This is a genomic window from Paracoccus halophilus (genome assembly GCF_000763905.1).
GTDB lineage: Bacteria > Pseudomonadota > Alphaproteobacteria > Rhodobacterales > Rhodobacteraceae > Paracoccus > Paracoccus halophilus.
Genome location: NZ_JRKN01000010.1, coordinates 54,687 through 110,756, shown reverse-complemented (window position 1 = coordinate 110,756; position 56,070 = coordinate 54,687). Strand labels below are relative to the sequence as shown.

The 56,070-nt window shown below is 65.5% G+C and carries 58 protein-coding genes and 1 pseudogene (2 of these 59 running past the window's edge); 45 read left to right on the top strand and 14 right to left on the bottom strand.

The features are described from left to right. A protein-coding gene (locus IT41_RS09680; RefSeq protein WP_036740700.1) for an entericidin A/B family lipoprotein crosses the window boundary here: on the bottom strand, positions 1-116 show its 5' portion. It extends 28 nt beyond the left edge of the window; the window shows 116 of its 144 coding nt (coding positions 1-116); the start codon lies at positions 114-116; its stop codon lies off the left edge, out of view. A 110-nt stretch (positions 117-226) separates the two neighbouring features. Here IT41_RS09680 and IT41_RS09675 point away from each other — a divergent pair, with 110 nt between their 5' ends. Then, complete coding sequence (locus IT41_RS09675; protein ID WP_036740698.1) at positions 227-541, top strand: putative periplasmic lipoprotein; 315 nt, start codon at positions 227-229, stop codon at positions 539-541. Between the two features lie 34 nt (positions 542-575). On the opposite strand, the gene IT41_RS09670 is transcribed toward IT41_RS09675, so the two are convergent. Continuing rightward, positions 576-1,346 (bottom strand): alpha/beta fold hydrolase, encoded by a 771-nt coding sequence (locus tag IT41_RS09670; RefSeq protein WP_139221636.1) that lies wholly within the window; start codon positions 1,344-1,346, stop codon positions 576-578. Between the two features lie 67 nt (positions 1,347-1,413). On the opposite strand from IT41_RS09670, the gene IT41_RS19905 reads away from it, so the two are divergent. Continuing rightward, positions 1,414-1,797: a hypothetical protein gene (locus IT41_RS19905; RefSeq protein WP_074948060.1), complete on the top strand. Its 384-nt coding sequence runs from the start codon at positions 1,414-1,416 to the stop codon at positions 1,795-1,797. Here the strand turns inward: IT41_RS19905 and IT41_RS09660 are convergent. Both IT41_RS09660 and glyA read right to left on the bottom strand, forming a co-directional pair. After that, positions 1,696-2,664, bottom strand: coding sequence for a DUF817 domain-containing protein (locus IT41_RS09660; RefSeq protein WP_414811549.1), 969 nt, complete (start codon positions 2,662-2,664; stop codon positions 1,696-1,698). The genes IT41_RS19905 and IT41_RS09660 overlap by 102 nt on opposite strands. Then, positions 2,631-3,914 carry a serine hydroxymethyltransferase gene (glyA, locus tag IT41_RS09655; RefSeq protein WP_036740694.1) on the bottom strand — a complete coding sequence of 428 codons (1,284 nt, stop codon included), beginning with the start codon at positions 3,912-3,914 and terminating at the stop codon, positions 2,631-2,633. The genes IT41_RS09660 and glyA overlap by 34 nt, the downstream gene beginning before the upstream one ends. A 143-nt stretch (positions 3,915-4,057) precedes the next feature. On the opposite strand from glyA, the gene IT41_RS09650 reads away from it, so the two are divergent. From IT41_RS09650 to IT41_RS20685, 3 genes are all read left to right on the top strand, one after another. Then, positions 4,058-4,807, top strand: coding sequence for an NAD kinase (locus IT41_RS09650; protein WP_036740692.1), 750 nt, complete (start codon positions 4,058-4,060; stop codon positions 4,805-4,807). Between the two features lie 32 nt (positions 4,808-4,839). Next, positions 4,840-6,435, top strand: a complete 1,596-nt coding sequence (locus tag IT41_RS09645; protein WP_036740690.1) for a peptide chain release factor 3 — start codon at positions 4,840-4,842, stop codon at positions 6,433-6,435. A 121-nt stretch (positions 6,436-6,556) separates the two neighbouring features. Continuing rightward, the gene (locus IT41_RS20685) at positions 6,557-7,021 is read left to right on the top strand and encodes a hypothetical protein (RefSeq protein WP_139221637.1); all 465 of its coding nucleotides are present in this window, start codon (positions 6,557-6,559) and stop codon (positions 7,019-7,021) included. Between the two features lie 133 nt (positions 7,022-7,154). Here IT41_RS20685 and IT41_RS09640 read toward each other — a convergent pair whose 3' ends face one another. Together IT41_RS09640 and IT41_RS09635 are read right to left on the bottom strand one after the other, a co-directional pair. Then, positions 7,155-7,577, bottom strand: coding sequence for an OsmC family protein (locus IT41_RS09640; protein WP_036740688.1), 423 nt, complete (start codon positions 7,575-7,577; stop codon positions 7,155-7,157). Positions 7,578-7,711: 134 nt separating this feature from the next. Continuing rightward, entirely contained in the window at positions 7,712-8,854 is a 1,143-nt protein-coding gene (locus IT41_RS09635) for a deoxyguanosinetriphosphate triphosphohydrolase (protein WP_036740727.1), read from the bottom strand. A 75-nt stretch (positions 8,855-8,929) separates the two neighbouring features. Between IT41_RS09635 and IT41_RS09630 the strand changes: the two genes are divergently transcribed. Both IT41_RS09630 and xth read left to right on the top strand, forming a co-directional pair. Beyond that, on the top strand, positions 8,930-9,265 hold the full coding sequence (locus IT41_RS09630; protein WP_036740686.1) for a HesB/IscA family protein: 336 nt from the start codon (positions 8,930-8,932) through the stop codon (positions 9,263-9,265). Between the two features lie 38 nt (positions 9,266-9,303). Continuing rightward, a complete protein-coding gene (xth, locus tag IT41_RS09625; RefSeq protein WP_036740684.1) occupies positions 9,304-10,089 on the top strand; it encodes an exodeoxyribonuclease III in 786 nt (261 codons plus the stop codon). 152 nt (positions 10,090-10,241) lie between these two features. Here the strand turns inward: xth and IT41_RS09620 are convergent, their stop codons facing one another. Genes IT41_RS09620 through IT41_RS09615 form a run of 3 tightly spaced genes read right to left on the bottom strand, consistent with a single transcriptional unit; the run spans position 10,242 to position 12,564 of the window. Next, positions 10,242-10,574, bottom strand: a complete 333-nt coding sequence (locus tag IT41_RS09620; RefSeq protein ID WP_036740682.1) for a hypothetical protein — start codon at positions 10,572-10,574, stop codon at positions 10,242-10,244. Beyond that, positions 10,574-10,696 (bottom strand): hypothetical protein, encoded by a 123-nt coding sequence (locus IT41_RS21870; protein WP_269429306.1) that lies wholly within the window; start codon positions 10,694-10,696, stop codon positions 10,574-10,576. Before IT41_RS21870 ends, IT41_RS09620 begins: the two co-directional genes overlap by 1 nt. Positions 10,697-10,710: 14 nt before the next feature. Next, the gene (locus tag IT41_RS09615) at positions 10,711-12,564 is read right to left on the bottom strand and encodes an extracellular solute-binding protein (protein ID WP_036740680.1); all 1,854 of its coding nucleotides are present in this window, start codon (positions 12,562-12,564) and stop codon (positions 10,711-10,713) included. Between the two features lie 384 nt (positions 12,565-12,948). On the opposite strand from IT41_RS09615, the gene IT41_RS09610 reads away from it, so the two are divergent. Further along, complete coding sequence (locus IT41_RS09610; RefSeq protein WP_036740726.1) at positions 12,949-13,731, top strand: 3-hydroxybutyrate dehydrogenase; 783 nt, start codon at positions 12,949-12,951, stop codon at positions 13,729-13,731. A 70-nt stretch (positions 13,732-13,801) separates the two neighbouring features. On the opposite strand, the gene IT41_RS09605 is transcribed toward IT41_RS09610, so the two are convergent. The 3 genes from IT41_RS09605 to IT41_RS09595 form a co-directional block, all read right to left on the bottom strand. Next, entirely contained in the window at positions 13,802-15,511 is a 1,710-nt protein-coding gene (locus IT41_RS09605) for an ABC transporter permease (RefSeq protein WP_081967510.1), read from the bottom strand. 13 nt (positions 15,512-15,524) lie between these two features. Continuing rightward, the gene (locus IT41_RS09600; protein WP_036740678.1) at positions 15,525-16,550 is read right to left on the bottom strand and encodes a Fe(3+) ABC transporter substrate-binding protein; all 1,026 of its coding nucleotides are present in this window, start codon (positions 16,548-16,550) and stop codon (positions 15,525-15,527) included. A gap of 105 nt (positions 16,551-16,655) precedes the next feature. Beyond that, complete coding sequence (locus IT41_RS09595) at positions 16,656-17,720, bottom strand: ABC transporter ATP-binding protein (RefSeq protein WP_036740723.1); 1,065 nt, start codon at positions 17,718-17,720, stop codon at positions 16,656-16,658. A 651-nt stretch (positions 17,721-18,371) separates the two neighbouring features. On the opposite strand from IT41_RS09595, the gene IT41_RS09585 reads away from it, so the two are divergent. Next, complete coding sequence (locus IT41_RS09585; RefSeq protein ID WP_036740674.1) at positions 18,372-19,865, top strand: multicopper oxidase family protein; 1,494 nt, start codon at positions 18,372-18,374, stop codon at positions 19,863-19,865. 96 nt (positions 19,866-19,961) lie between these two features. Here IT41_RS09585 and IT41_RS09580 read toward each other — a convergent pair whose 3' ends face one another. Next, positions 19,962-20,480 (bottom strand): hypothetical protein, encoded by a 519-nt coding sequence (locus IT41_RS09580; RefSeq protein ID WP_036740672.1) that lies wholly within the window; start codon positions 20,478-20,480, stop codon positions 19,962-19,964. 138 nt (positions 20,481-20,618) lie between these two features. Here IT41_RS09580 and moaA point away from each other — a divergent pair, with 138 nt between their 5' ends. The 36 genes and pseudogenes from moaA to aroA all read left to right on the top strand — a co-directional run bounded on the left by moaA (position 20,619) and on the right by aroA (position 55,167). Continuing rightward, positions 20,619-21,626, top strand: a complete 1,008-nt coding sequence (gene moaA / locus IT41_RS09575) for a GTP 3',8-cyclase MoaA (RefSeq protein ID WP_036740670.1) — start codon at positions 20,619-20,621, stop codon at positions 21,624-21,626. 27 nt (positions 21,627-21,653) lie between these two features. Further along, the gene (locus IT41_RS09570; protein ID WP_036740668.1) at positions 21,654-22,097 is read left to right on the top strand and encodes an RbsD/FucU family protein; all 444 of its coding nucleotides are present in this window, start codon (positions 21,654-21,656) and stop codon (positions 22,095-22,097) included. 143 nt (positions 22,098-22,240) lie between these two features. Continuing rightward, positions 22,241-23,101, top strand: coding sequence for an amidohydrolase family protein (locus IT41_RS09565; protein ID WP_331435291.1), 861 nt, complete (start codon positions 22,241-22,243; stop codon positions 23,099-23,101). After that, positions 23,098-24,603, top strand: a complete 1,506-nt coding sequence (locus tag IT41_RS09560) for a sugar ABC transporter ATP-binding protein (RefSeq protein ID WP_036740665.1) — start codon at positions 23,098-23,100, stop codon at positions 24,601-24,603. The genes IT41_RS09565 and IT41_RS09560 overlap by 4 nt, the downstream gene beginning before the upstream one ends. Further along, positions 24,600-25,604: an ABC transporter permease gene (locus tag IT41_RS09555; protein WP_052081372.1), complete on the top strand. Its 1,005-nt coding sequence runs from the start codon at positions 24,600-24,602 to the stop codon at positions 25,602-25,604. The genes IT41_RS09560 and IT41_RS09555 overlap by 4 nt, the downstream gene beginning before the upstream one ends. A gap of 43 nt (positions 25,605-25,647) precedes the next feature. Beyond that, positions 25,648-26,595, top strand: a complete 948-nt coding sequence (locus IT41_RS09550) for an ABC transporter substrate-binding protein (protein ID WP_036740663.1) — start codon at positions 25,648-25,650, stop codon at positions 26,593-26,595. Positions 26,596-26,677: 82 nt separating this feature from the next. Further along, a complete protein-coding gene (locus IT41_RS09545; protein ID WP_036740661.1) occupies positions 26,678-27,445 on the top strand; it encodes an L-fucose dehydrogenase in 768 nt (255 codons plus the stop codon). Positions 27,446-27,541: 96 nt separating this feature from the next. Further along, positions 27,542-30,394, top strand: a complete 2,853-nt coding sequence (gene uvrA, locus IT41_RS09540) for an excinuclease ABC subunit UvrA (protein ID WP_036740659.1) — start codon at positions 27,542-27,544, stop codon at positions 30,392-30,394. Then, positions 30,391-30,762 (top strand): DUF4260 domain-containing protein, encoded by a 372-nt coding sequence (locus IT41_RS09535; protein WP_036740657.1) that lies wholly within the window; start codon positions 30,391-30,393, stop codon positions 30,760-30,762. Before uvrA ends, IT41_RS09535 begins: the two co-directional genes overlap by 4 nt. Before the next feature lie 167 nt (positions 30,763-30,929). Continuing rightward, positions 30,930-31,295 carry an NADH-quinone oxidoreductase subunit A gene (locus tag IT41_RS09530; RefSeq protein WP_036740656.1) on the top strand — a complete coding sequence of 122 codons (366 nt, stop codon included), beginning with the start codon at positions 30,930-30,932 and terminating at the stop codon, positions 31,293-31,295. After that, the gene (locus IT41_RS09525; protein ID WP_052081371.1) at positions 31,286-31,819 is read left to right on the top strand and encodes a NuoB/complex I 20 kDa subunit family protein; all 534 of its coding nucleotides are present in this window, start codon (positions 31,286-31,288) and stop codon (positions 31,817-31,819) included. The genes IT41_RS09530 and IT41_RS09525 overlap by 10 nt, the downstream gene beginning before the upstream one ends. Positions 31,820-31,822: 3 nt before the next feature. Then, positions 31,823-32,437: an NADH-quinone oxidoreductase subunit C gene (locus IT41_RS09520; protein WP_036740655.1), complete on the top strand. Its 615-nt coding sequence runs from the start codon at positions 31,823-31,825 to the stop codon at positions 32,435-32,437. Beyond that, positions 32,434-32,865 (top strand): thioesterase family protein, encoded by a 432-nt coding sequence (locus tag IT41_RS09515; protein WP_036740653.1) that lies wholly within the window; start codon positions 32,434-32,436, stop codon positions 32,863-32,865. Before IT41_RS09520 ends, IT41_RS09515 begins: the two co-directional genes overlap by 4 nt. A gap of 2 nt (positions 32,866-32,867) precedes the next feature. After that, complete coding sequence (locus IT41_RS09510; RefSeq protein ID WP_036740652.1) at positions 32,868-34,106, top strand: NADH-quinone oxidoreductase subunit D; 1,239 nt, start codon at positions 32,868-32,870, stop codon at positions 34,104-34,106. Further along, positions 34,106-34,804: pseudogene (gene nuoE, locus IT41_RS09505) on the top strand (NADH-quinone oxidoreductase subunit NuoE); the annotation flags it as partial. The gene IT41_RS09510 and the pseudogene nuoE, both read left to right, overlap by 1 nt. A gap of 83 nt (positions 34,805-34,887) precedes the next feature. Next, the gene (locus tag IT41_RS09500) at positions 34,888-35,589 is read left to right on the top strand and encodes a hypothetical protein (protein ID WP_036740649.1); all 702 of its coding nucleotides are present in this window, start codon (positions 34,888-34,890) and stop codon (positions 35,587-35,589) included. Continuing rightward, entirely contained in the window at positions 35,589-35,846 is a 258-nt protein-coding gene (locus IT41_RS09495) for a DUF5337 domain-containing protein (protein WP_036740647.1), read from the top strand. Before IT41_RS09500 ends, IT41_RS09495 begins: the two co-directional genes overlap by 1 nt. A gap of 7 nt (positions 35,847-35,853) precedes the next feature. Further along, on the top strand, positions 35,854-37,149 hold the full coding sequence (nuoF, locus tag IT41_RS09490; RefSeq protein ID WP_036740717.1) for an NADH-quinone oxidoreductase subunit NuoF: 1,296 nt from the start codon (positions 35,854-35,856) through the stop codon (positions 37,147-37,149). A 227-nt stretch (positions 37,150-37,376) separates the two neighbouring features. Next, complete coding sequence (locus IT41_RS09485; protein WP_036740646.1) at positions 37,377-37,778, top strand: DUF5333 domain-containing protein; 402 nt, start codon at positions 37,377-37,379, stop codon at positions 37,776-37,778. A gap of 8 nt (positions 37,779-37,786) precedes the next feature. Beyond that, entirely contained in the window at positions 37,787-38,305 is a 519-nt protein-coding gene (locus tag IT41_RS09480) for a hypothetical protein (RefSeq protein ID WP_139221638.1), read from the top strand. 52 nt (positions 38,306-38,357) lie between these two features. Further along, positions 38,358-40,379 carry an NADH-quinone oxidoreductase subunit NuoG gene (gene nuoG, locus IT41_RS09475; RefSeq protein WP_036740644.1) on the top strand — a complete coding sequence of 674 codons (2,022 nt, stop codon included), beginning with the start codon at positions 38,358-38,360 and terminating at the stop codon, positions 40,377-40,379. Positions 40,380-40,384: 5 nt separating this feature from the next. Next, on the top strand, positions 40,385-41,155 hold the full coding sequence (locus tag IT41_RS09470) for a hypothetical protein (RefSeq protein ID WP_036740643.1): 771 nt from the start codon (positions 40,385-40,387) through the stop codon (positions 41,153-41,155). An 18-nt stretch (positions 41,156-41,173) separates the two neighbouring features. Beyond that, positions 41,174-42,211, top strand: a complete 1,038-nt coding sequence (nuoH, locus tag IT41_RS09465) for an NADH-quinone oxidoreductase subunit NuoH (RefSeq protein WP_036740642.1) — start codon at positions 41,174-41,176, stop codon at positions 42,209-42,211. A 105-nt stretch (positions 42,212-42,316) separates the two neighbouring features. Continuing rightward, positions 42,317-42,808, top strand: a complete 492-nt coding sequence (gene nuoI / locus IT41_RS09460; RefSeq protein WP_036740641.1) for an NADH-quinone oxidoreductase subunit NuoI — start codon at positions 42,317-42,319, stop codon at positions 42,806-42,808. Further along, positions 42,805-43,215: a carboxymuconolactone decarboxylase family protein gene (locus IT41_RS09455; RefSeq protein WP_036740640.1), complete on the top strand. Its 411-nt coding sequence runs from the start codon at positions 42,805-42,807 to the stop codon at positions 43,213-43,215. The genes nuoI and IT41_RS09455 overlap by 4 nt, the downstream gene beginning before the upstream one ends. Then, on the top strand, positions 43,212-43,814 hold the full coding sequence (locus IT41_RS09450) for an NADH-quinone oxidoreductase subunit J (RefSeq protein WP_036740638.1): 603 nt from the start codon (positions 43,212-43,214) through the stop codon (positions 43,812-43,814). Before IT41_RS09455 ends, IT41_RS09450 begins: the two co-directional genes overlap by 4 nt. Next, positions 43,811-44,314 carry a hypothetical protein gene (locus tag IT41_RS09445; RefSeq protein ID WP_036740636.1) on the top strand — a complete coding sequence of 168 codons (504 nt, stop codon included), beginning with the start codon at positions 43,811-43,813 and terminating at the stop codon, positions 44,312-44,314. Before IT41_RS09450 ends, IT41_RS09445 begins: the two co-directional genes overlap by 4 nt. Positions 44,315-44,364: 50 nt before the next feature. After that, the gene (gene nuoK / locus IT41_RS09440; protein ID WP_036740635.1) at positions 44,365-44,670 is read left to right on the top strand and encodes an NADH-quinone oxidoreductase subunit NuoK; all 306 of its coding nucleotides are present in this window, start codon (positions 44,365-44,367) and stop codon (positions 44,668-44,670) included. Positions 44,671-44,676: 6 nt separating this feature from the next. Then, positions 44,677-46,779: an NADH-quinone oxidoreductase subunit L gene (nuoL, locus tag IT41_RS09435; protein WP_036740634.1), complete on the top strand. Its 2,103-nt coding sequence runs from the start codon at positions 44,677-44,679 to the stop codon at positions 46,777-46,779. A gap of 1 nt (position 46,780) precedes the next feature. After that, positions 46,781-48,322, top strand: coding sequence for an NADH-quinone oxidoreductase subunit M (locus IT41_RS09430; protein ID WP_036740633.1), 1,542 nt, complete (start codon positions 46,781-46,783; stop codon positions 48,320-48,322). Positions 48,323-48,331: 9 nt separating this feature from the next. Beyond that, the gene (gene nuoN / locus IT41_RS09425; RefSeq protein WP_036740632.1) at positions 48,332-49,837 is read left to right on the top strand and encodes an NADH-quinone oxidoreductase subunit NuoN; all 1,506 of its coding nucleotides are present in this window, start codon (positions 48,332-48,334) and stop codon (positions 49,835-49,837) included. Further along, the gene (locus IT41_RS09420; protein ID WP_036740629.1) at positions 49,830-50,585 is read left to right on the top strand and encodes a biotin--[acetyl-CoA-carboxylase] ligase; all 756 of its coding nucleotides are present in this window, start codon (positions 49,830-49,832) and stop codon (positions 50,583-50,585) included. The genes nuoN and IT41_RS09420 overlap by 8 nt, the downstream gene beginning before the upstream one ends. A 6-nt stretch (positions 50,586-50,591) precedes the next feature. Next, positions 50,592-51,371, top strand: a complete 780-nt coding sequence (locus IT41_RS09415; protein WP_036740627.1) for a type III pantothenate kinase — start codon at positions 50,592-50,594, stop codon at positions 51,369-51,371. Beyond that, complete coding sequence (locus tag IT41_RS09410) at positions 51,364-53,040, top strand: ribonuclease J (RefSeq protein ID WP_036740625.1); 1,677 nt, start codon at positions 51,364-51,366, stop codon at positions 53,038-53,040. The genes IT41_RS09415 and IT41_RS09410 overlap by 8 nt, the downstream gene beginning before the upstream one ends. A gap of 38 nt (positions 53,041-53,078) precedes the next feature. Continuing rightward, a complete protein-coding gene (trmB, locus tag IT41_RS09405) occupies positions 53,079-53,780 on the top strand; it encodes a tRNA (guanine(46)-N(7))-methyltransferase TrmB (protein ID WP_036740624.1) in 702 nt (233 codons plus the stop codon). Positions 53,781-53,835: 55 nt separating this feature from the next. Then, on the top strand, positions 53,836-55,167 hold the full coding sequence (gene aroA / locus IT41_RS09400) for a 3-phosphoshikimate 1-carboxyvinyltransferase (RefSeq protein WP_036740623.1): 1,332 nt from the start codon (positions 53,836-53,838) through the stop codon (positions 55,165-55,167). Between the two features lie 12 nt (positions 55,168-55,179). Here the strand turns inward: aroA and IT41_RS19435 are convergent, their stop codons facing one another. Beyond that, positions 55,180-56,070 carry the end of a class I SAM-dependent methyltransferase gene (locus tag IT41_RS19435; RefSeq protein ID WP_052081369.1) on the bottom strand. Its footprint extends 1,236 nt past the window's final position, so only the last 891 of its 2,127 coding nucleotides appear in the window; its start codon lies off the right edge, out of view — the gene reads right to left on this strand; the stop codon is at positions 55,180-55,182.

The following is a 56,070-nucleotide window of genomic DNA, read 5'->3' as shown; positions in this document are numbered from 1 at the left end:
TCCTGCTCGACGAATTCGCCGGCCGATTGCAGGTCGCGCCCGGCCCCCTGAACGGTTTCGCAGGCGGCCAGCGCCAGCAGTGCAACGATCGGGGAAAGCCTGATGAATAGACGCATTCCGGACTCCTGAAGAGGCATGTTGTCATATTTCGGTAAAACGCCGCGCCGACGGCCCGGTTCCCCTGCGCGTTAGCATTTGGTTAACGGGTTCGTGCTAGCCAGAAGCCATGCGTCGGATCGTCCTTTTGCCCGTTCTTCTGCTCTCTGCCTGCGCCTCGCCGGCGCCGCAGTATTTCAACGCGACCCGCCATGACATCACCCTGGAGGGGATTGATTTCGCCGTGTTTCACAAGGGCGCCTCGGCCGAGGTGATCCGGCTGGGCTATCTCGGCCGGCGCGAGCGTGGGCGGGTCCCCGAACTGATGATGCAGGCGGCGGAACGCACCACCGGCTGCGCGGCAATCCCGAACAGCGCGCGCAGCCGCATCCCCGGCGACACGGGCGAGGCGCGGATCGCCCTGCAATGCGGCCCGCCGATGTGAACGCGGCGGGCAAACCCGCGGCGGGCCGGGCGCGTCAGCCCAGAAAGGCCGCGGCGGCCTCGGCCACTTCGGCGGGGCGGTCGGCATGCAGCCAGTGGCCGGCACCGGCAAGGAAGCGGACCTTGGCCTGCGGGAAATGACGGCGGATCGCCTCAAGCTGCGGCTCGCGGCAATAATCGGATTCGGCCCCGGCCAGCACCAGCATCGGCCCGTCGAATGTGGCCAGCGGCGCATCATCGGGCCAGCCGACCAGTTCGGACATCTGCTCGCGCAGGGCGGTCAGGTTGAATTTCCAGCGCGCTGGATCCGATTTCAGATCCAGCGATTGCAGCAGAAAGGCGCGCACGCCCGGCTCGCCGATATGGCGCGCAAGCTGGGCGTCGGCCTCGGATCGCAGGCGCAGGCCGGTCAGGTCCACGGCCTCCATCGCGTCGATCAGCGCCGTCTGGTCATGACCATAGGCATAGGGGGCAATGTCCATGACCAGCAGGCGGCGCACCAGCCGGGGCCGGGTCAGAGCCAGCATCATCGCGGCCTTGCCGCCCATGGAATGGCCCAGGATATCGGCCTGGCCGCCATTCGCCTCGATCAGTTCCGCCAGATCATCCGCCAGCGCCCGGTAGCTGTGGTCCGGGTCGTGGAAGCTGTCGCCATGATTGCGCATCTCGACCGAGAGGACGCGGCGGGTCTCGGCCAGCCGTCGCGCCAGCCCGCCCAGATTCTTGCCCGAGCCGAACAGGCCATGCGCCAGAATCACCGGCGGCTGTTCGGAATCGGGTCCGGTGACGATCGTGTTCAACATCATGCGCCGCAGGTTAGCGCCACTGGCGAAGCGGCGCCAGAGGCGCTAATCTGGAAAAAAAGGGCGGGACATGATGATCGAGAATATCCGGCCGATGGCGGATGAGGTGGCAAGCCTGATGGCGGCGCGTTTCGGCGGCATGCGGCGCGGGCAGCAGGCCGATCTGGACAGCATGATGCGCAGGCGCGGCGGCGCGTTGCCGCGGCGGCTGCGGCGCGAAGCGCGGATCATGGTCCAGGCCGATCGCATGGCCGATCAGCCAAGACTGGCGCGGCAGGTGGATTTCGCCCGGTTCGAGCGTGCCCACAAGGCCCTGACCGGCTATCTGCGGCCCCTGGGCCAGGGGATGCGGCTACAGGGCAGCGCGATCAATATCGTGGCGAGCGTGCTCTTCGGACTGCTGGTCATCGGCGCGGCCGCGGTCTGGATCATGCTGCAACGGGGCCTGATCTGAGCCGATGATCCGGCGGCTGGCCAGTGTCACGGTCACGAAACTGACGTAAAGCAGCAGATACCATGAGCCGATCTTGGCGAATGACACGGGGTCCAGCCTGGCCTGTCCGGCATAAAGCCAGGTGCCGGTCATCGTCCCGACATTCTCGGCGATCCACAGGAACAGGCTGCTCAGAAAGGCGGCCAGCGGCAGCGGCATGAAATACCACCGGCTCAGCCGGAACCAGATCCGCGTGCGGCCATAGATCAGCACCGTGGCGAGAAACAGCCCCCAGCGGATATCGGGCAGGAAATGATGGGCGAAGAAATTGACGTAGATCGCGACCGCCAGTCCGACCGTCAGCCAGAAGGGCGGATAGGGGGTAAAGCGCATGTCGAAAATGCGGATCACCCGCGCCATGAACGACCCGACGCTGGCATACATGAAGCCGGAAAACAGCGGCACACCCATCAGCTTGAAGAAGCCCGGCTCGGGATAGGCCCATGATCCGGCACCGACCTTGAAGATCTCCATCGCGGTGCCGGTGAGGTGAAACAGGGCAATGACCCGGACCTCGGCCCAGCTTTCCAGCCGCAGCGTCAGGAACAGCACCTGCACGATGATCGCGAACAGAAACAGCGCGTCATAGCGCGCCAGCGCCCAGCCCGGCTGCCACAGCCAATGGCTGAGCAGGATCGCCGCCAGCATCAGTGCGCCGAACAGGCAGGCCCAGCCCTGTTTCAGCACGAACATCGCGAAATCGACGGCAAAGCCGGGCAACCGGGCACGTGCCCAGTCGCCAAGCCTGCGTTCAAGCGCGCGGGTCGCCCCGCGCGGTCGGGGATCGGGGGTGATCACATCCCGGCGTAAAGCGGGAAGCGCGCGCAAAGCGCCGCGACCTCGGATTTCACCTTGGCCTCGACCTCGGCATTACCGTCCTCGCCGTTCTTCGCCAGCCCGTCCACGACCTCGGTGATCCAGCGGGCGATCTGGCGGAACTCGTCCTCCCTGAAGCCGCGGGTGGTGCCGGCCGGCGCGCCCAGACGGATGCCCGAAGTGACAAAGGGCTTTTCCGGGTCGAACGGCACGCCGTTCTTGTTGCAGGTGATATGGGCGCGGCCCAGTGCGGCCTCGGTCGCCTTGCCGGTCACGCCCTTGGGGCGCAGGTCGGCCAGGCACAGGTGGTTGTCAGTGCCGCCCGAGACGATGTCGATTCCGCCCTTCATCAGTTCATCGGCCATGGCGCGAGCATTGGCGACGACCTGCCTGGCATAATCCTTGAAGCTGGGGTCCAGCGCCTCCTTGAAGGCCACAGCCTTGGCGGCGATCACATGCATCAGGGGGCCGCCCTGCAGGCCGGGGAACACGGCCGAATTGATCTTTTTCGCGATTTCGGCGTCATTGGTCAGCACCATGCCGCCGCGCGGGCCGCGCAGGCTCTTGTGCGTGGTGGTGGTCACGACATGGGCATGGGGCAGGGGCGAGGGATGCTGGCCGCCCGCCACCAGACCGGCGATATGGGCCATGTCCACCATCAGCCAGGCGCCGACCTCATCCGCGATCTTGCGGAATTCGGCCCAGTCCCAGACGCGGCTGTAAGCGGTGCCGCCGGCGACGATCAGCTTGGGCTTGTGCTCATGCGCGGTGCGGCGGATTTCTTCCATGTCCAGAAGCTGGTCCTGCTGGCGCACGCCATAGCTGACCACGTTGAACCATTTGCCGGACATGTTCACCGGGCTGCCATGGGTCAGGTGGCCGCCGGAATTCAGGTCCAGCCCCATGAAGGTGTCGCCCGGTTTCAGCAGCGCCAGGAAAACCGCCTGGTTCATCTGGCTGCCGGAATTCGGCTGGACGTTGGCGAATTCGCAGCCGAACAGTTCCTTGGCTCGCTCGATCGCCAGGTTCTCGACGATATCGACATATTGGCAGCCGCCGTAATAGCGCTTGCCCGGATAGCCTTCGGCATATTTGTTGGTCAGGACCGAGCCCTGCGCCTCGAGCACGGCCTTCGAGACGATGTTCTCGCTGGCGATCAGCTCGATCTCGTCGCGCTGGCGGCCCAGTTCCTTGCGGATGGCGCCAAAAATGTCGGGGTCGCGGCTGTCCAGCGTCTCGGTGAAGAATCCGGTATCGGTCATCTGGTCCTCATGCAAAAAGCGGCTTGCCGGGGTTCTAGCGGCTTTCCGCGCGGTCCGCTAGGATGGATGCGACGCGGGGGCAGTAGATATTCCATGCGATCATCGGGGCTTGCGCCCGGCGGCGCCGGCGCCATGATGGCGGCATGAAAATGCATTTCATCGCCTCCAGCACCGAAAGCGCGGTCACGGCTGCCGAAGCGCTCTCCGCGCGCCATGGCCATGTGCCCATGGCCGAGGCAGAGGTGATCGTGGCCCTGGGCGGCGACGGGCTGATGCTGTCGGTCATGCATCAGAATCGCGGCCTGCCGGTTTATGGCATGAATCGCGGCACGGTGGGGTTCCTGATGAACACCTATTCCGAGGAGGACCTGCCGCAGCGCATCGCCGAGGCCGAAGAGGCGGTGCTCAATCCGCTGGCGATGACCGCCGGCACCACCGACGGGCACGAGCATTGCGCGCTGGCGATCAACGAGGTCAGCCTGCTGCGCGCGGGTCCGCAGGCGGCATGGCTGCGCATTTCGATCAACGGCCGCGTGCGGATGGAGGAACTGGTCTGCGACGGCGCGCTGCTTTGCACGCCGGCCGGCTCGACCGCCTATAATTATTCCGCGAATGGCCCGATCCTGCCCCTGGGCTCGGACGTTCTGGCGCTGACCGCGATCGCCGCGTTCCGGCCCCGGCGCTGGCGCGGCGCGATCCTGCCCAAGGACGCGACCGTGCGGTTCGACGTGCTGGACCCCGACAAGCGCCCGGTCATGGCGGATGCCGATTCCCGCGGCGTCGATTCCGTCCTCTGGGTCGAGATCAGGTCGGAAAATTCCATCCGTCACAGGCTGCTTTTCGATCCGGGCCACGGGCTCGAAGAGCGGGTGACGCGCGAACAATTCGTTTGAGGCCGGCTGCGGGGCACGCTAAAGGGCCGGGCATGAGTAATCGTCCCGAGCTTCCGCCCGAAATCGCCCGCCGCCGGACCTTTGCGATCATTTCGCATCCCGATGCCGGCAAGACCACCCTGACCGAGAAGTTCCTGCTTTTCGGCGGCGCCATCCAGATGGCCGGACAGGTCCGCGCCAAGGGCGAGGCGCGGCGCACGCGCTCGGACTTCATGAAGATGGAGCAGGACCGCGGCATCTCGGTCTCGGCCTCGGCCATGTCCTTCGAATTCGGGCAGTATCGATTCAACCTCGTAGACACGCCCGGCCACAGCGATTTTTCCGAGGATACCTATCGCACGCTGACGGCGGTGGACGCGGCGATCATGGTCATCGACGGCGCGAAGGGCGTGGAATCCCAGACCCGCAAGCTGTTCGAGGTCTGCCGGCTGCGCGATCTGCCGATCCTGACCTTCTGCAACAAGATGGACCGCGAATCCCGCGACACGTTCGAGATCATCGACGAGATTCAGGAAAACCTGGCCATCGACGTGGCGCCGGTCAGCTGGCCCATCGGCATGGGCCGCGACTTCATCGGCGCCTATGACCTGCTCAATGACCGGCTGGAAATCATGGATCGCGCCGATCGCAACAAGGTGGCCGAGTCGATCCAGATCAGCGGCCTCGACGATCCGAAACTGGCCGATCACGTTCCCGCCGGGCAGCTTGAAAAGCTGCGTGAGGAACTGGAAATGGCGCGCGAATTGCTGCCCGCCTTCGACCGCCAGTCCTTTCTGGAAGGGCATCTGACCCCGATCTGGTTCGGCTCTGCCATCAACAGTTTCGGCGTCAAGGAACTGATGACCGGGATCGGTGAATTCGGCCCCCAGCCGCAGCCCCAGAACGCCGCCGAACGCCAGATCGCCCCCGAGGAAAAGCCCGTCACCGGCTTTGTCTTCAAGGTGCAGGCGAATATGGACCCCAAGCATCGCGACCGCGTGGCCTTCGTGCGGCTGGCCTCGGGCCATTTCGAACGCGGCATGAAGCTGACCCATGTGCGCTCGAAAAAACCGATGGCGGTGTCGAACCCGGTGCTGTTCCTGGCCGCCGACCGCGAACTGGCCGAGGAAGCCTGGGCCGGCGATATCATCGGCATCCCCAACCACGGCCAGTTGCGCATCGGCGACGCGCTGACCGAGGGCGAGGGGCTGCGCTTCACCGGCATCCCCAGCTTCGCGCCCGAACTGCTGCAGACCGTGCGCGCGGGCGATCCGATGAAGGCCAAGCATCTGGAAAAGGCGCTGATGCAATTCGCCGAGGAAGGCGCGGCCAAGGTCTTCAAGCCGATGATCGGCTCGGGCTTTATCGTGGGCGTCGTGGGCGCGCTGCAATTCGAGGTTCTGGCCAGCCGGATCGAGCTGGAATACGGGTTGCCCGTGCGTTTTGAATCCTCGCAATTCACCAGCGCGCGCTGGCTCTCCGGCCCCCGCGACAAGGTCGAAGCCTTCGCGAACCTGAACAAGCAGCATATGGCGCAGGACCATGACGGCGATCTGGTTTATCTCACGCGCCTGCAATGGGATATCGACCGCGTGGAACGCGATCAGCCGGAGCTGAAGCTGACGGCGACCAAGGAAATGATGGTGTGAGGATGTGAGGGGCATCGTAGAAATTTTGAGCCAACTTGACCGATGTTTTGAACCCCTCTAACATTCACTATTGTGAATGCGGAGTTAGCTAACGGCCCGTTGGGAACTGAGGGCATCGGCAATGGACATGTGTCAGCTGTATTGGAATGAGTATAATCTCATATACGGCGCATACGAAGACTTTAATGGCCATTTTATTACGCTCAAGAGCTGGTCCGTTAGTGTAGCGCTCGCGGCAATTATTGCTGTTTATTCCGAAAAACTGGGAGCGTCCGGAAGGGTTATCCTGTGGGTCGCGGCGTTGGCCGCCATTCCCTTCTGGGTTCTCGATACCATCTGGAAGTCTTACCAATCGGCGTATCTTGATCGTCTACGCACTCTGGAGGGTTTTGGGAATTGCAAAAACCTTGAAGGCTACGCACTTGGATCAATTTCTAGTTGGCAAGACGCACACAATGAGTTTGGTTTACTTGATTGGCTAGGATTCGCAATCAACTCTGCGTTTCCACATGCCTTCGTTTTGATTGTTGGATTGATTCTTGTCTGGCGCTTTCCTCCCAGAGCCATCCATAAAGATAAGCAATAATAGTATCACTTCACTTGCCGCCATATAGAAAAGCGTTGGCGCAAGCGCAGCGAATGGTGATTTCGTCCCGCAAAGCGCACCAGCCTCACCCCATGCAGCGCGGCCAATTACCGCGCCGCATGGCGCCTCGCACCTAAACCACCGTCACATCCATCGTGATCTCGGCATTCAGCACCTTGCTGACCGGGCAGCCCTTTTCGGCCTTGCGCGCCGCTTCCTCGATCACCGCGCGCTCGCCATTGCCGGAAACACGCGTCTCGAGATGCGCGGTCTTGATCGCGAAACCGTCACCTTCCTTGTCCAGACCGATCTTCGAGGTGGTCTCGATCTTCACATCCGTCACGCCTTCGCCAGCCAGGATCATCGACAGCGCCATGCTGAAACAGGCGGCATGGGCGGCGCCGATCAGTTCTTCGGGGTTGGTGCCACTCGCGCCCTCGAAACGGGTGTTGAAACCATAGGGCTGGTCCGACAGCACGCCGGATTTGGTCGAGACCAGCCCCTTGCCGGTCTTCAGGTCGCCTTCCCATTTGGCCGAGCCGTGATTGACGATCATTGCCAGTCTCCTGTCCTGTATGGGGTTCGTATTCCCAACGCGCGACGGCCCGCCCGGTTTCACGCGACGCCATGGCCACGGCTTTCTTCTTCAGACAAATATCCTCGGGGGTGCGGGGGCGGAAAGCCCCCGCTTCAGCCCCGGTCCAACAGCCGCTCGGCTTCCTGAATGGCGAAGCGGTCGGTCATGCCGGCCACATAATCCAGAACGACGCGCGCGCGCCCCGTCTCATCCCCGGCCGCCTGCGCCGCCCTTTGCCAATGCTCGGGCATTTTCGCCGGGTCGTTCATGAACAGCGGGAACAGCCCGTTCAGCATCTCGGTCACGCGCCGACGTTCGGTCACGACCGAGGGCGCGCGATACATGCGCTGGAAGAGGAACAGCTTGATCGCCTTGAGGTTCTGGTAAAGCGGCTTGGAAAAGCGGATGATCGGCCCCTCCATGTCGCGAATTTCCTGCGCGGATTGCGGCTGCAGGCCGGCCAGCCGGTTCCGGGCAACGGCGATCACATCCTCGACCATGACGCCAAAGACGCGGCGCAGCGCCTCGTGACGGCGGCGCATCGGCTCAAGGCCCGGATGCAGGCGGTCGACCTCGGCAAAGGCCTCGCCGACGACGGGCAGTTCGGCCAGATCCTTTTCGGTGAAGAGCCCGGCGCGCAAACCGTCATGCAGGTCGTGATGGTTATAGGCCACGTCATCGGCGACGGCGGCGACCTGCGCCTCGGCGCTGGCATTGGTGGCAAGCTCAAGGTCCCATTCCGCGTTCACCTCGGCCAGCGCATAGGGCAGGGGGCCGGTCACCGGACCGTTGTGCTTGGCGATCCCCTCAAGGCTTTCCCAGGTCAGGTTCAGCCCGTCGAAATCGGCGTAATGCCGTTCCAGCCGGGTGACGATGCGCAGCGCCTGGGCATTGTGATCGAACCCGCCATAGGGGGCCATCAGCGCGGCCAGCGCATCCTCGCCGGTATGGCCAAAGGGGGGGTGTCCCAGGTCATGGGCCAGCGCCACCGTCTCGGCCAGATCGGCATTCAGCCCCAGCACGCCCGCGATGGTGCGCGCGACCTGCGCCACTTCGATCGTATGGGTCAGCCGGGTGCGGTAATAATCCCCCTCATGCTCGACAAAGACCTGGGTCTTGTGCTTCAGGCGGCGAAAGGCGCTGGAATGGATGATCCGGTCGCGGTCGCGCTGCCAGGGGCTGCGGAATGTCGACATGCGCTCGGGCCAGTGGCGGCCGCGGCTGTCTTCGGGCTGGCAGGCATAGGGGGCGGTCATTTCGTCCGGCATTCCTTGCGGGTGTTTGCGCCGGACCCTATATTCCGTTGTCAGGAACGGAAACCGGAACGCCCCATGAACGTGGAACTGAACCTGCCCCCCAGGGTCACCGAACGCGCCTTTGCGCGCCTGGCCGAGATCAACGACGGCGGCCCCGCGCGGCCCTTGCGCGTGGCGGTGGCCGGAGGCGGCTGCTCGGGCTTTCAATACGACATCCGCTTGGACGACCCGGCCGAGGACGACCTGATCCTGCAAGGCGCCGGGCAAAGCGTCGTCGTCGATCCCGTTTCACTGCCGTTTCTGGCGGGCGCGGTGATCGACTTCGCCGATGAACTGATCGGCGCGCGTTTCACCATCGAGAACCCGAACGCCTCCTCCTCCTGCGGCTGCGGCACGTCGTTTTCGATCTGATCTGGTCATGCCGGCCGCGCGCGGCTAGTCTCGCGCCCATGAAGATCGCGACATTCAATATCAACGGCATCCGCGCCCGTATCGAGACGCTGACCGGCTGGCTGTCCGGGGCGCAGCCCGATGTCGTGGTGCTGCAGGAAATCAAGACCCAGGACGAAAGCTTTCCCTACGAGCCGATCGCCGATCTGGGCTACAATATCGAGGTTCACGGCCAGAAAAGCTTCAACGGCGTGGCGATCCTGTCGAAACTGCCGCTCGAGGACGTGAGGCGCGGCCTGCCGGGCGATGACGGCGACGAACAGGCGCGCTGGATCGAGGCGACGGTGGCGGGCCGGCGCGCCATCCGCGTGGCCGGGCTCTATCTGCCGAACGGCAATCCGCAGCCGGGGCCGAAATTCGACTACAAGCTGGGCTGGATGCAGCGGCTGCACCGACATGCGCAGGGTTTCCTTGCCGACGAAATGCCGGTGGTGATGCTGGGCGATTACAATGTCATCCCCGAGCCCCGCGACGCCGCCCATCCCGAGAAATGGACGGATGACGCGCTGTTTCAGCCCGAAAGCCGCGGCGCCCTGCGCCGGATCCTTTTCGACGGCTGGACCGATGCCGTCCGCCTGCGCGAACCCGACAGCCCGCGCGGCCCCTTTACCTTCTGGGACTATCAGGCCGGCGCCTGGCAAAAGGACAACGGCATCCGCATCGACCATGTCCTGCTGTCGCCCCAGGCCGCCGATCTGATGATCGATCTGGGCATCGATCGCGAGGAACGCGCCAAGGACAAGCCCAGCGATCATGTGCCGGTCTGGGTCGATCTCGACGCCTGAGACGCGACAGAGGGCCTTGTTTCTCACCGCTCAGCTATCGGCCCGCCATCCGGCATCCGTTGCATGGGTCTGATCGTCGACCCTGCCATCAGCCCGGCCGCGCCGGACAGGTGCATCGCCGATCCGGTCCAGCGGGTGCCGCGCCGGAAAGGCTAGTCGTCGCGCTCGTCGCCGTCGTCGCCGAAACGGGCATCGTCATCATATTCATCCTCGCCCTCGCCGACATATTTCGACGACAGCGCGATCGAATGATTGTCGTGGATCGGGTCCATAATGATGTCCGAGGGGATCTCTCCGGCCAGCCATTCGCGGATCTCGTCGCGGGCCTCTTCGGGCGCCTGCCCCGAGATCTCGGCGATATAGGCGATGAAGGCGCGCTGATCGCCGTCGATCTCTTCCAGCTCGACCTCATCGGCCTCGGGCCATTTTTCGGTGATCGCCTCGAAAAAGGCGGGCCAGTTGTCGCGGACATGAACCCATTTCATCAGTAACCTCCCGAGCCGCCCATGCCGCCCTGGACCGTGCGCGCCGCCCCGGTGATATCCTCACCCACTCCGGCGACGGTGTTGCATGCGGCCAGTGCTAGAACGGCCATTACGATTGCCATCCGGCTTAATCTCATTACTTCCTCTCCTGCCACCAGATGTCCGGCATGAACCCTGGCCAGTCACCGTAAAGCGGCGTGTTTTCAGGATAATCCAGACTTGCCCCATGCGCCAAGCGGGAAATCCGCGAATAGCTGACCGGAATGACATAACGCCCGGCGGTCAGGATCCGGTCCAGCGCCCGGACCGCGGCCAGATAGTCCTCATAGGTGCGCGCCCGGCCCATTTCGGCGATCATCGCCTCGGCGGCGGGCGAAGTCATGCCCATCCAGTTCTTGCTGCCGGTCTGCGTCACGCCATTCGCGCCCCAATACAGCAGCTGCTCATTGCCGGGCGAAAGCGACAGGCCGCGCTCGTACCAGGTCATGTCGAACTGGTAATTGTTCGTGCGCTCGACATATTGCGCCGGGTCGAGCAGCGTGACCCGGGGCCGGATGCCCAGGTTGCGCAGCGATTCCACGAAGATATTCACGATCTGCCGGGTCTCGGCGCTGGTGCGCATGGCGCTGCCCGACTGGTTCAGCAATATCTCGAAGCTGAAGGGCTGGTTCCGGTCGTCGCGCAGCTCGCCATCCTGCACCTTCCAGCCAGCCTCGGCCAGCAGTCGCAGCGCGGCGCTGATGCCCCGGCGATCGACGGCGCGCTCGCCCCCCTTGGGTAGGGCATAGCCTTCCAGCGTGCCGGGCGGCAATTCGCCGGCAAAGGGCGCCAGAAGCTCGGCCACGCGTCCGGTCGCCGGGCCGGGCTGCATCGCCAGTTCGGAATTCGAGAAATAGCTGGTGATGCGCGGATCCTTGCCGCCCGACAGCGTCATGTTGATGAAGCGGTAATTGAAGGCCTCGATCATCGCCTGCCGCACCCGCCAGTCCGCGAATAGCGGGTTTCGCGTGTTCATCACCAGACCGATGATCCCCGAAGGGCGGCCATGCGCGATCTCGGATTTCTCGATCCGGCCCTCGCGCATGGCGGGAAAGTCGAAATCGCGGTCCCAGCGGGCGGCGACCAGCTCGCGCCAGACATCGATCTCGCCGGCCTTGAAGGCCTCGAACATGGTCGAGGCATCGGCGAAATAGTCAAAGCGGATCTCGTCGAAATTGCCGGTCCCCTGCGTTACCGGCAGATCGCGCCCCCAGTAATCGGGATTGCGGCGAAAGCTGATCATGCGGCCCGGATCGACCCGGTCGATGACATAGGGCCCCGAGCCGATAGGCACCATCAGCCCGGACTGGCTGAAATCCCTGTCCTGCCATTGCGCCTTTTTCAGGATCGGCCGCATGCCCATCAGCAGCGCCAGTTCCCGGTCGGCGGTGTTGAAGGTAAAGCGGACCGAGCGCGGGCCGGTCTGCTCCATCTTTTCGACCTTGTCCCAGACGGCGCTGTAGCGGGGATGGCCCCGCGTGCCCAGCGTCTCATAGGACCACATCACATCCTCGATGGTGACCGCAGAGCCGTCGGAAAAACGCGCCTCCGGCCGCAGGGTGAATTCGACCCAGCCGCGTCCGGGGTCCGTCTCGACGCTTTCCGCCAGCAGGCCGTAAAGCGTGAACGGCTCGTCGATCGAGCGCGTCATCAGCGATTCCGTCAGCATGCCGGGCTGGGTGTAGATCGGCCAGACCGGATTGCCCATCAGGATCCAGGGGTTGAGCGAATCGAACGATCCGGTTTCGGCAAGGCGAATCGTGCCGCCCTTGGGCGCCTGCGGATTGGTATAGGGCAGGTGCGAAAAACCCGGTTCGAGCGCGGGTTTCCCATACATTGCAATGGCATGCATGGGTTCAGCGGAACTTGCCAGCGGCAAGTATGCAACACACACGCATAAGGTGAATCGCCGCCAGAACGCGGATTTACTGGTGATTTTGCAGAATCGCATGCTCGATTGCCCTGATTTCCGGGTCGCTGGTGTTGTTTGCCGGCAGATTAGCCCGCCGTTCACCACGAGGCAAACTTACGCCTTGGACTCGGGGGGGGAAAAGCGTATAGATAAAGCACTGCTCGATAGGTTTCTTGCCTGTATGAAACCTGCCTCATGACTTGCGCCCGCCTCGTGCGGGCGCTTTTTTCTTTCGCGATTGCAGGTGCTTGGAGTAAGGGTGCCGGTCGGTGCCGCCGCACGCGGTCGTCAGAATCGATCACGTAAAAATGTTTCGGGACCTGCCGGGACATGCGCGCCCCGGAACCGGACCCGCCCTTGTGCCGCCCCGGCTTTTTCCCCATGCTGCCGCCGAAACCGCGACACATGCATCCGGAGGCAGCGATGTTCGAGAAATTTCTTGGCGGCAAGACGGCGATCGTGACGGGCTCGAATTCGGGGATCGGTCTGGGGGTCGCGCAGGAACTGGCGCGGGCCGGCGCCGATATCGTGCTCAACAGCTTTACCGACGCGGACGAGGATCACGCCCTGGCCGAAAGCCTGGCCGGCGAACATGGCGTGAAGGTCCGCTATATCCAGGCCGACATGTCCAAGCCGGACCAGTGCCGGGCGCTGATCGAAAAGGCCGGCGTCTGCGATATCCTGGTGAACAATGCCGGCATCCAGCATGTCGCGGCGATTCCCGATTTCCCGGCCGAGAAATGGGACGCGATCATCGCGATCAACCTGTCCTCGGCCTTTCACACCACGGCCGTGGCGCTGCCGATGATGCGCAAGGCGGGCTGGGGGCGGGTGATCAATGTCGCCTCGGCCCATGGTCTGACGGCCTCGCCCTTCAAATCGGCCTATGTGGCCGCCAAGCACGGCATTATCGGCCTGACCAAGGTCACCGCGCTGGAGGCCGCGCGCGAACCGATCACCTGCAACGCCATCTGCCCGGGCTATGTGCTGACGCCCATCGTCGAAAAGCAGATCCCCGACCAGATGAAGACCCACAGCATGAGCCGCGAGGACGTGATCGCCAAGGTCATGCTGGATCGCCAGCCCTCGGGGGAATTCGCCACGGTCGCGCAGATGGGCGGCACGGCCGTATTCCTGTGCTCTCCGGCCGCCGATCAGATCACCGGGACCAGCATTTCGGTCGATGGCGGCTGGACCGCGCTCTGACCCGCGACAGCCGTAACCATTGCGCCCCGGCAGGCCGGGGCGCGGTGTTTCGGATGCCGCCCGGAACGCGTCAGGTCCTGTCCGCCGCGCGCCCGACCCGCGCCAGCAGCATCACGGGCAACAATCCGACCAACACGATCGCCAGCGCGGCCAGGGCGGCATCCTCATAGGTGCCGCGCGCGGCCTCGGCGTAAAGATGCGTGGCCAGGGTCTCGAAATTCAGCGGCCGCAGCAGCAGCGTCGCCGAAAGCTCCTTCATGCAATCGACAAAGACCAGCAGGCCGGCCGCCGCGATTGCGCCGTGCGACAGCGGCAGGTGCACCTGCCAGAGCGTTCCGGTGACGCCCTTGCCCAGGGTGCGGGCCGCGTGGTCGTAGCTCTGTGAAATGCGGCTGAATCCGGCCTCGACCGAGCCGACCGAGATGGCGAGGAAGCGCGCCAGATAGGCATAGCCGAGCGCGGCCCCCGAGCCGATGAAGATCAGCCCGGTCGAGACCCCGAACCATCGCTGCGCCGTGCTGTCGATCCAGCGATCCAGACCGGCGACGACCACGAGGATCCCGATTGCCAGCACCGTGCCGGGCATCGCATAGCCCAGCGTGGCGACACGCTGCGCGATCAGGACGCCGCGGCGTGGAAAGGCGCGGGCGGCATAGGCGACGGTGATGCCGCAGGCCAGCACCGCGAAGGTGGCGATGGCCGCGAGCAGGAAGGTATTGCGCGCCTCGACGATCAGGCTGTCCGACAGGCCGGCAAAGCGGAAACGCCGCCATGCCTCGGTGGCAAGGAACAGGGCCGGCGTCAGAAAGCCCAGCACCACCGGCAGCGCGCCAAGGCCAAGGGCGATCATGCCGGCGCCGCCGCGCAGCCGGCGCGGCGCGAACCTGCGGTGACGCTGGGCGCTGGTCGAATAGCGCTGGCGCCTGCGCGCCCATCGCTCGAACGAGATCAGCGCGACCACCAGCACCAGCATGGCAAGCGAGATCTGCGCCGCCCCCGGCAGATCGGATCGCGTGACCCAGGTCGTGTAGACCGAGATGGTCAGCGAGCGGACGCCCAGGAATTCGGACGCGCCGATATCGTTCAGCGTCTCCATCAGCGCCAGGCTGACGCCGACGGCAATGGCGGGGCGCGCCAGCGGCAGCGCCACCCGCCGGAAGACCTGTCCGCGCGTGGTGCCAAGGGCGCGGGACACCTCGACCAGATTGGCGGCCTGGGTCATGAACATCGCGCGCACCGGCAGGTAGACATAGGGGTAGAGAACCAGGCTGAGCAGGATGATCGCCCCGGTCATCGAGCGGATATCCGGCAGCCGGAATTCGCGCGGGCTGTCATAGCCCAGCATGGCGCGGACCAGCCCCTGCACCGGACCCAGCGGGTGCAGCAGGTCCAGATAGGCATAGGCGACGATATAGGTCGGCACGGAAAGCGGCAGCAGCAGCGCCCATTCCAGCACCCTGCGGCCGCGGAAATCATAGGCCGTCACCAGCCAGGCGCAGCCGGTCCCGATCACCGCGACCAGCACGCCCACCCCGGCCAGCAGCGTGACCGTCTGGGAAATCGCATGCGGCAGGACATTCGCCGCCAGATGCGACCACAGCCCGTCCGAGCCGCGCATCGCCTGCCACAACAGCGCTAGCACCGGCAGCAGGACCAGGCCGGAAATCGCGAAGCACAGAATGATCCAGACCCTCCCGCCGAAACGGGAGGGCCTGAACCCGTCCGCCGGCGATGCCGCGAGAGGCGGCGCCGGCGCATGCGGTTCGTCCGGGCTTACCATGCGGCGGCCGGCGTCAATTGTCGAAGCCGACCTTGTCGACCAGTTCGCTGGCCTGCTTGCGATAGGTCACGATCTCGGTCAGCGGCACGCTGTCCACGGTCATGTTGCCAAAGCCCGCGACGATCGGATCCAGCGGCACGCCGGCCTTGACCGGGTGTTCGTAATTCGCTTCGGCATAGATCTTCTGGGCCTCGTCGGACACCAGGAATTCCAGCAGCGCGACCGCCTCGTCCCGGTTGGGGGCGTTTTTCGCCACCGCGGCGCCGCTGATGTTCACATGCGTGCCGCCCCCCTCGAAGGTCGGCAGGATGACCTTGATCGCATCGCCCCAGGCCTTTTGCTCATCGCCGCCATCGCCCGAGACCATCCGGCCGACATAATAGGAATTGGCCACCGCGATATCGCAGATGCCGCCCAGGATGTCCCGGGCTCCGTCGCGGTCGCCGCCGCCCGCCTGACGGGCAAGGTTCGCCTTGACGCCTTGCAGCCATGTCTCGGTCGCTTCGGCGCCGTGATGGGCCATATAGGCCGAGAACAGGCCGGTATTATAGGGATGCTGGCCCGAGCGGATGCAGAGCCGGCCCTTCCATTTCGGATCGGCGAGTTCTTCGTAGGTGATCGCCTGAAGCTCGAGATCCCGGGCGGCATAGACGACGCGGGCGCGGGTGGACAGCGCGAACCACTGATTGCCCGGATCGCGCAGGTTCTCCGGGATCGCCGCGGCCAGGACCTCGGATTCGACGGGCTGGGTCAGCCCTTTCTCGACCAGATCGACCATATTGCCGACATCCACCGCCATCAGCACATCGGCCGGCGAGGCCTCGCCCTCGGCGGCGACCCGCTCGGCCATCCCGTCCTTGAGGAACACCGTGTTGACCGTGGTTCCCGTCGCCTCGGTGAAGGCTGCGAGAAGCGGCTCTATCAGGCCCGGCTCGCGCGAGGTGTAAAGGTTCAGCTCATCGGCCGAAACCGCTCCGGCACCTGCGATCATTGCCGCACCCGCCAGGATCGCGCGCGTCAGATGGGTCGATTGCGTCATGTCAGAACTCCTGTTGAAATCCGGCTATGCGTCAATGCGTTAGCCCTTGACCGGGTTAGGTTGACCTAGAGTTTTTGTCAACTTACGCAAGCGTGAAGCGGCGGCCTATTCCGCCTGTGACTGTTCAAAGACATGGATCTGGGCGCCGTTCAGCAGCAGGCCGACCTTGTCGCCGACCGCCATCGGGATGCGTTCATGGCTGTGCATGCGCAGCGGCTCGAACAGCGGATGCACGCTGATTTCGATCTGCTCGCTTTCGCCGAGAAAGGTCTTGGAGACGATGCGGGCCGATATGCCACCGCCGTCCGGCGCGATAGACAGCGCCTGCGGCCGGATGCAGGCCAGCGCGGCGGTCCCGTCGGGCAGGCACAGATCGGTGGCGAACCGGCCGATCGGGGTTTCGATCTGGCCCTGATGCCAGATCCCGGCCAGCCGGTTGCAGGGTCCCATGAACTCGGCCGCATAGCTCGAATGCGGGCGGTCATAGATGTCGAACGGGGTGCCGACCTGTTCGATGCGGCCCTGACGCATCAGCACGATCAGGTCGCCGACCGCCAGCGCCTCTTGCGGGTCATGGGTGACCAGAATGGCGGTGGTGCCCAGCTGGCGCAGGATCTCCAGCGTCTCGCGGCGGACGCGCTCGCGCAGCCCCTGATCGAGATTCGAAAACGGCTCGTCCATCAGCAGGATCTCGGGCTGCGGCGCCAGCGCGCGGGCCAGCGCGGTGCGCTGCTGCTCGCCGCCCGAAAGCGAATGCGGATAGCGCCCGAGAAGATGCGTGATGCCGATCCGCTGCGCGATTTCGGCGGTGCAGGCGCGCTGCGCGTCGCGGCTGAGTTTCTGCAGGCCGAATGCCAGGTTCTCCTCGACGCTCAGATGCGGAAACAGGGCGTAGTCCTGGAACATGAAGCCGATCCGGCGCGCTTCCGGTTCGGTGAACCGGCCCGGCCCGACGATGCGCCGGCCGCCCAGATCGATCGTGCCGCCATCGGGCCGGTCGATGCCCGCGATCAGCCGCAGCAATGTCGACTTGCCGCAGCCGGATTCCCCCAGCAGGCAGGTGATCCGCCCCGGCGGCACGGAAAGCGTGATGTCCGACAGAACGGCGTGACTGCCGAACCGGCGCGAGATCCGCTCGAGTTGCAGCGCGGGGGGCTGGGTCTGGGACATTCTGCGCGACTCCGGGCATCCGTCCGCGCGCGGCCGGGCGGTCGTGGCGGACATCATCAGGGTTCCTACCCCTACGCCGGGGGCGTGAACAATGCAATTCGCGCCGGCGGCGCTTGGCCCGCCTGCGATCCGTCGTCGCGCTGCGCCATCCGGGGGCGATCCTGACGCCGTTGTGTAGGCCGGGCAATGGACAAGGGCGCGGGCCGGGGGTATTTTTCGCGTCATGCTTGTGCGCCTGGTCACCCTGCTTGCGATCCTGACAATCTCTGTCGTTACGGCGGTCAGTCCGGCGCATGCGCTTCGCATGAGCCCGGTTTCGGATCAGGTGGCCCATCCGTCTGCGGCGGTGCAGGTCGCCGCGGACGCCAAGGTTTCCTGCCATGCCCAGCGGCAATGCCATGCGCCCGATATCGGAGGCTGCAAGCTTGTCTGCGCCGGTCTTTCAGTGACCCTGACGGCGCCCCAGGCGGAAATCGGGCGCGACCGATCCGGCCCTGTCTACGCCTTGCCCCGGGCAGAGAGCTTTCCGGGCCGGGCGCCCGAATTGAACGACCGCCCTCCCAGGAACCGTCCCTTGTGATCGCGCCCGGGCGAAGGCCTGTGGCCTGCCGTTATCGCATCAGAGGGACCGGATGTCCCAAGGAGACAATCATGCATGCATTTTCACGACGCGGCTTTCTTGCCGCAGGCGCCGCCACGCTCGCCGCGGCGCAGTTGCCGCGCCGGGCGGCGGCGCAGGCGGCAATGCCGATCAGGCTGTCCGCCGCCAGCCGGACGCTCGACATCGACGGCCGCGCGGCCCGTGTCTTTGGCCTCGGCGGCCCCGGCGGCCAGGGCCTTGTCCTGGATCCCGGCCAGAGGTTTCGTGTCGATCTGACCAATGATCTTGACGTCGAGACGATCGTTCACTGGCACGGCCAGATCCCGCCCAATGCGCAGGATGGCGTGCCGGACATGCCGATGCCGCCCCTGAAGCCCGGTGAAACCCGTGCCTATGATTTCGAGGCCTTGCCCGGAACGCATTGGATGCACAGCCATATCCCGATTCAGGAGATGCAGCTTCTGGCCGCGCCGCTGATCGTGCGGACGGCCGAGGATCTCAGCGCGGACCGGCAGGAAGTGGTCATGTTCCTGCATGATTTCGCGTTCACCCCGCCCGAGGAGGTGATGGCCGAGATCGTCGGCGGACATGGCGAGGAGGCTTCCGGCGGGCAGGCGATGCCGGGCATGGGCGGGATGCCGATGGAAGGGATGCCGATGCAGGGAATGCCGATGAACGGGATGCCGGGCATGAACGGGATGCCGGGCATGGGCGACATGGCCATGGATCTGAACGACTATGACTGGGACGCCTATCTTGCCAATGACCGCACGCTGTCGGACCCGGAGGTGGTGCCGGTCGAGCGCGGCGGCCGGATTCGCCTGCGGGTGGTCAACGGCGCCGCCGCCACGGTCTTCTGGATCGAGACCGGGATTGCCCGGACCCGGCTGGTCGCGGTGGACGGGCATGCGGTTCAGCCGGTGGCCGGAACCCGGTTCGGGCTGGCCATGGGCCAGCGGCTCGATCTGGAAATAGACCTGCCCGCCAAGGGCGGCGCCTGGCCGATCCTCGCCTTGCGCGAGGGCGCGCGCGAGCGTACCGGCCTGATCCTGGCCACGCCGGGCGCGGAAATCAGGCGCCTCGACGGGCTGGCCGGGACCGAGGCCCCCGCCTTTGACCGGGATCTGGCGCAGGAATCGCGTCTGGTCGCGCTGGAGCCCCTGCCCGAACGGCCGGTCGGGGAACGGCAGATGGTGATGCTGGGCGGCACGATGGACCCCTATGTCTGGACGATCAACGGCGCGGTCTGGGGCCGGCACCGCCCGGTCAGCGCGCGCAGCGGCCAACGCGTCATGCTGTCGTTTCACAATATGTCGATGATGGGGCACCCGATGCATCTTCACGGGCATATGTTCCAGGTCGTGGGGCTGAATGGCCGTCAGATGCAGGGCGCGCTGCGCGATACGGTCTATGTGCCGCCGATGGCGATGATCGACGTCGTGCTGGATGCCGGAGAGGCGGCGCGCTGGATGCTGCACTGCCACCACATGCCGCATCTGGCCAATGGGATGATGACAGAGTTCGCGGTATTCGCCCCGGGCTGATCCCGCGCGACGGGGCGCCTGTCACGGGCGCCCCGTCGGCATCAGCCTTGCGCCTTGGATCGCGGGCCATATTGCCGGCTGCCCGGCCTTGCCGGATCAGCTTTCATAGACCTCGATCATCGGCAGGTCGGTCAGGCTGACGCCGATCAGTTGCAGCGCGGGCAGGGAAACCTGGCTGCCGGCGCTGGCCGGCCCGGCCAGCGGAATCAGGCGCACCTTGGCGGATTTGCCGTTGGCCGGGTTCAGGATGCGTCCCTGAACCTCGGAGCGGACCAGCGGCGTCTTGACCCAGAAGCCGGGCACCGATGGATCGCCCAGCGAGGCGATGGTGCTGCCCAGCCTGCGCTCGGCCGCGACCGGCGGGGCGGCGGCGTCGGCCTTTTGCGCGCGCGACGTGGTGTCGAATTCGGCCGCCGTCCGCGCTGCCGGCGAGGGGGGCGCGGCGGTCAGAACCGGCGTGACAGCGGCGCTGGCGACATCCTCGCTGCTGGCGGAAGCGCCGGGCGTTTTCGGCGCCGCTGGCGGCGCCGTGCCGGAACCCGTGCCGGCCGTGGTGCAGGCGGTCAGCGCCAGCAGCGACAGGGCGCAGGCGATACGAAGAGCGGGCGCGGTCATGCGGGGCCTCATCATGTGATCCGCGCGCAGGCTAGCGAAGTCCGACCCGCGCTGTCCACCATCACCTGCCATTATGGTTACGACAGTATCAACGTCGGCTGACTTGTGCGGATTGCGGCAGGCGCATATCTTGTTGTGATGAACGCCGCCACGCCACTTGTCGATCCCTTTGCCCGCCCGATCACCTATTTGCGGGTTTCGGTGACGGATCGCTGCGATTTCCGCTGCACCTATTGCATGGCCGAGCATATGCAGTTCCTGCCCAAGCGCGACCTGCTGACGCTGGAGGAACTGGACCGGCTGTGCTCGGCCTTTGTCGGGCTTGGTGTCCGCAAGCTGCGCGTGACCGGCGGCGAGCCCTTGGTGCGGCGCAATATCATGGAATTCTTTCGCGCCATGTCGCGCCATCTGGGCCAGGGTCTGGACGAGCTGACGCTGACCACGAATGGCAGCCAGCTTGCGCGCTTTGCCCCGGAACTGGCGGCCTGCGGCGTCAGGCGGGTCAATGTGTCGCTGGATACGCTGGATGCCGACCGCTTTGCCGCGATCACCCGCTGGGGCCGGCTGCCGCAGGTGCTCGATGGGATCGAGGCCGCCCGCGCCGCCGGGCTGCGGGTCAAGATCAACGCCGTCGCGCTGAAGGGCTTCAACGAGGATGAGCTTTTCACCCTGACCAACTGGTGCGCCGAACAGGGCCATGACCTGACCTTTATCGAGGTCATGCCGATGGGCGAGATGGGCGAGGAGCAGCGGCTGGACCAGTATTGGGCGCTGTCGGATCTGCGCAAGCTGCTGGAAGAGCGCTATAGCGTGACCCCTCTGACCGAGCGCAGCGGCGGCCCGGCGCGCTATGTGCGGCTTGAGGAAACCGGCCAGAAGATCGGCTTCATCACGCCGCTGACGCATAATTTCTGCGAAAGCTGCAACCGCGTCCGGCTGACCTGCACGGGCGAGCTGTTCATGTGTCTGGGCCAGGAGGATCGCGCCGATCTGCGCGCGCCCCTGCGCGCCAGCGATGACGATGCGGTCGTGCGCGCCGCCATCCGCGAGGCGATCTCGCGCAAGCCCAAGGGGCATGATTTCGACTATTCCCGCCGCCATGTCAGCGGTCAGGTGAGCCGCTTCATGAGCCATACCGGCGGCTGACGGGACCGCAACGCCAGGGGGCGCCATATGCTGAAGGGAATCGACCCGCTGATCAGCCCCGACCTGCTGCGCGTGCTGGCGCAGATGGGGCATGGCGATGAGCTTGTCATCGCGGACGCGAATTTTCCGGCCGTTTCCGTCGCTAGGCAGACCGTGTACGGTGCCGCGCTGCGCATCGATTGCGATGCCGTCCGGGCCTTGCGGGCGGTGCTGTCGCTGATCCCTCTGGATCGCCATGAACCCGATCCGGTGCTGACCATGCAGGTGGTGGGCGATGCCGCCGCCATGCCCGAGGTGGTGGCCGAGGCGCTGCCGCTGCTGACCGCCCAGGACGTCACCCCCGCCGCGCTGGAGCGGTTCGACTTTTACCGCCGCGCGCGGGCGGCTTTCGCGGTGCTGCGCAGCGCCGAGCCGCGCCCCTATGGCAATTTCATCCTGCGCAAGGGTGTCATCGCCCCGGACCCGGCCTGATCCGCTTCAGGGAACTCGCCGGGTTTTTCTTGCCTCGGGCATCGTGATCTGGATAGCCTGACCCACAGGAGAGCGGCGCTGCCGGACCCGGGGCGAAGGCCCGAGCCGCCGGCGTCGCTGCTGTCCGGTCGCCCTAGCGGCGGCTGGCGGGATATCGCAACCGGGGAGGGGAGGCGATACAAGTCATTGATGCTCATTGCCATTTCTGGCGTATCGCGCGCGGGGATTATGGCTGGCTGGAGAGCGGCGGCGCGGCGCTGGCGCCGATCCGGCGCGACTTTCTGCCGCCCGATTATCCGGGCGCGGCGCGGCTGATCGTCGTGCAGGCCGCGCCGAGCCTGGCCGAGACGGATTTCCTGCTCTCGCTTGCCAAGGGCGATTCGCGCATCGCCGGTGTTGTCGGCTGGGTCGATCTGGGCGATCCGGGCGCCGCCGGCCTGCTTTGCGAACGGGCGGACAATCCCGCGCTGCGCGGCATCCGTCCCATGCTGCAGGACATCGCCGATCCCGATTGGCTCGAGACCGCCGTCAACCCCCGGGCGCTGGCGGCTCTGGTCCGGCTCGGGCTGCGTTTCGATGCGCTGGTTACGGCGCGGCATCTGCCGATGCTGGCGCGCTTTGCCGCGCGGCGCGACGATCTGCCGCTGGTCATCGATCATGCCGCCAAGCCGCAGCCCGACCGGGGCGAGGACTGGGAGCGGGGCATGGCGGCGCTGGCCGCGATCCCGCATGTGCATTGCAAGCTCTCGGGCCTGCTGACCGAGCTCTCGCCCGAGGAGCTGCGCGACCCCTTGCCGGCGCTGCGCCCGATCCTCGCGCGGCTGCTGGACTGGTTCGGACCGGAACGGCTGATCTGGGGCAGCGACTGGCCGGTCGTGACGCTGGCCGCAAGCTATGACGAATGGCGCGATCTGACGCAGGCGCTGCTGGCGGATCTGTCGCCCTCGGAACGCGCGGCGATCATGGGCGGCAATGCCGCGCGCTTCTACGGTCTGGCGGCATGAGCGATCTGGTCCGCATGCAGGGGATCGACAAGCGCTTTCCCGGCGTGCATGCCCTGCGCGCGGTCGATTTCGACCTGCGCGCCGGCGAGGTTCATGCCCTGATGGGCGAAAACGGCGCCGGAAAATCGACGCTGATGAAATGCCTGTCCGGCGTCTATCAGCCCGATGGCGGCCGCATCCTGATCGACGGCGCCGCGGTGGCCCTGCCCAATCCCCGCGCCGCGCAGGATCTGGGCATCGGCATCATCCATCAGGAACTGGCGCTGATGCGCGACCTGAACGTGGCCCAGAACATCTGGATCGGACGCGAGCCGCGCCTGTCCCTTGGCCGCATCGACGAGGCGCGGCTGAACGCCGATGCGGCGGCGATCTTCCGGGGCATGAACGTGGCGATGGATCCGCGCGCGCCGGTCGCCGCGCTGACCATCGCGCGCCAGCAGATGGTCGAGATCGCCAAGGCGCTGTCCTTTCGCTCGCGCGTGCTGATCATGGACGAGCCGACCGCCGCGCTGAACGACAGCGAGATCGCCGAGCTGTTCACCATCATCCGCCGCCTGCGCGCCGAAGGCGTCGGCATCATCTATATCAGCCACAAGATGGACGAGATCCGGCGCATCGCGGACCGGGTGACGGTGATGCGCGACGGCGCGACGGTCGGCACGGTCCAGGCCGCCGAGACGCCGATCGCGCAGATCATCGCGATGATGGTCGGCCGCGAACTGGTGGACGAGCCGGTCGCCATCCCCGACCTGAGCGCAGCCGAATGCGCGCTGGAGCTGCGCGGCATCACCCGCGGGCGCGAGGTGCGGGATGTCAGCTTCAGCCTGAAACGGGGCGAGATACTGGGCTTTGCCGGCCTGATGGGCGCCGGCCGGACCGAGTTGGCCCGCGCGATCTTCGGCGCCGAGCCACCCGAGTCCGGCGAGATCATCGTGCATGGCCGCCCGGTGACCATCCGCAGCCCCGCCGATGCGGTCCGCGCCGGGATCGGCTACCTGTCCGAGGATCGCAAGCATTACGGCCTGGCGCTTGGCATGGATGTGCGCGCCAATATCGCGCTGGCCAGCCTGGCCCGCTATACCGACCGGCTGGGCCGCATCGACGAGCAGGAACTGGCAGCGGTTTCAAACCGTTACATCGACATGCTCAGCATCCGTACACCGCATGACCGGCAAGAGGTGCGGCTGCTTTCGGGCGGCAACCAGCAAAAGGTGGTGATCGCGAAATGGCTGCTGCGCGATTGCGACATCCTGATCTTCGACGAGCCGACGCGCGGCATCGATGTCGGCGCCAAGGCGGAAATCCATCGCCTGCTTGCCGATCTGGCCGGGCAGGGCAAGGCGATCATCGTGATCTCCAGCGAATTGCCCGAACTGCTGCGCCTGTCGCATCGCATCGCCGTCATGTGCGAGGGGCGGCTGACCGGGATCCTGCCGGGCGGCGCCAGCCAGGAACGGATCATGGCGCTGGCCACGCGGCGCGAGGGGATGGCGGCGGAATGACCGGGACACAGGCGACGATACCCGCGCAACAGCGCCGCAGCGGTGCCGCGCGGCAGATGCTGCTGGCATTTGCCAGCCTGATCGCGCTGGTCATCGGCTTTTCGCTGGCCAGCCCGAATTTCTTTCAGGTCTCGAACATCATGGCGATCCTGCAGGCCACCTCGGTCAACGGGGTGCTGGCGGTGGGGGTGACGCTGATCATCATTACCGGCGGGATCGACCTGTCGATCGGCACGCTGATGACCTTTTGCGCGGTGATGACCGGCGTCGTGCTGACCTGGGCGGGAATGCCGCTGATCCTTGGCGTGCTGACCGCGATCGGCACCGGCGCGGCCTGCGGGCTGGTCTCGGGGATGTTCGTGGCCAGGATGAAGATCCCGCCCTTTATCGCGACGCTGGGCATGATGCTGATGCTCAAGGGCTTGTCGCTGATCGTGACCGGCACCAAACCGATTTATTTCAACGACACGCCGGGCTTCACGCAGATCGCGCAGGGCTCGGTCGTCGGGGCGCTGATCCCCGGCCTGCCGCTGCCCAACGGCGTGCTGATCCTGTTTCTGGTGGCGGCGGTGACGGCCTGGATCCTGGGGCGCACGGTGCTGGGGCGCTATACTTTCGCGCTTGGCTCGAACGAAGAGGCGGTGCGGCTTTCGGGTGTCAATACCGATGCCTGGAAGATGGCGATCTATGCGCTGGCCGGTGGCATCGTGGGCATCGGCGGGCTGCTGATCTCCAGCCGTCTCAACTCGGCCCAGCCGGCGCTCGGCCTGGGCTATGAGCTCGAGGCGATCGCCGCCGTGGTCATCGGCGGCACCAGCCTTGCGGGCGGCCGGGGCACGATCCTGGGGACGCTGATCGGGGCGCTGATCATGTCGGTGCTGACCAACGGGCTGCGGGTGCTGTCGGTCGCGCCGGAATGGCAGACGGTGGTCACCGGCGCGATCATCATCGTTGCGGTCTATGCCGACCAGTTGCGTCGGCGCAAAGCAAGTCAGGGCTGATACAAGGCCCGAATAAGAAGTGAACAGCATGGGAGGAAACACGATGTTCACCAGAAGAAACCTGCTCGGCGCGGTCGCCGCGCTGTCGCTGGCCGGCATGGCCACCTCTGCCTCGGCGCAGGATGCGATGTATATCCCGCTGATCTCGAAAGGGTTCCAGCATCAGTTCTGGCAGGCGGTGAAGGCCGGCGCCGACAAGGCGGGCGAGGAACTGGGCGTCAATGTCAGCTTCGAGGGGCCGGATAACGAAACCCAGGTGGACAAGCAGCTGGACATGCTGGCCGCGGCGCTGGCCAACAAGCCCGCCGCCATCGGCTTTGCCGCGCTGGACAGTCAGGCCGCGATCCCGCAGCTGCGCCAGGCGCAGGAGGCGGGGATTCCGGTCATCGCCTTCGACTCGGGCGTGGACAGCGATATCCCGGTGGCGCTGGCGGCGACCGACAATATCGCCGCCGCCGCGATGGCCGCCGACAAGCTGGCGGAACTGATCGGCGGCGCGGGCAAGGTGGCGGTGGTCGCGCATGACCAGACCTCGCGCACCGGCGTCGACCGGCGCGACGGCTTCGTCAACCGCATGAAAGAGGCGCATCCCGATGTCGAGATCGTGGCCATCGAATATGGCGGCGGCGACCATCTGAAATCGACCGAGATCACCAAGGCGCTGCTGACCGCCAATCCCGATCTCAAGGGGATTTTCGGCACCAACGAGGGCTCGGCCATCGGCGTGGTCAATGGCGTGACCGAGGCGGGCGCCTCGGACGTGGTGATCGTGGGCTATGATTCCGGCAAGGCGCAGACCGATGCGATCCGCGACGGGCGCATGGCGGGCGCGATCACCCAGAACCCGGTCGGCATCGGCTACGAGACCGTCAAGGCCGCCGTCGCCGCCGCCCGGGGCGAGCAGGTTCAGGCCAGCATCGACACCGGCTTCTACTGGTATGACAAGTCGAATATCGATGCGCCGGAAATCGCGGCGGTGCTTTACGACTAGGTCCTGAGCGCCTGCCGGGGGCCGCTACGGCCCCCGGCCGTTCAGGGACCGATATGGCGGAAACTGTCGCGGAAAGGCCGGGATGGATCTGGATCTGCAAGGAAAGACGGTGATCGTGACCGGCGGCGCCTCGGGCATCGGCGCAGGCATCACCGAGGCTCTGGCCGAAGAGGGCGCGCACCCCGTCATCATCGCCCGGCGCCGGCCGGATGCGGACTGGCTGGCCCGGCACGGCGCGGATTTCGTCATGGCCGAACTGTCCGACGATGCCGCCTGTCGCGCCGCCATCGCGCAGGTCCGCGACCGTCACGCGGCGGTGCACGGGCTGGTGAACAATGCCGGCGCGAATGACGGCATCGGGCTGGACAAGGGGCCCGATGCCTTTCGCGTCAGCCTGAACCAGAACCTTGTCCATTACTATACCATGGTCCACCTGCTGCGCGACGATCTGCGCGCCAGCCGCGGGGCCATCGTCAATATCACCTCGAAGACGGCGCTGACCGGGCAGGGGGGAACCTCGGCCTATGTCGCGGCCAAGGCGGCGCAGCTTGGCCTGACGCGGGAATGGGCGGTCGAGTTCCTGCCCGACGCCATCCGCGTCAATGCCATCGTCGTGGCCGAGGTGATGACGCCGCTTTACGACCGCTGGCTGCACAGCCTGCCCGATCCCGATGCGGCGCTGCGGCGGATCACCTCGCGCATTCCGCTGGGCCGGCGCATGACCACCGCGCGCGAGATCGCCGATTGCTGCCTGTTCCTGCTGTCCGGGCGCGCCAGCCACATGACCGGGCAATGGCTGTTTCCCGATGGTGGCTATACCCATCTGGACCGCGCCATCGGCGGCGACTGATCTGGCGCGGCGGAAATGTTCGCGTTATGTTCAATAACGGTTGCCATTTCGCGCATCATGCCTATCTGATGCGCTTGGCGGAATCAGGGCGTGACGATGGAACAGAAGTTCATCGAGGTTCGCGGCGCGCGCGAGCATAATCTGAAAGGCGTGGATCTGGACATTCCGCGCGACCGGCTGGTGGTGATCACCGGCCTGTCGGGCTCGGGCAAGTCCAGCCTGGCCTTCGACACGATCTATGCCGAGGGGCAGCGCCGCTATGTCGAAAGCCTGTCGGCCTATGCGCGGCAGTTCCTCGACATGATGGGCAAGCCGGATGTGGACCATATCAGCGGCCTGTCGCCCGCCATCTCGATCGAGCAGAAGACGACCAGCAAGAACCCGCGTTCCACCGTCGGCACGGTCACGGAAATCTACGACTACCTGCGGCTTTTGTTCGCCCGCGCCGGCACGCCCTATTCCCCCGCCACCGGCCTGCCGATCGAGGCGCAGCAGGTCCAGGACATGGTGGACCGCGTCATGGCCATGGAGGAGGGCACCCGCGCCTATCTGCTGGCCCCCATCGTGCGCGACCGCAAGGGCGAATACCGCAAGGAATTCCTGGAACTGCGCAAGCAGGGGTTCCAGCGCGTCAAGGTGAACGGCGCGTTTCACGAGCTGGACGAACCGCCCGTTCTGGACAAGAAATTCCGCCACAATATCGACGTGGTGGTGGATCGCATCGTCGTGCGGGCGGGGATGGAGACGCGCCTTGCCGACAGTTTCCGCACCGCACTGGATCTGGCCGATGGCATCGCCGTGCTGGAAACCGCGACGGACGAACCCGAGCGGATCACGTTTTCCGAAAACTTCGCCTGCCCGGTCAGCGGCTTCACCATCCCCGAGATCGAGCCGCGGCTGTTTTCCTTCAACGCGCCCTTCGGCGCCTGCCCGGTCTGCGACGGGCTGGGGGTCGAGCTGTTCTTTGACGAACGCCTGATCGTGCCCGATTCTGCGCTGTCGGTGGCGCAGGGCGCGCTGGCGCCATGGGCCAAGTCGAAATCGGCCTATCTGACCCAGACCGTCAACGCGCTGGCCAGGCATTACGGTTTCGACAAGAAAACCCCGTGGAAGGATCTGCCCGAAGCGGTGCAGGAGATGTTCCTGCGCGGCTCGGGCAAGGACGAGATCCCGTTCCGCTTCGACGATGCCGGCCGCGTCTACGAGGTCACCCGCCAGTTCGAGGGCATCATCCCGAACATGGAGCGCCGGTTGCGCGAAAGCGACAGCGCCTGGGTGCGCGAGGAATTCGAGAAATACCAGAACAACCGCCCCTGCGGCAGTTGCGCCGGCTATCGCCTGAAACCCGAGGCGCTGGCGGTCAAGATCGCCGGCAGCCATATCGGCAATGTCACCGAACTGTCGATCCGCGAGGCGCTGAACTGGATCGAGGACGCGCCCAAGCAGCTGACGAAACAGAAAAACGAAATCGCCGCCGCCATTCTCAAGGAAATCCGCGAACGTCTTGGTTTTCTTGTCAATGTCGGGCTGGACTATCTGACGCTGAGCCGCGCGGCGGGCACGCTTTCGGGCGGCGAAAGCCAGCGCATCCGGCTGGCGAGCCAGATCGGATCGGGGCTGACCGGCGTGCTTTACGTGCTGGACGAACCCTCGATCGGGCTGCATCAGCGCGACAATGACCGGCTGCTCTCGACGCTCAAGGGGTTGCGCGATCAGGGCAATTCGGTGCTGGTTGTCGAGCATGACGAGGATGCGATCCGCCATGCCGATTACGTTTTCGACATGGGGCCCGGCGCGGGCGTGCATGGCGGGCAGGTGGTCGCGCGCGGCACCCCGGCCGAGATTGCCGCCGATCCGGGCAGCCTGACCGGGCAATACCTCTCTGGCGCGCGCGAAATCGCGGTGCCGGCCAAGCGCCGCAAGGGCAATGGCAAGTCGGTCAAGGTCGTCGGTGCCACCGGCAACAACCTGAAAAACGTCACTGCCGAGTTTCCGCTGGGCAAGTTCGTCTGCGTCACCGGCGTCTCGGGCGGCGGCAAATCGACCCTGACCATCGAGACGCTGTTCAAGACCGCCAGCCTGCGGCTGAATGGCGCACGCCAGACCCCGGCGCCCTGCGAAACCATCAAGGGGCTGGAGCTGCTGGACAAGGTGATCGACATCGACCAGCGCCCCATCGGCCGCACGCCGCGCAGTAACCCCGCGACCTATACCGGCGCCTTTACCCCGATCCGCGACTGGTTCGCCGGCCTGCCCGAGGCCAAGGCGCGCGGCTACAAGCCGGGCCGCTTCAGCTTCAACGTCAAGGGCGGCCGCTGCGAGGCCTGTCAGGGCGATGGCGTCATCAAGATCGAGATGCATTTCCTGCCCGATGTCTATGTCACCTGCGAGACCTGCAAGGGTCATCGCTACAACCGCGAGACGCTGGAAGTCACCTTCAAGGGCAAATCCATCGCCGATGTGCTGGACATGACGGTCGAGGATGCGCAGGAATTCTTCCGCGCCGTGCCCTCGATCCGCGAAAAGATGGATGCGCTGGTCGAGGTGGGGCTGGGCTATATCAAGGTCGGCCAGCAGGCCACGACGCTTTCGGGCGGCGAGGCGCAGCGGGTGAAACTGTCCAAGGAACTGTCGCGCCGGGCGACCGGCAAGACGCTCTATATCCTCGATGAGCCGACCACCGGGTTGCATTTCGAGGATGTGAGGAAGTTGCTGGAAGTCCTTCATTCCCTTGTGGAACAGGGCAATACCGTGGTGGTGATCGAGCATAATCTGGACGTGATCAAGACCGCCGACTGGATCATCGATATCGGCCCCGAGGGGGGCGATGGCGGCGGCCGGATCATCGCCACCGGCACGCCCGAGGATGTCGCCGGCATCGCCGAAAGCCATACCGGCCGCTATCTGGCGCCGATGCTGGATGCGGCGCGCAGCCGCGCCGCCGAATGAGCACCACCGCCTGGCAGCGGGTCGAGGGGGCGGGGCTGGCGCTTGGCGGGCTGCTGATCGCGGTTTTCGCCGGGCCGGGCTGGACGGCGCCGGTCTGGATCGCGATCCTGCTGGCGCCGGATCTGTCGATGGCGGGCTATCTGGCCGGTCCCCGGGCGGGCGCTTTCATCTATAATCTCGCGCATGTCTACGCGCTGCCCTTTCTGGCGATGGTGGTGGGGGTGGCTTTCGGCGCACCCGCGCTGATCGCCGCGGGCGGGCTGTGGCTGAGCCATATCGGTGCCGATCGGGCGCTTGGCTACGGGCTCAAGGCGAATACCGGCTTTCGGGATACCCATCTGGGCCGGATCGGTCGGGAAGGCCGATAAAAACAGTCGCCCGACCGCGGTCGCGGCGACATGCAGGAATGTCTCGGACCCGGCGTAAATCGGGTCGGGACCGTTGACCATACCGGCATCCGCGACTAAACCCACGCCTAGCCAAACCCATCGCGGGACGCCAATCGGGTCCCACGAGTGATAGGGAGCCCAACCCAGTGGAATACCTGCTGAACGAATACCTGCCGATCCTGGTTTTTCTGGGAATGGCCTCGGCTCTGGCGATCATCCTGATTCTGGCCGCTGCGGTGCTTGCCGTGCGCAATCCGGATCCGGAAAAGGTCAGTGCCTATGAATGCGGCTTCAACGCCTTTGACGACGCGCGGATGAAATTCGACGTGCGTTTCTATCTGGTGGCGATCCTGTTCATCATCTTCGACCTGGAGGTGGCGTTTCTGTTCCCCTGGGCGACGAATTTCGCCGATCTCAGCGGCCTCGCCTTCTGGGGCATGCTGCTGTTCCTGGGCGTCCTGACCGTGGGCTTTGCCTATGAATGGAAGAAGGGGGCGCTGGAATGGGCGTGATGACCGGGGCCAATACCGCCGGCGCGGATCGCGAGGTCGCGACCACCCAGCTGAACCGTGAATTGCAGGACAAGGGCTTCCTGCTGACCACGACCGAGGACATCATCAACTGGGCCCGCAATGGCAGCCTGCACTGGATGACCTTCGGGCTGGCCTGCTGCGCGGTCGAGATGATGCAGACCTCGATGCCGCGCTACGATGTCGAACGCTTCGGCACCGCGCCGCGTGCCTCGCCCCGGCAGTCGGATCTGATGATCGTGGCGGGCACGCTGACCAACAAGATGGCGCCGGCCCTGCGCAAGGTCTATGACCAGATGCCCGAGCCGCGCTATGTCATCTCGATGGGCTCATGTGCCAATGGCGGCGGCTATTATCATTACAGCTATTCGGTGGTGCGCGGTTGCGACCGCATCGTGCCGGTGGATATCTACGTGCCCGGCTGCCCGCCCACCGCCGAGGCGCTGCTTTACGGTATCCTGCAACTCCAGCGCCGCATCCGGCGCACCGGCACGCTGGTGAGGTGAGCCATGTCTGACGAGACCCTGGCCGAATTGGCCGAGCATATCCTGATGCGCCGCCCCGACGAGGTGCTGGGTACCGCGGTCGCCTTTGGCGAACTGACGGTCGAGGCGACGCTTCCGGGCATCGTGCCGCTGATCGAATTCCTGCGTAACGATCCCAGCTGCCGCTTTTCGACGCTGATCGACATCACCGCCATCGACCATCCGGCCCGTCCGGCGCGGTTCGACGTGGTCTATCACCTGCTGTCGATGTATCAGAACCAGCGCATCCGCGTGAAGATCAAGGTCCGCGAGGACGAGCTGGTGCCCAGCCTGATCGGCGTCTTTCCGGCGGCGAACTGGTATGAGCGCGAGATCTTCGACATGTTCGGGATCTTTTTCACCGGCCATCCGGATCTGCGCCGCATCCTGACCGATTACGGCTTTCGCGGCCATCCGCTGCGCAAGGATTTCCCCACCACCGGCTATGTCGAGGTGCGCTGGAACGATCTCGAGAAGCGCGTGGTCTATGAGCCGGTGAATCTGGTGCAGGAATATCGGCAGTTCGACTTTCTGTCGCCATGGGAGGGCGCGAAATACGTCCTGCCCGGTGACGAGAAGGCGCCGGAGAGCAAGCCATGAGGCCGGGGCTGAAACAGGGCGACCGCGCCAGCTTTCGCATGACGGTCATGCCTGGCGATACGGTGCCGGCGCTGTTTTCCGACCGCAATGCATTTCCCGACATGCCGGCGGTGTTCGCCACGGCCAAGATGGTCGGGCTGATGGAATGGGCCTGCGTCGAGCAGCTTCGCCCCTATTACGACGAGGGCGAGGATTCGCTGGGCATCCATGTCGATGTCGACCATTCGGCGCCGACGCTGCCCGGGCAGGTGGTCACCGTGGAAACCGAGGTCGAGGAAATCGACGGCCGCTTCATCTGGTTCCGGGTCGAGGCGCATGACGGCATCGACCGGATCGGCGCCGGCCGCCATCGCCGCGCCGTGATCGAAAGCGCGAAATTCAACGACCGGTTGGGCGCCAAACGCGCCGCCGCCGGGCTGGAGGGCTGACCATGGACGGCGACATCCGCAAGAACAGCTATGATGACGGCTCGGTGGACGCGCTGACGGGCGAGCAGAGCATCCGCAACTTCAACATCAACTTCGGCCCGCAACACCCTGCTGCGCATGGCGTTTTGCGCATGGTGCTGGAGCTTGACGGCGAGGTGGTCGAACGCGCCGATCCGCATATCGGCCTGTTGCATCGCGGCACCGAAAAGCTGATGGAAAGCCGCACCTATCTGCAGAACCTGCCCTATCTGGACCGGCTGGATTACGTCGCGCCGATGAACCAGGAACATGCCTGGTGCATGGCGATCGAGCGCCTGACCGGCACCCGGATCCCGCGCCGCGCCAGCCTGATCCGGGTGCTTTACTCGGAAATCGGCCGCATCCTGAACCACCTGCTGGGGGTCACGACGGGCGCGCTGGACGTGGGCGCGCTGACACCGCCGCTCTGGGGGTTCGAGGCGCGCGAGGAGCTGATGATCTTTTACGAGCGCGCCTGCGGGGCGCGGCTGCATGCGGCCTATTTCCGGCCCGGCGGCGTGCATCAGGATCTGCCGCCCGACCTTCTGGACGATATCGAGGAATGGTGCGAGCGTTTCCCGCGGGTGGTCGATGATCTCGACACGCTGCTGACCGAAAACCGGATCTTCAAGCAGCGTCTGGTCGATATCGGCATCGTCACCGAACAGGACGCGCTGGACTGGGGCTATTCCGGCGTCATGGTGCGCGGCTCGGGGCTGGCATGGGATCTGCGCCGCGCGCAGCCCTATGAATGCTATGACGAGTTCGATTTCCAGATCCCGGTCGGCAAGAACGGCGATTGCTACGACCGTTTCCTGATCCGCATGGCCGAGATGCGCGAATCCTGCAAGATCATGCAGCAGGCCGTCGCCAAGCTGCGCGCCGAGCCGGCCGGCGACGTGATGACGCGCGGCAAGCTGGCGCCGCCCCGCCGCGCCGAGATGAAGCGCGACATGGAAAGCCTGATCCATCATTTCAAGCTCTATACCGAGGGCTTCAAGGTCCCGGCAGGCGAGGTTTACGCCGCTGTCGAGGCGCCCAAGGGCGAATTCGGCGTCTATCTGGTCGCCGACGGCACCAACAAGCCCTATCGCGTCAAGCTGCGCGCGCCCGGTTTTGCCCATCTGCAATCCATGGACTGGATGTCCAGGGGGCATCTTCTGGCCGATGTGCCGGCGCTGATCGCCACGCAGGATATCGTTTTCGGAGAGGTTGACCGCTGATGCTGCGCCGTCTGTCCCCCAATCAGCCGGACTCCTTCGAGTTCACGCCCGCCAATCTGGAATGGGCGCGCGCCCAGATGACCAAATACCCCGAGGGGCGCCAGCAATCGGCGATCATCCCGGTCCTGTGGCGCGCGCAGGAACAGGAGGGCTGGCTGAGCCGCCCGGCCATCGAATTCTGCGCCGAGATGCTGGGCATGCCCTATATCCGGGCGCTCGAGGTGGCGACATTCTACTTCATGTTCCAGCTTTCGCCCGTTGGATCGGTTGCCCATATCCAGATTTGCGGCACCACGACCTGCATGATCTGCGGGGCCGAGGATCTGATCCGCGTCTGCAAGGACAAGATCGCGCCGCATGCGCATGAGCTTTCCGCCGATGGCCGCTTCAGCTGGGAAGAGGTCGAATGTCTGGGCGCCTGCACCAATGCGCCCATGGCCCAGATCGGCAAGGATTTCTACGAGGATCTGACGGCCGAACGGCTTGCCGCGCTGATCGACGGTTTCGCGGCGGGCGAGGTGCCGGCGCCCGGTCCGCAGAACGGCCGTTTCTCGGCCGAGCCGCTGGGCGGGCCGGTGGCCCTGGCCGGGCTGAAGGGCGGCGAGGATCACAATGCCAGCGTCGCGCGCGCGTTGCGGCTGGGCGATACGATCCGCCGCATCGACGGCTCCGAGGTCCCGGTGACCACGCCCTGGCTTTCTTCCGGGAACGGGGTCTGATGGTGTATCAAGAGGCATCAGGAAACGCATCGCGCAGGCTTTGACGAGGAGGTTGGATCACCATGAAACGTGCGGAGTGCAACAGGAACTGCTGGATCGCCGCGGCCGTCGCGGGCGTCGTCGTGTTGCTGCTGACCTCGGTCATGGGGGATCTGGGCTTCATGGCGGGGCTGTTTCTGGGGCTGATCACCGCCTGGCTGTTCGGCTCGCTTCTGGTCTGGCTGGCCTGTCACGACCGCCACGAGCTGTTCGCCGATGCCGAGGGCCAGACCGGCACCGACTGGGCGCGCGAGGCGGTCGAAAGTCAGCCCGAGGCGCTGCTGGTCAGCGGCTCGCTGGGGCTCGAACATAAGCCCTCTGTCGCGGGCGGCCTGCGGATCGTCGCGGGCGCCGCTCCGGCTGCGGCCAAGCCGGAAGCCGCCAAAGCCGAGGCCGCAACGCGCCCCGCCGCAGATGACAAGGCGCGGAAACCGGCCACGCAGCAGGATCAGCCTGCCGCCGCGGCGGAACAGGCGGCGCCGGACGATCTGAAACGGATCAAGGGCATTGGCCCGAAACTCTCTGACTGGCTGCATGAGAACGGCATCACCCGCTACGCGCAGATCGCGGCCTGGGACGACAGGGACGTCGCCGATTTCGCCGAGCGGCTGGGCCGCATGGGCGGCCGGATCGAAGCCGATGACTGGGTGGGTCAGGCGAAGCTGCTGGCCGAGGGGCGTAGAACGGAATTTTCGGAACGGGTCGATGATGGCGAGGTCTATTGATGTCCCGCGCGCCCCGGCACGACCCGCCGCCCGCCAGGCAGGCGGCGGATGCGCGCCAGATGCGGCTGGTGGCGGTGGTGATCGCGCTGACCATCGTGGTCTGGCTGGCGGTGCAATGGCTGGGCGGCCAGATGGGCTGGCCGGCGAAATATGCCTTTCTCGCCGATCTCGCGGCGATCGGGGCGCTGATCTGGTCGCTCATCGTGACCTGGCGGATCTGGCGGCGGCGCAACGCGTCCTCGCATGGACAAGGATGAATACAGAATGCTGAGCGATCAGGACCGCATCTTTACCAATATCTACGGCATGGGCGACCGCAGCCTGGCCGGGGCGAAAAAGCGCGGCTGCTGGGACGGCACCGCCGGCATCATCCAGCGCGGCCGCGACAAGATCGTCGAGGAGATGAAGGCCTCGGGCCTGCGCGGGCGCGGCGGCGCGGGCTTCCCGACCGGCATGAAATGGTCCTTCATGCCCAAGGAATCGGACGGCCGGCCGGCCTATCTGGTCATCAATGCCGACGAATCCGAACCCGCAACCTGCAAGGACCGCGAAATCATGCGCCATGATCCGCATACGCTGATCGAGGGGGCACTGATCGCCAGCTTCGCCATGGGCGCGCATGCGTCCTATATCTATATCCGCGGCGAATTCATCCGCGAGCGCGAGGCGCTGCAGGCCGCCATCGACGAATGCTATGACGCGGGTCTGCTGGGCCGGAACGCGGCGGGCTCGGGCTGGGATTTCGACCTCTACCTGCATCACGGCGCCGGCGCCTATATCTGCGGCGAGGAAACCGCGCTGCTGGAAAGCCTTGAGGGCAAGAAGGGCATGCCGCGCATGAAGCCGCCCTTTCCGGCGGGTGCGGGGCTTTACGGCTGCCCGACCACGGTGAACAACGTCGAGTCGATCGCCGTGGTGCCGACCATCCTGCGGCGCGGCCCGGAATGGTTCGCAGGCTTCGGCCGGCCGAACAATGCCGGGGTCAAGCTCTATGGACTGACCGGGCATATCAATGCGCCTTGCGTGGTCGAAGAGGCCATGTCGATCCCGATGCGCGAACTGATCGAAAAGCATGGCGGCGGCATTCGCGGTGGCTGGAAGAACCTCAAGGCGGTGATCCCCGGCGGCGCCTCCTGCCCGGTGCTGACCGCCGAGATGTGCGAAAACGCGATCATGGATTACGACGGCATGCGCGAGCTGAAATCCAGCTTCGGCACCGCCTGCATGATCGTGATGGACCAGTCCACCGACATCATCAAGGCGATCTGGCGGCTGTCGAAATTCTTCAAGCATGAAAGCTGCGGTCAATGCACGCCCTGCCGCGAGGGCACCGGCTGGATGATGCGCGTCATGGAGCGTCTGGTGCGCGGCGAGGCCGAGATCGAGGAGATCGACATGCTCTTCGACGTGACCAAGCAGGTCGAGGGGCACACGATCTGCGCCCTGGGCGATGCGGCCGCCTGGCCGATCCAGGGCCTGATCCGCAATTTCCGCGAGGAAATCGAGGACCGCATCAAGGCACAGAAAACCGGGCGCATGGGCGCCATGGCGGCGGAGTAGGCTTGGCGGATGGGCGATCGTCGCGCATATGATCAACGGAGGCGGCGGGGGCTTTGCGCCGCGCTCGCGCCTTGCGCGCGGGCGGGCCGCGGGCCGGCGCCCGCGTCCGGGAACGTGGCCTGCGGGGTGCGGTCATGAGGTTCACGCCGCGCTCACCCTTCCGTGTCGGGCCGCGCCGGGCCATGGATGTTATGAACCGGGTTCATGACATCAAGGAGGCACGAGCCATGAAGACGCTGTTCGCATCCGCCCTGACCGCCGCCATCCTCGCCCAGCCCGTACTGGCGCTGGAGCCGCTGGCGCAGGAAAAATACATCAACGACCGGCTGATCGCGGCGCGCATCGCCGACCGCGTGCGCCGCACCTGCCCCTCGATCGACGGGCGCATCCTCTACGCCTATGGCGAGGCGCGCAAGCTCAAGAGCTATGCCCGGAAAAAGGGCTATTCCGCCAATGAGATCGACGCCTTTCTGGACAGCAAGCCGGACAAGAAGCGCATCTATGCCATCGCCGAGGACTACCTGAGCCGCAATGGCGCGACGCAGGACGACCCGGAAAGCTATTGCCGGATCGGCCGCGCCGAGATCGAGAAGAACACCATCATCGGCAGCCTGCTGGTGGCGAAATGAGCGGCGCGATGATCAGGATCGGGCTGGCGGCCTGGGCCATGGCGCTGATCGGCGGCGGCGCCTTTGCGGATGGCGCGTCGGCCACCGTGCCGACCGGCGAAAGGTTCTATCTGAATTTCGACATGCTGGCGCCGGCCGACCTGTCCTGCGACGCCACCGGGCCGGGCGTGGACGCCCGGCAGACGCGCGATCTGGCGGGCAAGCCCGTCTTGCGCGTGACCGGCAATGCGCGCGGCGCGCGGATCACCTGCGAGCGCCCCGACGGCAGCCGCTATGTGACAAACGCCAATCGCCTCGAGCGCGATACCACCGTTGACCCGATCTGGGGAACGGTGACCTATCAGCGCGACAAGGATGCGATGACCGTCGTGCTGTACCGGGGCGAAAAATACGCGCCGCTCGCCGTCGCGCATGAATCGTTTCTGCGTGTCGTGCCGGGAACCGGGAACATGGACAGTTCCCTGGTCTCGCTGGGCGGATTGAATACCGGGGGCGCCGAGGCGGCGCCGATCCTGGAGGGCGACTGAGAATGCGGCGCGGCCAGACCGGCGGGCCGGATACAAGAACAAGGGTGAAGTGATGGCGGATCTTCGCAAGATCATGATCGACGACAGGGAAATCGAGGTTGATCCCAACCTGACCCTGATCCAGGCCTGCGAACTGGCCGGGGTCGAGGTGCCGCGCTTTTGTTATCACGAGCGGCTGTCGATCGCCGGCAATTGCCGCATGTGTCTGGTCGAGGTGGTCGGCGGCCCGCCCAAGCCCGCCGCCTCATGCGCGATGCAGGTGCGCGACCTGCGGCCCGGCCCCGATGGCGCGCCCTCGCAGATCCGCACCAACAGCCCGATGGTGCGCAAGGCGCGCGAGGGGGTGATGGAGTTCCTGCTGATCAACCACCCGCTGGACTGCCCGATCTGCGACCAGGGCGGCGAATGCGACCTGCAGGATCAGGCGATGGCCTACGGCGTCGATTTCAGCCGCTATCGTGAACCCAAGCGGGCGCGGATCGACGACGATTTCGGTCCGCTGGTGGGGACCGAGATGACGCGCTGCATTTCCTGCACGCGCTGCGTGCGCTTCATCACCGAGGTCGCAGGGGTGCCCGAGCTTGGCATCCTGGGGCGCGGCGAGGATTCCGATGTCGTGACCTATCTCGGCCGGATGCTGGAATCGAACATGCAGGGCAATGTCATCGACCTTTGCCCGGTCGGGGCGCTGACCTCGAAACCATACGCCTTTACCGCGCGCCCATGGGAGCTGACCAAGACCGAAACCATCGACGTGATGGATGCGCTTGGCAGCAATATCCGCGTCGATACCAAGGGCCGCGAAGTGATGCGAATCCTGCCGCGCAACCATGACGGCGTGAACGAGGAATGGATCTCCGACAAGACCCGTTTCGTCTGGGACGGGCTGCGCCGCCAGCGTCTGGACCGCCCCTATATCCGCGAAAACGGCAAGCTGCGCCCGGCCTCCTGGCCCGAGGCGCTGGAGGCTGCCGCCCGCGCGATGCAGGGCAGGAAGGTCGCCGGGTTGATCGGCGATCTGGTGCCGGTCGAGGCCGCCTTCAGCCTGAAACAACTGATCGAGGGGCTGGGCGGGCATGTGGAATGCCGCGTCGACGGCGCGCGCCTGCCGATCGGCAACCGCTCGGCCTATGTCGGGACGGCAAGCATCAGCGATATCGACAATGCCGCGATGATCCAGCTGATCGGCACCAACCCGCGCGAGGAAGCGCCGGTGCTGAACGCGCGCATCCGCAAGGCCTGGGCGCAGGGCGCGCAGATCGGGCTGCTGGGCGAACCGGTCGATCTGACCTATGACTATGCCCATGTCGGCAATGATCGCAAGGCGCTGGAAAGCCTGTCCGGCCGCGAGATCAGCCAGGAAACGCGGGACAAGCCGACGGTGGTGATCGTCGGGCAGGGGGCTATTCGCGAAGCCGATGGCGAGGCGGTTCTGGCCCATGCGATGAAACTGGCCGAGAACAGCAATTCCAGGCTCCTGATCCTGCACACCGCCGCCAGCCGGGTTGGCGCGATGGATGTCGGCGCGGTGACCGAGGGCGGGCTGGATGCCGCCATCCATGGCGCCGAGGTGATCTATAACCTGGGCGCGGACGAACTGGACATTACCCCCGGCGCCTTTGTCATCTATCAGGGCAGCCATGGCGACCGGGGCGCGCATCGCGCCGACATCATCCTGCCCGGCGCCTGCTACACCGAGGAAAACGGCCTGTTCGTGAATACCGAAGGCCGCCCGCAACTGGCCATGCGCGCCAATTTCGCGCCCGGCGAGGGCAAGGAGAACTGGGCCATCCTGCGCGCGCTTTCGGCGGAACTGGGCCGGACCCAGCCCTGGGACAGCCTGGCCGGGCTGCGCCGCGAGATGGTCAAGGCCGTGCCGCATCTGGCGCAGATCGACCAGGTGCCGGAAAACGAATGGCAGCCGCTCACGCGCCTTGACCTGGGCGATGCGCCCTTCCGTTATGCGATCAGGGATTTCTACCTGACCAACCCGCTCGCGCGGTCCTCGCCGCTGATGGGGCAACTTTCGGCAATGGCGGCGGCCCGCAAGGTCGCGCCGATGGCAGCGGAGTAGGCTTGATGCGATACGCCAGGGGAAAACTGATCGGGTTCGGGGCCGCCATCGCGATGCTGGCGGCCTGCGGCAGCGCGCGCGACGAACGCCCGCGCGCCAAGCCGGACCAGCTGAGCGTGGTGGTGCTGAAAAGCGATGCCGGGGCGCCCGGCAAGCAGGTGCTGACGCGCGGCCGGATCTCGACCAAATCGGGCGAGATCCTGATTCTCGAACCCGACGGATCGGTCACCGAGGTGGATCTGGACAGTGCCGAGGGCCGCGACGCATTCGCCCTGACCGAGGCCGATCTGATGGCGCTGAACGAAAACCTCGGGCTGGATCTGTCCGGCCTGCCGGATATGGCGCCGGTCAGGCCGCGCGAACCCACGGCGCAGGAAAAGGCGCTGGCCGCCTTCGCCGCGCGCACCAGACCGATGCGCCTGAACCTTCCGCGTAGTTTCGAGGCGAATCCCAAGGATTTTCAGGGCGCTCTCGTCGAAAGCTATGAAAGCCGGCGCAAGGGCGGCGACAGTCTGGTCGAAGTGACGGCAAACCTGCAGAGCGGGGTGGACGCCGACACGGCCTTCGCCTATGCCACATGCGCGCTGGCCAATTGGGCCGATGCCAAGGGAACGCCTTATGCCCGTCACATCCGCACCATCCGGGACCGCAAGGACGACCAGATCATCGTCGCGTCGGTCTTTATGCTGTCGGGCGAAAGGCCCCTGGGGCTGAGCGTGATGACCACCAGCGACACGATGCAGGAATGCAAGACACGCGGCATCCCGGCGGCGTGATGAGAGGGACGAAAGATCATGGCTGAATTCTGGGCCTCATCCTATGGTTTCGCGCTCAGCCTGCTGCTGCAGGGGCTGGCGGTCATCGCCTTTGTCATGGGGTCGCTGATCTTCATGGTTTACGGCGACCGCAAGATCTGGGCGGCGGTGCAGATGCGGCGCGGCCCGAACGTGGTCGGTCCCTGGGGGCTGCTGCAGACATTCGCCGATGCGCTGAAATATGTCGTCAAGGAAATCGTGATTCCCGCCGGCGCGGACAAGTTCATCTTTTTCCTGGCGCCCTTTCTGTCGATGATGCTGGCGCTGCTGGCCTTTGTCGTCATCCCCTTTGACGAGGGCTGGGTGATGGCCGATATCAATGTCGGCATCCTGTTCGTCTTTGCCGCCTCCTCGCTCGAGGTTTACGGCTCGATCATGGGCGGCTGGGCCTCGAACTCGAAATATCCGTTCCTGGCCTCGCTGCGCTCGGCCTCGCAGATGATCTCCTACGAGGTCTCGATGGGGCTGATCATCATCGGGGTGATCATCTCGACCGGCTCGCTGAACCTCAGCGAGATCGTGATGGCGCAAAAGGGCGACTGGGGCCTGCTCAACTGGTACTGGCTGCCGCATCTGCCGATGGTGGTGCTGTTCTTCGTCAGCGCCCTGGCGGAAACCAACCGCCCGCCCTTCGACCTGGCCGAGGCGGAATCGGAACTGGTCGCGGGCCATATGGTCGAATATTCCTCCACGCCCTATCTGCTGTTCATGGCCGGCGAATATATCGCCATCTACCTGATGTGCGCGCTGCTTTCGATCCTGTTCTTTGGCGGCTGGCTGTCGCCGGTGCCGTTCATCGCCGATGGCTGGTGGTGGATGGTCATCAAGATGTGGTTCTGGTTCTACATGTTCTCGATGGTCAAGGCGATCGTGCCGCGCTACCGCTACGACCAGTTGATGCGGATCGGCTGGAAGGTGTTCCTGCCGCTGTCGCTGGGCTGGGTCGTGCTGGTCGCGATCCTGGCCCGCTACGAGGTGCTGGGCGGTTTCTGGGCGCGTTTCGCGGTGGGGGGCTGACATGGAATTCGACACGCCAGCCGCGGCCCCGGCCAAAGCCAGTAACACCGACGGTCACGGCGCAACGCGCCGCGCCGCCCATCCACAAGCAGGGGAGCGTTCCTGATGGCCTTCGATTTCGCCCGCGCCACCAAATATTTCCTGATGTGGGATTTCATCAAGGGTTTCGCCCTGGGCATGCGCTATTTCGTCTCGCCCAAGCCGACGCTGAACTATCCCCATGAAAAGGGCCCGCTGAGCCCGCGTTTCCGCGGCGAGCATGCCCTGCGCCGCTATCCCAATGGCGAGGAGCGCTGCATCGCCTGCAAGCTCTGCGAGGCGATCTGCCCGGCGCAGGCCATCACCATCGATGCCGAACCGCGCGAGGACGGCTCGCGCCGCACCACGCGTTACGATATCGACATGACGAAATGCATCTATTGCGGCTTCTGCCAGGAGGCCTGCCCGGTCGATGCCATCGTCGAGGGGCCGAATTTCGAATATGCCACCGAAACCCGGGAAGAGCTGTTCTACGACAAGCAGAAGCTTCTGGATAACGGCGCCCGCTGGGAGGCCGAGATAGCCCGCAATCTGCAAATGGATGCGCCCTACAGATGACCGACGCATTTACCAAGCTTTTCGCGCAGATGCTGGCCTCGGGCCAGGAGATGGCGCGCGCCTTCAACCCCGCGCTTGAGCATGTCGACATGCGCGCGATGGAAAAGCTGGTGCCGATGATGCCGGCGGACATGCTGGAGATGTGGTTCGGCAAGACCTTCAACCGCGAGGGGCTGGACGCCAAGACCCGGCTCCTGCTGACCATCGGCGCGATCACCGTGCAGGGCGCGCTGGCCGAGCCGCAGCTGCGCATCACCATCCGCCAGGCGCTGCGGGCCGGCGCCACCAAGCGCGAGATCGCCGAGACCATCTTCCAGATGAGCATGTTCAGCGGCCTGCCCGCGATGCAGAAGGCGCTGGAAATCGCCCAGAGCGTCTATGAGGAAGACGAGGAGGACGAGGAATGATGACCTTTGCGTTCTACCTGTTCGCGATCAGCGCCTGCGTGGCCGGGTTCATGGTGGTGATCGGGCGCAACCCGGTGCACTCGGTGCTGTGGCTGATTCTGGCCTTTCTGTCGGCGGCGGGGCTGTTCGTCCTGCAGGGGGCGGAATTCGTCGCCATGCTGCTGATCGTGGTCTATGTCGGCGCGGTCGCGGTGCTGTTCCTGTTCGTGGTGATGATGCTCGATATCGATTTCGCCGCGCTGAAGGGGGAACTGGCGCGCTATCTGCCGCTGGGCCTGCTGATCGGCGTGGTGCTGCTGGCGCAGCTGGCGATCGCGCTGTCGGGCTGGACGCCCTCGGGCGCGGCCGAGGGGCTGCGCGCGGCGCCGGTGCTCGAAGGGGTGCAGAACACGCGCGGTCTGGGCGGCGTGCTTTACGACCGCTATGCGCTTGTGTTCCAGCTGGCCGGTCTGGTGCTTCTGGTCGCGATGATCGGCGCCATCGTGCTGACCATGCGCCACCGCCGCGACATCAAGCGCCAGAACGTGCTGGAGCAGATGTGGCGCGACCCGGCCAAGCAGCTGGAGCTCAAGGATGTCAAACCGGGGCAGGGGTTATGAAGCGTAGCATTCTGACAAGCGGGCTGTTCCTGGCGCTCGCCGCCACGCCGGCCATATCCGAAATCGACTGTGCCCGCGAAACCGAATCCGGCATGGAAGGCCTGTATGCCGAGCGCTTCGGCTACGAGGGCAGCGGTTTTATGGCCGAGGCCTATGTAAACCCCAGCTTCAACAGCAGGGACTGGGGCAGCTCGGATCGCAAGATTGCGCCGACCTCGGTGCCGGAGCTCAAGGGCTTCGACGGGTTCCGGGTCGTCGATTGCCGCAGCGGGCGGTTCCTGGCCTTTGGAAACACCTATGCCAACGATGCCCGCCTGCTGCTTGAGGCCGAGGCGCTGCGCGCCAAGGTCGCGGCACGCGGGCCGCTGACGCTGGACGATGTCAGAGCTGCCGGCGAGGCCGCCTATCGCGGCACCGATGTAAAGATCATCGCGCTGCGCGAGACCGAGCGGACCTGCAGTTGCATCAGCTTCAACAATAATCTGTCGCAAGACGACTGAACGTCGAATGCCCGGGCGCGACCCGGGACCATGGACCAAGGGACGATAGGATGATCGGACTGACACATTACCTTGTGGTGGGGGCGATACTGTTCGTCACCGGCATCTTCGGCATCTTCGTGAACCGAAAGAACGTCATCGTCATCCTGATGTCGATCGAACTGATGCTGCTGGCGGTGAACATCAACTTTGTCGCCTTTTCGACCCATATGGGCGATCTGGCGGGGCAGGTCTTCACCATGTTCGTGCTGACCGTCGCCGCGGCCGAGGCGGCCATCGGGCTTGCCATCCTCGTGGTCTTCTTCCGCAATCGCGGCTCGATCGCGGTGGAAGACGTCAACGTGATGAAGGGGTAGGCGGGAATGGAACAGATCATCCTTTTTGCGCCGCTTCTTGGCGCGCTGATCGCCGGCCTGGGCTGGCGCGTGATCGGCGAGCAGGCCGCGCAATACCTGACCACCGGCATCCTGTTCCTGTGCTGTCTGCTCAGCTGGATCCTGTTCCTGACCTTTGACGGCGAGATCCGCCAGATCCCGGTCATGGACTGGATCGTGGCCGGCGATTTCCAGGCCGAATGGTCGATCCGCATCGACCGGCTGACCGCGATCATGCTGATCGTGGTGAACACGGTTTCGGCATTGGTGCATATGTATTCGCTGGGCTACATGGCCCATGACGACAATTTCACCCATGACGAGCATTACAAGGCGCGTTTCTTCGCCTATCTGTCCTTCTTTACCTTTGCCATGCTGATGCTGGTGACGGCCGACAACCTTCTGCAGATGTTCTTCGGCTGGGAAGGGGTGGGCGTCGCCTCCTATCTGCTGATCGGCTTTTATTACAAGAAACAGTCGGCAGGCGCCGCGGCGATGAAGGCCTTCATCGTCAACCGCGTCGGCGATTTCGGCTTCCTGCTGGGCATCTTCGGGCTTTACTGGCTGACCGGCTCGATCCAGTTCGACGAGATTTTCCAGCAGGTGCCGGATATCGCGCAGACGCAGCTGGCCTTCCTGTGGCGCGAATGGAACGCGGCCAACCTGCTGGGCGTGCTGCTGTTCATCGGCGCGATGGGCAAATCGGCGCAGCTTCTGCTGCATACCTGGCTGCCCGACGCGATGGAGGGGCCGACCCCGGTTTCCGCCCTGATCCATGCCGCGACCATGGTGACGGCGGGCGTGTTCCTGGTCTGCCGCATGTCGCCGCTTTACGAATTCGCGCCGGATGCCAAGAACTTCATCGTGATCATCGGCGCGACCACGGCGTTCTTTGCCGCGACGGTCGGTCTGGTGCAGAACGACATCAAGCGCGTCATCGCCTATTCGACCTGTTCGCAGCTGGGCTACATGTTCGTGGCGGCGGGCGTCGGCGTCTATTCGGCGGCCATGTTCCACCTGCTGACCCATGCCTTTTTCAAGGCGATGCTGTTTCTGGGCGCCGGTTCGGTCATCCATGCCATGCATCACGAACAGGACATGCGGAACTATGGCGGGCTGCGCAAGAAGATCCCGCTGACCTTCTGGGCGATGATGATCGGCACCTTCGCCATCACCGGCGTCGGCATTCCGCTGACCCATCTCGGCTTTGCCGGTTTCCTGTCCAAGGACGCGATCATCGAAAGCGCCTGGGCGGGGAACCTCTTTGCCTTCTGGCTGCTGGTCATCGCGGCCTGTTTCACCAGCTTCTACAGCTGGCGGCTGATCTTCCTGACCTTTTTCGGCAAGCCGCGCGGCGATCACCACACCCATGACCATGCGCATGAAAGCCCGCGCGTCATGACCATTCCGCTGGGCGTGCTGGCCGTCGGCGCGGCCTTTGCCGGCATGGTGTGGTATGGCCCGTTCTTCGGCAGCCACGAGCAGGTGAACGCCTATTTCCATATCGCCGGCGGGCATGAGGCGACGGCCGAAAGCGAAGCCACTGCCGAGGCTGCCGTCGAGGCGGCGCCGGTCGAGGCCACGGACGCGGCCGAAGGCGAAGCCACCGCCGACGCGGCCCATGCCGAGGTCGCGCCACCGGTCGGCGGCGCGATCTACATGTCCCCGGACAACCATGTGATGACCGAGGCGCATGAGGCGCCCGCCTGGGTCAAGGTCTCGCCCTTCATCGCCATGCTGCTGGGGCTGATCACCGCCTTCTTCTTCTATATCGCCGATCCCAGCCTGCCGGGCCGGCTGGCCGCGCAGCAGCGGGGCCTGTATCAGTTCCTGCTGAACAAGTGGTATTTCGACGAGATCTACGACTTCCTCATCGTCGGTCCGGCGCGCCGGCTGGGCCGCCTGCTGTGGAAGGGCGGGGACGGGGCCTCGATCGACGGCACCATCAACGGGATTGCCATGGGTCTGATCCCGAGGCTGACCCGCGCGGCGGTCCGCGTGCAGTCGGGCTATCTGTTCCATTATGCCTTCGCGATGGTTCTGGGCATCGTGGGCTTGCTGATCTGGGTGATGATGCGGGGCGCGCACTGACATGACGAACCTACTTTCCATCATCACCTTCCTGCCCATCGTCGCTGCCATCATCATGGCGCTGTTCCTGCGCGGCGGCGACGAGGCGGCGGCGCGCAATGCCAAATGGCTGGCGCTGCTGGCCACCACGGCGACCTTCCTGATCTCGCTTTTCGTGCTGATCCGCTTCGATCCGGCCAATACCGGCTTTCAGTTCGTCGAGGATCACGCCTGGATCATGGGCCTGCGCTACAAGATGGGCGTGGACGGGATCTCGGTCCTGCTGCTGATGCTGACCACCTTCATGATGCCGCTGACCATCCTGTCCACCTGGGGCGTCGAGACCCGGGTCAAGGAATACATGATCGCCTTTCTGGTGCTGGAGGGGCTGATGATCGGCGTCTTCGCGGCGCTGGATCTGGTGCTGTTCTACCTGTTCTTCGAGGCCGGGCTGATCCCGATGTTCCTGATCATCGGCATCTGGGGCGGCAAGGACCGCATCTATGCGGCCTTCAAGTTCTTCCTGTATACCTTCCTCGGTTCGGTGCTGATGCTGGTGGCGATGATCGCCATGTACCGCATGTCCGGCACCACCGATATCGTCGCGCTGCTGCAATACGATTTCCCGTCCGAGACCTATCGCCTGCTGGGCATCACCGTGGTCGGCGGCACGCAGACGCTGCTGTTCCTTGCCTTTCTGGCCAGTTTCGCGGTCAAGCTGCCGATGTGGCCGGTCCATACCTGGCTGCCGGATGCCCACGTTCAGGCGCCCACCGCCGGCTCGGTCCTGCTGGCCGCGGTGCTCTTGAAGATGGGCGGTTACGGCTTCCTGCGCTTTTCGCTGCCGATGTTCCCGGTGGCCAGCGCGGTGCTGCAGGATTTCATCTTCTGGCTGTCGGCCATTGCCATCGTCTATACCTCGCTGGTGGCGCTGGCGCAGTCGGACATGAAAAAGGTCATCGCCTATTCCTCGGTCGCGCATATGGGCTATGTCACGCTGGGGATCTTTGCCGCCAACCGGGTGGGGCTCGATGGCGCGATCTTCCAGATGCTGTCGCACGGCTTCATCTCGGGGGCGCTGTTCCTGTGCGTCGGCGTGATCTACGACCGCATGCATACGCGCGAAATCGACGCCTATGGCGGGCTGGTTAACCGGATGCCGGCCTATGCCGCCGTCTTCATGTTCTTTACCATGGCCAATGTTGGCCTGCCCGGCACCTCGGGCTTCGTGGGCGAATTTCTGACGCTGCTGGGCACGTTCCGCGCCAATACCTGGGTGGCATTCGTGGCCACGACGGGGGTGATCCTTTCGGCCGCCTATGCGCTGTGGCTGTACCGGCGAGTAACGCTGGGCCAGCTGATCAAGGAAAGCCTGAAATCGATCACCGACATGTCCCCGCGCGAGCGCTGGATCTTCGTGCCGCTGATCGCCATGACCCTGATCCTGGGCGTCTATCCGCGGCTGGCCACCGATGTGACCGGGCCGGCGGTCGAGGCGCTGCTTGTCGATTACAACCAAAGCCAGCCGGAGGCGCCCGTCGCCACCGCCGCGGCCAGCCACTAGGGGGCGGATATGACCTCGCTCGATCTTTCGACCATTCTGCCCGAGCTGGTGCTGGCCGCCTATGCGCTGATCGCATTGATGGCCGGGGCCTATTTCGGCAAGGACAAGCTGGCGCGGGCGCTGCTCTGGGCCACGGTCGCGGCCTTTCTGATCGTGGCGGCCATGGTGGGCCTGGGCGATCACGTCGATGGCGCGGGCTTTTTCGGCATGTTCATCGATGACGGTTTCTCGCGTTTCGCCAAGGTGGTGACGCTGGTCGCGGCCGCCGCCGTGCTGGCCATGAGCGCCGATTACATGGTGCGGCGCAACCTGCTGCGCTTCGAGTTCCCGATCCTGGTCGCGCTGGCCGTGCTGGGCATGATGTTCATGGTCTCGGCCGGCGACCTGCTGACGCTCTACATGGGGCTGGAGCTGCAATCGCTGGCGCTTTACGTCGTCGCCGCGATGCGCCGCGACTCGACACGCTCGTCCGAAGCCGGGCTGAAATATTTCGTGCTGGGCTCGCTGAGCTCGGGGCTGCTGCTCTACGGCGCCTCGCTGGTCTACGGCTTTGCCGGCACGACCGGCTTTGCCGGCATCATCACCACCGTCGAGACGGGGCAGCTGTCGCTGGGCATCCTGTTCGGGCTGGTCTTCATGCTGGTCGGCCTGGCCTTCAAGGTCTCGGCCGTGCCCTTCCACATGTGGACGCCCGATGTCTATGAGGGCTCGCCCACGCCGGTCACCGCCTTTTTCGCCACCGCGCCCAAGGTCGCGGCCATGGCGCTGATCGCGCGGCTGGTCTTTGACGCGTTCGGAAATGTCGTCGGCGACTGGAGCCAGATCGTCGCGGCGCTGTCGGTCCTGTCCATGTTCCTGGGCTCGATCGCCGGGATCGGGCAGACCAATATCAAGCGGCTGATGGCCTATTCCTCGATCGCGCATATGGGCTTCGCGCTGGTCGGCATGGCCGGCGGGACCGCGCTTGGCGTGCAGTCCATGCTGCTGTACATGACCATCTACACGGTGATGAACGTGGGCACCTTTGCCTTCATCCTGTCGATGGAGCGCGACGGCGTGCCGATCGCCGATCTGGCCTCGCTGAACCGCTTTGGCTGGAGCGATCCGGTCAAGGGCATGGCGGTGCTGGTGCTGATGTTCAGCCTGGCGGGCGTGCCGCCGACACTGGGCTTTTTCGCCAAATACGGCGTGCTGATGGCGGCGGTCGATGCCGGCATGAGCTGGCTGGCGCTGCTGGCGGTGATCGCCTCGGTGATCGGCTCGTTCTATTATCTGCGCATCGTCTATTACATGTATTTCGGCGCCGAGACCGAGGGCCTGACCAGCCGCATGGGCGCGGCCCAGTATCTGAGCCTGATCGTGCCGGCGCTGGTCATGCTGATCGGCGCGTTCAGCATGTTCGGGGTCGATGCCGCGGCCGGCCGCGCGGCCGACACGCTGGTCGCCCCGGCGGGAGCCGCAACGCAGACGGACGGGGCCGCGATGCCGGCGCCCGGGTCCCTGCGTCTTGACTGAGCCCTGGCCCGAGGGCGTGGCCCGCCATGTGCTGGCCCGCACCGACAGCACCAATGCCGAGGCGCTGCGGCTGGCGCCCGGCCTTTCGGGTCCGGCCTGGATCATGACCCGCGAACAGTTCGCCGGTCGCGGCCGCCGCGGCCGCGACTGGGCGATGCCCGCCGGGAATTTCGCCGCCACGCTGGTCATGCGGCCGCAAGGCGGGCCGGCGGCGGCGCAGCTGTCCTTTGTCGCCGCGCTGGCGCTTTACGACGCACTCTCGGATGCCTGCGGCCCCTCGGTCCGGCTGGCGATCAAATGGCCCAATGACGTGCTGCTGAACGGCGGCAAGGTCGCCGGCATCCTGCTGGAAAGCGCGGGCTCGGGCGCCGGCCTGCAGGCGGTCGCAATCGGCATCGGCGTCAATCTGGCCGCCGCGCCCCCGCGCGACCGGATCGAGGCGCAGGCCGTGCCGCCGGTCTCGGTGCTGGGGGAAACCGGGCATCAGGTCGCGGCCGAGGATTTTCTAGACCTGCTGGCGCCCGCCTTCGCCGGATGGCTGGGCCAGATGCAGTCCTATGGTTTCGCGCCGATCCGCAACGCATGGCTGGCCCGCGCGGCAAGGCTGGGCGAGCCGATCATCGCCCGGACCGGCACGGCCGAGCATCACGGCGTATTCCAGGGCATCGACGAGCAGGGGGCGCTGATCCTCAACACTTCCGCCGGGCAGCGGGTCATCCCCGCCGCCGAGGTCTATTTCGGGACCTGATGAGCCATGCTGCTTTGCATTGACACCGGCAATACCAACTCGACCTTCTCGATCTGGGACGGCGAGAAATTCCTGTCGCATTGGCGGATCAGCACCGATCACCGGCGCACGGCGGATGAATATTTCGCCTGGCTGCAGACCATGATCGGGCTGCGCTATTTCGATCTGGATATCGACGGCTGCGTCATCAGCTCGACCGCGCCGCGGGTGGTATTCAACCTGCGCGTGCTCTGCAACCGCTATTTCGACACAAGGCCGCTGGTCGTGGGCAGGCCCGATTGCCGCCTGCCGGTGCAGCCGCGCGTCGATTTCGGCACCGTGGTCGGCCCCGACCGGCTGGTCAATACCGCCGGCGCCTTTGACCGGCACGGGCCGGACCTGATCGTGGTCGATTTCGGCACCGCCACCACCTTCGACGTGGTCGATACCGATGGCGCCTATGTCGGCGGCGTGATCGCACCGGGGGTGAACCTGTCGCTTGAGGCGCTGCATATGGGCGCGGCCAGCCTGCCCCATGTCGATGTGACCATGCCCGGCAAGGTGATCGGCACCAATACGGTCGCCTGCATCCAGTCCGGCATCTATTGGGGCTATATCGGGCTTGTGCAGGGGATCGTGGACAAGATACGGCAGGAGCGCGCGCGGGCGATGAAGGTGATCGCGACCGGCGGCCTGGCGCCGCTGTTCGATCAGGGCTTTGACTTGTTCGATGCGATCGAGGACGATCTGACCATGCATGGCCTGCGTCTGATTTATGATTACAACAAGGAGACGGGGCATGGCTGAACGCCTGATCTATCTGCCGCTGGGCGGCGCGGGCGAAATCGGCATGAACGCCTATGTCTACGGCTATGGCGAACCGGGGCGCGAACGGCTGATCGTCGTCGATCTGGGCGTGACCTTCGGCGATATGGACAGCGCGCCGGGGATCGACCTGATCATGGCCGACATGGCCTGGCTCGAGGCAAACCGCGACCGGATCGAGGCGATCTTCATCACCCACGGGCACGAGGATCATGTCGGCGCGCTTGGCCTGTTGTGGCCAAAGCTGCAAAAGCCGGTGCATTGCCGCCGCTTTACCGGCGCGCTGGCGCGGCTCAAGCTCGAGGAGCAGGGCCAGCCCACCGATCAGCTGCATATCCACGCGCCGCGCCCCGATACGGTAACGGCCGGACCCTTTGCCGTGCAATTCGTGCCGATCAGCCATTCGATCCCGGAAAGCTCGGCCCTGATCATCGACACGCCGGCGGGCCGGATCGTGCATACCGGCGATTTCAAGCTGGACGGCACCCCGGTCGTGGGCGAGGCTTTCGACCCGATCCTGTGGCATGACATCGCGGGCGAGGGGCAGGGCATCAAGGTGCTGACCTGCGATTCGACCAATGTATTCTCGCCCAATCCCGGCCGCTCCGAGGCGCTGCTGGCCAATCCGATCCTGGATTTCGTCATGGCGCAAAAGCAGATGGTCGTCGCCACGACCTTCGCCAGCAACGTCGCGCGGCTGCGCACGCTGGCCGATGCCGCCACCGCCGCCGGCCGCAAGATCTGCCTGATGGGGCGCGCCATGCAGCGCATGGTCAGGGTCGCGACCGAGACCGGCGTGCTGGACCGTTTCCCCGCCACGGTCGACGCGGAGGAGGCGGCCGAGATGCCGCGCGACAAGCTGATGCTGCTGGTCACCGGGTCGCAGGGCGAGCGCCGCGCCGCCAGCGCGCAGCTCTCGCGCGGCCGCTATCTGGGGATCGAGCTGAAGGAGGGCGACAGTTTCCTGTTCAGCTCCAGCACCATTCCGGGCAATGAGCGCGGCGTGATCCGCATCCAGAACGCGCTGAGCGAGATGGGCGTCGATGTCTTTGACACCACCGACGGTTTCTACCACGTCTCGGGCCATGCCAACCGCCCGGATATCGAGGCGGTCCATGACCTGCTGAAGCCGCAAATCGTCATTCCGATGCATGGCGAGCACATGCATTTGCGCGAACATGCCCGGCTGGCCGAGGCGCGGGGCATCGCCTCGATCATCGCCACCAATGGCACCATGCTGGACCTGTCGGGCGATGCGCCGCGCGTCGTCGACCAGATCGAGGCCGGCCGGATCTATCTGGATGGCTCGGTCCTGATCGGCGCCATGGACGGCATCGTGCGCGACCGTATCCGCATGGCGCTGAACGGCCATGCCATGGTCTCGGTCATCGTGGACGAGGATGACAACCCGCTGCCTGACGCCTGGGTGGAACTGTCGGGCCTGCCGGAAACCGGCCGCGCCGGGGTGCCGCTGGCCAGCAATATCGAAAGCGAACTGGCCGAATTCCTGGAACGCGCCGACGACAAGACCGTGATGAACGACGACAAGCTGGAAGAGGGCATCCGCAAGATCACCCGTCAGGTCGCCATGGAGGAAATCGGCAAGAAGCCCGAGGTGACGGTAATCATCTCGCGCCTGGCGGCGGAATGACTTGACCTTTGGCCATGGGCCGGGCAAAGCGCCGGCCCATGAGCGAATTCGACCCGAACCCTCCGCGCCGCAATTTCTACGGCCGCCGCCATGGCAAGACCCTGCGCCAAAGCCAGAAGGGCTATCTGTCCGAGGATCTGGGCAGCCTGCGCCCGCGCGGCATCACCTTGCAGGACAATCCCGAACGCCGGCCCATCAACCCCGCGGCGATATTCGGCGATGCCCGCCCGGTCTGGCTCGAGATCGGCTTTGGCGGCGGCGAACATATGGTCCATATGGCCGCGCGCTACCCGGAAATCGGCATTATCGGCTGCGAGCCCTTCATCAACGGCGTCGCCATGCTTCTGGGCAAGATCCGCGCGGCGGGGGTCGATAATGTCAGCGTCCATCCGGGCGATGCGCGCGACCTGATGGATGTGCTGCCCGATGCCTCGGTCAGCCGCGCCTTTCTGAACTATCCCGATCCCTGGCCCAAGGCGCGCCACCACCGCCGCCGCTTTGTCACGCCCGAGCATCTGATCCCGCTTGCGCGCGTGCTGAAATCCGGGGCCGAGTTCCGCGTGGCCACCGACATTCCCGATTACGTCCGCCAGACGCTGGAAGAGGTGCCGCAGGCGGGCTTCGATCTGGTGGCCGAGGGGCCGGATGCCTGGGACGACTGGCTGTCGACCCGCTATGAGCAAAAGGCCCTGCGCGAGGGGCGCGTGCCGCATTACGTCACCTTCCGCCGCCAAGGCTGATTGCAAGCCCGTTCCGTGACCGCTATCACCTGTGGCGACCAGCCAGAGGTGTCCCATGTCACATTCCGCCGAACCGCTTCCCATGTCCGCCCGCCGCTCGGGGCCGCTGACCGGCGAGGCGCGCGTGCCCGGCGACAAGTCGATCAGCCACCGGGCGCTGATCCTCGGTGCGCTGTCGGTGGGCGAAACCCGGATCACCGGCCTGCTGGAGGGGCAGGACGTTCTGGACACGGCGGCGGCGATGCGCGCCTTTGGCGCCAGTGTCGAGCGCCTGGCCGAGGGCGAATGGCGGGTGAACGGCGTCGGCATCGGCGGCTTTGCCGAGCCCGAGGGCGTCATCGATTGCGGCAATTCCGGCACCGGCGTGCGGCTGATCATGGGCGCGATGGCGACGACGCCGATCACCGCCACATTCACCGGCGATGCCAGCCTGTCGCGCCGTCCCATGGGGCGCATCACCGACCCGCTGGAGATGTTCGGCTGCGAGGTCACGGCGCGCGAGGGCAAGCGCCTGCCGGTCACCATCCGGGGCGCCGCCGATCCGGTGCCGCTGCGCTACCGGACCCCGGTGGCCAGCGCGCAGATCAAATCCGCCGTGCTGCTGGCCGGGCTGAACGCGCCGGGCGAGACGGTGGTGATCGAGGCCGAGCCGACCCGCGATCATACCGAGCGCATGCTGGCCGGTTTCGGCGCGAAAATCGTGACCGAGACCACCGATGAGGGCCATGTCATCACGCTGAAGGGGCGGCCGAACCTGCGTCCGCAGCCGATCGCGGTGCCGCGCGACCCGTCCAGCGCCGCTTTCCCGGTGGCGGCGGCGCTGATCGTGCCCGGTTCGGAAATCCGCGTGCCGGGCGTCAGCCGCAACCCGACGCGGGACGGGCTTTACGTCACGCTGCTGGAAATGGGCGCCGATATCCGTTTCGAGAATGAGCGGGTCGAGGGCGGCGAGCCGGTCGCCGATCTGGTCGTCCGCCACGGGCCGCTGAAGGGGGTGACCGTGCCCCCCGGACGCGCCGCCAGCATGATCGACGAGTTTCCGATCCTGTCGGTGATCGCGGCCTTTGCCGAGGGCACGACGGTAATGCAGGGCGTGCATGAGCTGCGTGTCAAGGAAAGCGACCGGATCGAGGCCATGGCGGTGGGGCTGCGCGCCAATGGCGCCTCGGTCGAGGATAGCGAGGATACGATGATCGTCCACGGCACCGGCGGGCTGAAGGGCGGGGCGACCGCGCAGAGCCATCTGGATCACCGCATCGCCATGTCCTTTCTGGTCGCGGGGCTGGCCTCGGAACAGCCGATCGGCGTCGATGACGCGGGCCCGATCGCGACCTCCTTCCCGGATTTCCTGCCGCTGATGCGGGGCCTGGGCGCCGAGATCGGCTGAACGCGGCACCCGTCAGAGACGGGCATCGACCATCAGCAGATCGGTGCGGCTGCCCGCGATGGCACGGAACAGGACCTGCTCGGTGACGGTCAGGCCAAGCGCCTCAAGCTCGGCGCGGAACTCGGCGATGGTGCCGTGGGGCCGGTCCTCGTCCACGCGCTTGCCTTCGGACAGGTCCCAAAGCCGGTCGGTGCCGGGGATCAGGTCCAGCGTCAGCAGCAAGCGCCCGCCAGGCACCAGCCTGTCGCGCATCGCGGCAAGGGCGGCGCGGCGGGCCTCGGCCGGGATATGTTCGATCACGCTGACCGAATAGATCAGGTCAAAGGGTCCGGCATCCGGCAGATCCTGCATCAGGCAGTTATGCGAGCGGATGCGGTCGTCGATCAGCCCGTAATCCAGATAGCCCCATTCGTTCCAGTTGGCGGGCGCGGGCGGGGTGCGGATCAGGCTGTGGCCGTCCACCGTGGTCACCCTGGCCCCCTGCTGCGCCAGCCATAGGGGCAGGGGCGCGACGCCGGCGCCCATGTCCAGAACGCGCAGCCCCTCCGGCCGGGGCATGCGGGCGGCGATCCAGGGATATTCGATGCAGCGGATGATGGTTTTCGGGAAAAAGCCCAGATGCCTGCGCCCCATCGCCACGATGTCGACGAGCAGTTGCGGATGCGGGCTGGTCGCCAGCGCGCCGGCCAGTTCGGCGGCGCGGATGTCATGGGGATTGCGGCCCTCGCGCCCACGCTCGGCCAGAAACAGCGCGACATCGCGCCAGCCGCCGATCCGGGTCACATGCGCGATCCCGGGATGCTCGGCCAGGGTCTGGCTGAGCGGTTCGCGGAAAAACACGATGCCGCGACCCTGGGGGGCGGTCTCATAGCCGCTGATCAGCACCGCGTCGCGGCTGGCGGC

Coding starts and splice junctions, on each gene's coding strand:
- IT41_RS09675 (WP_036740698.1), top strand. CDS start 227: ATGCGTCGGATCGTCCTTTTGCCCGTTCTTCTGCTCTCTGCCTGCGCC.
- IT41_RS09670 (WP_139221636.1), bottom strand. CDS start 1,346: ATGATGTTGAACACGATCGTCACCGGACCCGATTCCGAACAGCCGCCG.
- IT41_RS19905 (WP_074948060.1), top strand. CDS start 1,414: ATGATGATCGAGAATATCCGGCCGATGGCGGATGAGGTGGCAAGCCTG.
- glyA (WP_036740694.1), bottom strand. CDS start 3,914: ATGACCGATACCGGATTCTTCACCGAGACGCTGGACAGCCGCGACCCC.
- IT41_RS09650 (WP_036740692.1), top strand. CDS start 4,058: ATGAAAATGCATTTCATCGCCTCCAGCACCGAAAGCGCGGTCACGGCT.
- IT41_RS09645 (WP_036740690.1), top strand. CDS start 4,840: ATGAGTAATCGTCCCGAGCTTCCGCCCGAAATCGCCCGCCGCCGGACC.
- IT41_RS20685 (WP_139221637.1), top strand. CDS start 6,557: ATGGACATGTGTCAGCTGTATTGGAATGAGTATAATCTCATATACGGC.
- IT41_RS09640 (WP_036740688.1), bottom strand. CDS start 7,577: ATGATCGTCAATCACGGCTCGGCCAAATGGGAAGGCGACCTGAAGACC.
- IT41_RS09635 (WP_036740727.1), bottom strand. CDS start 8,854: ATGACCGCCCCCTATGCCTGCCAGCCCGAAGACAGCCGCGGCCGCCAC.
- IT41_RS09630 (WP_036740686.1), top strand. CDS start 8,930: ATGAACGTGGAACTGAACCTGCCCCCCAGGGTCACCGAACGCGCCTTT.
- xth (WP_036740684.1), top strand. CDS start 9,304: ATGAAGATCGCGACATTCAATATCAACGGCATCCGCGCCCGTATCGAG.
- IT41_RS09620 (WP_036740682.1), bottom strand. CDS start 10,574: ATGAAATGGGTTCATGTCCGCGACAACTGGCCCGCCTTTTTCGAGGCG.
- IT41_RS21870 (WP_269429306.1), bottom strand. CDS start 10,696: ATGGCAATCGTAATGGCCGTTCTAGCACTGGCCGCATGCAACACCGTC.
- IT41_RS09615 (WP_036740680.1), bottom strand. CDS start 12,564: ATGCGATTCTGCAAAATCACCAGTAAATCCGCGTTCTGGCGGCGATTC.
- IT41_RS09610 (WP_036740726.1), top strand. CDS start 12,949: ATGTTCGAGAAATTTCTTGGCGGCAAGACGGCGATCGTGACGGGCTCG.
- IT41_RS09605 (WP_081967510.1), bottom strand. CDS start 15,511: ATGGTAAGCCCGGACGAACCGCATGCGCCGGCGCCGCCTCTCGCGGCA.
- IT41_RS09600 (WP_036740678.1), bottom strand. CDS start 16,550: ATGACGCAATCGACCCATCTGACGCGCGCGATCCTGGCGGGTGCGGCA.
- IT41_RS09595 (WP_036740723.1), bottom strand. CDS start 17,720: ATGTCCCAGACCCAGCCCCCCGCGCTGCAACTCGAGCGGATCTCGCGC.
- IT41_RS09585 (WP_036740674.1), top strand. CDS start 18,372: ATGCATGCATTTTCACGACGCGGCTTTCTTGCCGCAGGCGCCGCCACG.
- IT41_RS09580 (WP_036740672.1), bottom strand. CDS start 20,480: ATGACCGCGCCCGCTCTTCGTATCGCCTGCGCCCTGTCGCTGCTGGCG.
- moaA (WP_036740670.1), top strand. CDS start 20,619: ATGAACGCCGCCACGCCACTTGTCGATCCCTTTGCCCGCCCGATCACC.
- IT41_RS09570 (WP_036740668.1), top strand. CDS start 21,654: ATGCTGAAGGGAATCGACCCGCTGATCAGCCCCGACCTGCTGCGCGTG.
- IT41_RS09560 (WP_036740665.1), top strand. CDS start 23,098: ATGAGCGATCTGGTCCGCATGCAGGGGATCGACAAGCGCTTTCCCGGC.
- IT41_RS09555 (WP_052081372.1), top strand. CDS start 24,600: ATGACCGGGACACAGGCGACGATACCCGCGCAACAGCGCCGCAGCGGT.
- IT41_RS09550 (WP_036740663.1), top strand. CDS start 25,648: ATGTTCACCAGAAGAAACCTGCTCGGCGCGGTCGCCGCGCTGTCGCTG.
- IT41_RS09545 (WP_036740661.1), top strand. CDS start 26,678: ATGGATCTGGATCTGCAAGGAAAGACGGTGATCGTGACCGGCGGCGCC.
- uvrA (WP_036740659.1), top strand. CDS start 27,542: ATGGAACAGAAGTTCATCGAGGTTCGCGGCGCGCGCGAGCATAATCTG.
- IT41_RS09535 (WP_036740657.1), top strand. CDS start 30,391: ATGAGCACCACCGCCTGGCAGCGGGTCGAGGGGGCGGGGCTGGCGCTT.
- IT41_RS09525 (WP_052081371.1), top strand. CDS start 31,286: ATGGGCGTGATGACCGGGGCCAATACCGCCGGCGCGGATCGCGAGGTC.
- IT41_RS09520 (WP_036740655.1), top strand. CDS start 31,823: ATGTCTGACGAGACCCTGGCCGAATTGGCCGAGCATATCCTGATGCGC.
- IT41_RS09515 (WP_036740653.1), top strand. CDS start 32,434: ATGAGGCCGGGGCTGAAACAGGGCGACCGCGCCAGCTTTCGCATGACG.
- IT41_RS09510 (WP_036740652.1), top strand. CDS start 32,868: ATGGACGGCGACATCCGCAAGAACAGCTATGATGACGGCTCGGTGGAC.
- IT41_RS09500 (WP_036740649.1), top strand. CDS start 34,888: ATGAAACGTGCGGAGTGCAACAGGAACTGCTGGATCGCCGCGGCCGTC.
- IT41_RS09495 (WP_036740647.1), top strand. CDS start 35,589: ATGTCCCGCGCGCCCCGGCACGACCCGCCGCCCGCCAGGCAGGCGGCG.
- nuoF (WP_036740717.1), top strand. CDS start 35,854: ATGCTGAGCGATCAGGACCGCATCTTTACCAATATCTACGGCATGGGC.
- IT41_RS09485 (WP_036740646.1), top strand. CDS start 37,377: ATGAAGACGCTGTTCGCATCCGCCCTGACCGCCGCCATCCTCGCCCAG.
- IT41_RS09480 (WP_139221638.1), top strand. CDS start 37,787: ATGATCAGGATCGGGCTGGCGGCCTGGGCCATGGCGCTGATCGGCGGC.
- nuoG (WP_036740644.1), top strand. CDS start 38,358: ATGGCGGATCTTCGCAAGATCATGATCGACGACAGGGAAATCGAGGTT.
- IT41_RS09470 (WP_036740643.1), top strand. CDS start 40,385: ATGCGATACGCCAGGGGAAAACTGATCGGGTTCGGGGCCGCCATCGCG.
- nuoH (WP_036740642.1), top strand. CDS start 41,174: ATGGCTGAATTCTGGGCCTCATCCTATGGTTTCGCGCTCAGCCTGCTG.
- nuoI (WP_036740641.1), top strand. CDS start 42,317: ATGGCCTTCGATTTCGCCCGCGCCACCAAATATTTCCTGATGTGGGAT.
- IT41_RS09455 (WP_036740640.1), top strand. CDS start 42,805: ATGACCGACGCATTTACCAAGCTTTTCGCGCAGATGCTGGCCTCGGGC.
- IT41_RS09450 (WP_036740638.1), top strand. CDS start 43,212: ATGATGACCTTTGCGTTCTACCTGTTCGCGATCAGCGCCTGCGTGGCC.
- IT41_RS09445 (WP_036740636.1), top strand. CDS start 43,811: ATGAAGCGTAGCATTCTGACAAGCGGGCTGTTCCTGGCGCTCGCCGCC.
- nuoK (WP_036740635.1), top strand. CDS start 44,365: ATGATCGGACTGACACATTACCTTGTGGTGGGGGCGATACTGTTCGTC.
- nuoL (WP_036740634.1), top strand. CDS start 44,677: ATGGAACAGATCATCCTTTTTGCGCCGCTTCTTGGCGCGCTGATCGCC.
- IT41_RS09430 (WP_036740633.1), top strand. CDS start 46,781: ATGACGAACCTACTTTCCATCATCACCTTCCTGCCCATCGTCGCTGCC.
- nuoN (WP_036740632.1), top strand. CDS start 48,332: ATGACCTCGCTCGATCTTTCGACCATTCTGCCCGAGCTGGTGCTGGCC.
- IT41_RS09415 (WP_036740627.1), top strand. CDS start 50,592: ATGCTGCTTTGCATTGACACCGGCAATACCAACTCGACCTTCTCGATC.
- IT41_RS09410 (WP_036740625.1), top strand. CDS start 51,364: ATGGCTGAACGCCTGATCTATCTGCCGCTGGGCGGCGCGGGCGAAATC.
- trmB (WP_036740624.1), top strand. CDS start 53,079: ATGAGCGAATTCGACCCGAACCCTCCGCGCCGCAATTTCTACGGCCGC.
- aroA (WP_036740623.1), top strand. CDS start 53,836: ATGTCACATTCCGCCGAACCGCTTCCCATGTCCGCCCGCCGCTCGGGG.